Source organism: Chloracidobacterium sp. D, from assembly GCF_018304685.1.
GTDB classification, from domain to species: domain Bacteria; phylum Acidobacteriota; class Blastocatellia; order Chloracidobacteriales; family Chloracidobacteriaceae; genus Chloracidobacterium; species Chloracidobacterium thermophilum.
Map to the genome: position 1 here is coordinate 1,892,819 of NZ_CP072634.1, position 56,999 is coordinate 1,949,817.

The following is a 56,999-nucleotide window of genomic DNA, read 5'->3' on the forward strand; positions in this document are numbered from 1 at the left end:
CTTTCTCGTCTGGCGGGATGTCAAAGTGCGCTACAAGCAAACTGTGCTGGGTGCGGCCTGGGCCCTTTTGCAGCCGTTGTTCACGATGCTCGTGTTCAGCATCTTTTTCGGACGGCTGGCCGGCATCCCGTCCGACGGCGTTCCCTACCCGCTTTTTGCTTTGGCGGCGCTGATTCCGTGGACGTTTTTCGCCAACGCGCTGGGGCAGTCCTCCAACAGCCTCGTCAACAGCGCCCACCTCATTGCCAAGGTCTATTTTCCCCGGCTGGTCATTCCGCTGGCCAGTGTGCTGGGCGGACTCGTGGATTTGGCCGTGGCCTGTTCCCTGTTCGTTCCGATGCTGCTCTACTACGGCATAACGCCGGGCTGGGGCATCCTCTGGCTGCCGGGATTTGTCCTGCTGGCGATTGTGACGGCGCTGGGTGTCGGGCTGTGGGCTTCGGCGCTCAACGTCGAATACCGCGACGTACGGCACGTCATCCCCTTCGCCACGCAGCTCTGGATGTTCCTGACGCCGGTTGTCTATCCCGGCAGCCTCGTGCCGGAACGCTGGCGACTGCTCTACAACCTCAACCCCATGAGTGGCGTCGTGGATGGCTTCCGGTGGGCGCTGCTGGGCGCTGGCGCGCCGCCGGGACTGCCGCTGCTGGCTTCTGCCCTCGCTTCCCTGACCCTGCTGGTGACGGGGGCGTTCTACTTCCGGCGCATGGAGAAAACCTTTGCCGACCGGGTATGACGGTTCGCGTGACGGAAAGCCCTGCCGATGAGTGACATTGCCATTCGCGTCCGAGGACTGGGAAAGCAGTACCGCATTGGCGGCGGAAACCGCGGCCCGTACCGCTCGCTGCGCGAATCCATCAGCGATGTCTTCCAGCTCCCGTTCCGCCGTCCGGCGTCCACCGATGAGGAAACATCCTTCTGGGCGCTGAACAATGTGTCGTTTGACATCCGGCGCGGCGAAGCCGTCGGCGTCATCGGGCGCAACGGCGCGGGCAAAAGCACACTGCTCAAAATCCTCTCCCGGATTACCGAACCCACCACCGGGCGCGTGGAACTTTATGGACGGGTCGGCTCCCTGCTGGAAGTCGGTACGGGCTTTCATCCCGAACTCACCGGACGCGAAAACATCTTTCTCAACGGGGCCATTCTGGGGATGCGCCGGTCGGAAATTGCCCGCAGGTTTGATGAAATCGTCGCCTTTGCCGAAATCGAGCGGTTTCTCGACACGCCGGTGCGCTTTTATTCCAGCGGGATGTACATGCGGCTGGCCTTTGCCGTCGCGGCCCATCTGGAGCCGGAAATCCTCATCGTGGACGAAGTTCTGGCCGTAGGCGATTCCGGCTTCCAGAAAAAGTGCCTCGGCAAGATGGAAAACATTGCCCAGCACGGGCGTACGGTGCTGTTTGTCAGCCACAGCATGCAGGCCATACGGCGGCTTACCACAAGCTGCCTGGTGCTCTCCAGCGGCGAAATCGTCTATGACGGGCCCACAGCCGGCGCGATCCGGGAATACGAGCGGCTGCAACGCCTTGCTACTGAAACGACTTCAACCTACGTTGCCAATCCGCCGCCGCGCCACAGCCACATCGCACAGGCCAGCGTTGTGACCTCCGGCCCCTGCGGCCAGCACGAATGGGGCCATCCACTCACCTTCCGCTTCATCCTGCATTTCACCGAATCCAGCCAGCACTTTGCCTTCAGCTTTCAGGTGATGGATGAGCAGGAGCGTCCGGTCGTTCAGTGTTACTACATTCACCCGGTGATAAAAACCGACTGTGATCTGGGTCCGGTGGAGCAGGGAACCTATCAGGTCGAATGCCACCTGCCGCATCCGCGGCTCTACATGGGGCGCTACACCGTCACGACCTGGCTGACCAACCGGCGCTCCAACCAGCTCATCGAGAAGCTTTCCGGGATTCTCGCCTTTGAAGTCACCATGCACGAACAGCCCCGCGAGGAATACGAGCGGCATCCCGGCGAAGCCGCTTATGTTGAAGACTGGGCGTGGTCGCCGGTTCAGCCGGTTGAGGTCAGTGTATGAGTCTCCAGACGAGTCCCCAGACTGTAACCAGCCCGGTCGTTCCGGGCGCACCGGCGCACTTCGTGGAGGCTCTCGATGTCACGCGGCTGATTGAACGCTACCGGCAGGATTTCGGTCTGGACGTGGCCGACTACTTCCACGGGCTGTCACAGGTTGACATCTATGCCTGCGCGCGCACCGGTTATCGGTTTTACCACCCGTTCACCCTGGCCGGGCGCGAAGACCTCTATGCCCAACTGGCATCGCGCTTTTCGTGGTACTACACCGACCGCCCGGAGCATGCCATTGCCGAGCGATACCTGCGCCCTTCGGACCGGGTTCTCGAAATTGGCTGTGGCGCGGGCTTTTTTCTGCGGCGACTGGCGGCCCGCCGCATTGCGGCCGTCGGGCTGGACCTCAACCGGGCTGCTGTAGCGCAATGCCGGGCGGAAGGGCTGGACGCCCGCCTGGAAACCATTGAGACGCACGCAGCAGCGCACCCGCAGGTGTACGATGCCGTCTGCACGTTTCACGTTCTGGAACACGTCGTTGACGTGCATGCCTTTCTGACAGCAGCCATTGCCTGCCTGCGGCCGGGCGGCCGGCTCATCATTGCCGTGCCCAACAGTGCCCCAAGCGTATATGGGGCCGATCCCTACTTTGCCCTCAATGCTCCACCGCACCACATGGGGCTGTGGGAGCCAGCCTCCCTGCGCGCGCTGACGCACTGCTTTCCCCTGAAGGTCAAGGCGATACAGGGTATTTGCCTGGAAGCGGCTGACTGGGAACGCTACCTCATCTTTTCCGTGCGGCATCATCCGGTACTTCTGAGAAAGCACAACTGGCTTCTGTGGAAGCTGCAACGCCGCTATGTGGGCACCCTGTTTGGTTGCTTTGTTGAGGCACTCATGCTGGCTACCGGCCCCTACCGTGAACTGGTTGTCATCTTCCGGCGCTGTGCGGCGGACTGACACGGGAACATCACCCCATGAAGACTGGGCGCGTCATCATCTGTACGTTCGACGCACCGGGCTTTACCGGCGGACCGAACACTTGGCTGCGCCGCTGGTATGACTTCATCACGGCGCACGGCTTCGAGGTTCTGACGCTGGCCTTTGTCCTTGAGCCGCACCGCCACCGCCTGCCTGAAGACTACCCGCTGCTGGCGGCTCTGGCAGACCGGGGGGCCCACTTCGAGACCTTTCCCTACTGGGAAACCATCGAGAAAAAAATCCGGTGGCTGCTGTCCCGCATCGAGGCGTTCCGGCCGGCGGTCTTCATCCCCAACTTCACTGTAGCCGGGCTGTATGCCACCGCCTGGACGCGGCCGGCAGGGCTTCCCACGGTGGGCATGCTGCATTCGGACGATGCCCACCACCGGGCGCTGCTCGATGTCTTCGTGGCCGGGCAGCCGCGTTTCCGGGCAACGGATGTGGTGGCGGTGTCGCGGTATCTGACCGAAGCGGCCCGGGTGCGGGCGACGCCTGAAACGGCCGTTCACAGCATCCCCTACGGCGTGCCGCTCCCCGCCACCGTGTCGGGCTGGACACACGGCCCGCTCCGGCTGCTCTATGCCGGCCGCCTTGAAGAAGAACAGAAACGCATTTCCGATGTCACCCGCGCCATGTGCCGCGCGGCACAGCTTCCGAACGTCACGGCCACGATAGCCGGCGATGGACAGGCGCGGGCCTCCGTTGAAAGCATCATCAGCCGGGAAGGTCATGGCCGGGTGCAGTATGTGGGGCTGGTGGAGGCAGTATGTGGGGCTGGTGGACAACGCCCGTATCCAGGCGCTGATGGCCGAACACCACATGTTTGTCCTGCTTTCGGATTACGAAGGGCTGCCCATTGCCCTGATGGAAGCCATGGCGACCGGTCTCGTCCCCATCTGTACGGCGATGCGCAGCGGTATCGGGCAACTCGTTGTGGATGGTGTCACGGGCTGCATGTGGCTGACCGGGGCGAGGGCTTCGTAGCTGCCGTCAGACAACTGGCCACCCGGCCGGAGGAATGGGCGCGGCTTTCACGTCAGGCCCGGCAGCATATTGTCGCATCCGGCTATGACTCGGAGACATGCCTGCGCCAGTGGGTGGACCTGCTCACCCGCCGCAGCCGGGAAGCCACCTACCGGGGGCAACCGCTGCTGCACCACCGGAGGCGGCAGCTTGGACTGCCGGCGCCACATCCTGCTCTGGAAGAGGATCAGTGGCGGGAGCCGCCGCCGCTGGTGTACTACAGCCGTGTCGCACGGGCGAAACTCCGGGCCGCGGCCCGCCGGTGGCTTCCCGGCAGCCAGCCGGCAGCGCCCTGATGAATTTTTTCGTCACGCTCGAACGCAAGCACTACGTCCAACGCCCTGACTACACACCGGCTGCGCCGCACGAAGCCTTCATCGTGCCGCTCGTGCGGCAGGAAGTCGAAGCGGCGCTGGAAGCCTACCTTCCGGCTGTTCAGGGTGGGCGCGTCCTCGATGTCGGCTGCGGGCGGCAGCCATTCCGTGCCCTGCTGGAAGCGCAGGGATTTCACTACGTCGGTCTCGATGTCGAGCAGAATCCCGAAGGGACAGTGGATGTGCTCTGCGAGATTGACCAACCCCTGCCGGAGAGCCTGCTGGCCGGTGGGCCGTTCGACTTCATCCTGTGCCTCGAAGTGCTCGAACACGTGGCGGACTGGGAAATGACCTTTGCCAACTTTGCGCGCCTGCTACGTCCCGGCGCCCGCGCGCTCATCACCTGCCTGCATTTCTATATGCTGCACCTCGAACCCCATGACTTCTGGCGGCCGACGCCCTACGCCTTCCAATACTTTGCCGCCCGGCATGGGTTTGCCGTCAGGCTTCAGAAAACGGCCGGGGATGGGTGGGATATTCTCGGCACGCTGCTGGCCAGCGGTTATCCGCAGCCTGTCGGGCGGTCACTCATCAACCGGCTGGTCAACCGCGCCTACTGGTGGGTTCATCGCGCTCTGCTCTGGGGCTTGCGGTCACGGCAGTTACAGTCGCGGGTTCGCTGGCAGAGCCGGTTCACGTTTTACCAGTCCAACGTCGTCGTGCTCGAAAAATCATGAAATGGGCGTTCATCTCGACCATGGAGGGTTGCCCATGGGGTGGGAGTGAGGAACTCTGGAGCCGGGTGGCGCGGCGGCTGCTGGAAGGCGGCCACGAGATTCATGCCAACGTCAGGTTCTGGCCCGAACCGGCCCGGCAGGTGACGGAACTCATTGCGGCCGGCGCGCAGGTGACATTCCGGCGGCTTGACCGCCGGAAAAAACTCCAGAGCCTGCTGCACCGGCTGGGCGGCGGCGGTTACGTGCCGCCCGTGCATCTGGCCAGCCGGCGCTGGCTGGAGCGCGTCCACCCCAAAGTGGTCGTGATTTCACAGGGCGCCAATTTTGATGAATGGTCGCTGTTTTTTTCGGAAGAATGCCGCCGGATGGACATCCCCTACGCTCTCATCACGCAGGCCAACAGTCTGCTGTGGATGCCCTCCGATGAGCTGGTTGAACCTGTGGCCCGGATGTTTGTGCAGGCCCGGCGGGCATACTTTGTCTCGGAAGGCAACCGGCTTCTGCTCGAAAAGCAGATCGGACGGTCGCTGCCCAATGCCGAAGTCGTTTTCAATCCCTTCAATGTGTCCTTCGATGCCCGGCCGCCGTGGCCGGAAGAACACAGCCCGCTGCGGCTGGGGTGCGTGGCCCGGATGGAACCCTCGGCCAAGGGGCAGGACGTACTGTTTGAAACGCTGGCGCTTCCCAAGTGGCGCACACGGGATGTCTGCGTCACGCTGGCCGGGACGGGGCCGTGGGAGAAAGGCTTGCGCCGCTATGCCAACTGGCTGGAGTTGACTTCCGTTCACTTTGCCGGCTTTGTTTCAGATATTGAAGCTTTCTGGCGCAACCACCATGCGCTGGTGCTGCCGTCACGCCACGAAGGGCTGCCCCTGGCGCTGGTGGAAGCCATGCTCTGCGGACGCCCGGCCATCGTGACCGACATCCCCGGCAATACGGAACTGCTCACCGATGGCATCATCGGCTTCATTGCCCGCGCCCCGGATGTGGTTTCCCTTGACGAGGCGCTGGAACGGGCCTACCAGCACCGGGATGAGCTGCCCCGGATGGGCGCGCGCGCGGCCGAAGTCATCCGGCAACGCATCCCGCGCGACCCAGTGCGGGTGATGGCCGACAAGCTTCTGGAGGTGTTCTCATGACGCCCCCGCGTGTTTCCGTCGTGCTTTGCGTCTATAACCAGGCGGCTTACGTTGCGGAAGCCATCGCCAGCATTCTGGGACAGACGCTGACCGACCTCGAACTCATCGTCGTGGATGATGGCTCGACGGACAGCTCACCGGAGGTCATCCACCGCTTCACCGACCCGCGCATCCGCTATGTGCGCAACGAACGCAACCTGGGACATGCCAGCTCGCTGAACCGGGGCGTTGCTCTGGCGCGTGGGCGCTACCTTGCCATTATGGATAGCGACGACATCAGCCTGCCGGAACGCCTGGCGCGACAGGTGGATTTTCTGGATGCCCACCCTGACGTGGCCATGTGCGGAAGCTGGGTGGAGACCTTCGGCGCCCGGATGGAATTGCGGCGCTTCCCGACTGAACCGGCGGTACTGGCTGCCTCCCTGCTGTTGTCCTGTCCGTTTTCGATGCCAACTGTCATGCTGCGGCGGGAGGCGATGTTGCCGGAGGGATTTGATCCCCGTGGACTGGCTTATGACTACGCCTACTGGATGGATGTGGCCAATCGCGCGCCAGTCGCCAACCTGCCGGAAGTGCTGCTGAAGTACCGCCTGCACGCCAGACAAATGACAGTGACACATCGGGCAGCGCAACTGGCCGGAACGCGCCTTGTCCTGCGTCGGCAACTGGAGACGCTGCTCGGTGAAGTGGATGAAGCGGAGCTGGACGCGCTCATGTATGTTTTCGTCAATGAAGTTTCGGACGAGCCGCCAACGGCCCTGATCGGCCGGCTGTTTGCCCGCCTGCGCCGCGCCAACCGGCAACGGCGGCGCTATGATCCGGCGGTGCTCGATGCCCTGCTGGCCGAAAAGTGGGCGCATATCGTCACGGTGCATGAGCCAGCAGTGGGGGTGATGTGGCGGCAGGCCGTGCGGCATCCGGCGCTGTGGTCATGGGCGCTGGGGCGGGATGCCATACGGCGGACGCTGCGCCCGTTCAAACCGTGGTTCTGGAAGCAACGCCCGGTATGAGGCCCGGCATGAGGGTTGTCCACATCAACGAATTCGATCAACTGGGTGGGGCCGCGACTGCCATGTGGCGGCTTCACACGGGGTTGCGGCGGCTGGGGGTGGCGTCTTCGATTCTGGCGGCGCGGATTCAGGGTGACGGGACAGACACTTATCCGCTGCCGCGCTGGCGCTGGCGGGACTACCAACTGGCGCGGCTGGGGCGGTGGCTGCGGTTTCCCGATGTGTTCATCACCAGCACGTTCGATCTGGCGCGGGAAAAGGTGTTTCAGGAAGCGGAGGTCGTGCACCTGCACAACCTGCACCATGGGTATTTCAACTATCTGGCGTTGCCGAAACTGTTGCGGGGCAAGCGGGCCTTTCTGACGTTGCACGACATGTGGGCCATTACCGGACACTGTACCTACAGCACCGATTGCACCCGCTGGCAAACCGGCTGCGGCCGGTGCCCGTATCCTGAAACGTACCCGCCGATGCGCTTTGACTTTTCAGCCTTGGAGTGGCGGCTCAAACACCATGCCCTGAAGGAAAGGCTGGCCGGCGTGTTTGTGCTGAGTCGCTGGATGGAGACCATTGCCCGCGCCAGTTTTCTAAAAGATACGCCGGTTCACTGCATTCCCTGTGGACTGGACACTGACGTGTACCAACCTCGTGACCGTGCAACCTGCCGGGAGTTGTTGGGTTTGCCGCCAGAACGGTTTGTTGTCATGTTTGCAGCCATAAATGCTTCCGACCCACGTAAGGGCGCGGATTTGCTGGAAGGGGCCTTGGCTACGATACCGACAGAGAAGCGACAGAAGATGACCTTGCTCGTTATGGGAGGCGGTCTTCCCGAAAGGTACTACCGGCTTGGTTGCAACGTACTCCCGCTTGGCAGGATTGGTCATGACCGGCTCAAAGCCATTGCCTACGCTTCGGCGGATGTGTTTGTGAGTCCGGCGCGACAGGAAGCTTTTGGACTGGTGCTTCAGGAAGCTATGGCGTGCGGTACGCCCTGCATTGCATTTGCAGTAGGCGGCATGCCAGACCTCGTACGGCATGAGGCGACAGGCCTGACGGTTGCGCCGGAAGATGTCCACGGTTTGGCCCAGTCCATCATTCGTCTTATGGAAGACGCTGCGTTGCGCCGGCAACTTGGTGCAGCGGCCCGAAATGTCGTGCTGCGTGAGTATTCCCTTGAACGCCAAGCCAGACAGGCACTTGCCATCTATGCCGGAACGGCTCCCGTCTGAATCACCAGCCGGTCTTGCTGGACGCCGCCTGTTGGTATTGTCACCGGTCACGCCACGCCAAACCTCCGGCGGTGAAATCATTTTGTACCGCCACCTGGCACGCCTGGCCGAAGCCGTGGACATCACGGTTGCGGTCGCTGCCGGACAATCATCCCAGCTTGGACGGACGCTGGATGTCGCAGCACCGCCCGGGCTATGGGCTTTGGCTCAGCATGGGCTGGAACGTCTTACCCGCACCCGGTTTGCGCCATGGGCACGCGCAGCCCGCTGGATGCTTCCGGCACGAGTCGTCGTTCCTTGTAACCTGAAACGGCTACGGGAACACATCAAATACCACCGGCCGGATGTCATCCTCACGGTTGCCCACGGCGACCAGGCCTGGCTTGCCTTGGAAATGGCAGCGGACTGTGGTGTGCCGCTTGTGAGTGTTTTTCACGACTGGTTTCCGGCTTATTTGACCGTTCCGGCTTGGGCACGTGCCCGTCTGGAAGCCAACTTTCGCCGACTTTACCAACAAAGCCGGGTGGCATTTGTTGTCAGCGAGAGTTTGAAACAGGCGCTTGGCCCCCATCATGACGCCGTCGTACTGTATCCCATTCCAGGGGACTCATCTGTTGTGCCCTTGGCAACACCATCGGCACCCGTCCGACAAAAACCGCTGGTGCTGGGCTATCTTGGGAATCTGTCGGGCAACTACGGCGGCATGATGCGGCAGTTGTGGGAAACCGTGAACGGACAGTCCGATCTGGCAGTGCGAATGTGGGGGCCGCTGCCGGATTGGCCTGCTACCCTCCTGCAGGCTTGCTGCGAAGACGGGTCCTATGGCGGGTATGTTCCTCTCGAAACCCTCCATACGACTGATGTCCTGCTTGTCGTTGCTTCTTTTGCCTCAGAAGATGCCACGTTGATGCAGACAAACTTCCCATCAAAGCTGATTGAGTATTGTCGCTTTGGCAAGCCAGTGATGATATGGGGGCCGGAATACAGCAGCGGCGTGCAGTGGGCCAGGCAACATAGGGCAGCCCATGTTGTCACTGAGGATGCACCGGAAGCCGTCATCACTGCTGTTCGGCGGCTGGCGCAGCAACCCGATGAATGGCAACGGCTGGCACGAGCGGCACAGCAGGCAGCCCGGACACTGTTTGAACCAGACCGGCTACAGGCGCAGTTTGTTTCCGGCTTGATGCGGGCTATAAGGCACTAGCCTGAATCTGTAGGGAGGTTGCCTTTTGCCGGTCATTTCCATTGTGACACCGCTCTACAACAAGGCTGATTACATCGGGGAGACCATTCGCAGCGTGCAGGCGCAGACCGTCGCGGACTGGGAAATGCTCGTCGTGGACAACGGTTCAACCGACGGCGGCGCACATGTGGCCCGCGCCTGCTCAGACCCGCGCGTGCATGTGCTGACCTCCCCCCGCCAGGGGCCCGGTGCCGCCCGCAACTACGGCATCCGGTTGGCGCAGGGCGAGTGGATTCAGTTTCTCGATGCCGATGACTGGCTGGCCCCCGACCAGCTCGAACGACAACTCACCGTCGCCGCCCAACACCCGGAAGCCATGATCGTGGCCGGCGGCTGGCAGGAAGTGCGCGAAACAGCGCCGGGCAACATCACCCGACAGCGGCCGGCCGGGCAGGACGAGGGACTGGCAGGGCTGCGGGATGCCGCTTTTGCCTTTCCGCCCTGGGCTGTCCATGCCGCCATTGTCAGACGGGCCATCCTGACGGAAGCGTACCTGTGGCCGGAGGAACTCGACCGCTTCTCCAACGAGGATGCCGTGTTCTGGTTCCGGCTGGTGATGGCCTACCCGACAGCCTTCAGCCCGGCCGCGGGCGCTTTTTACCGCATGCAGACCCCGACGGCGCGCAATCAGTTGGATGACCCGGCCAAGCGTCTCCGCGAGTTCGATCTGGCGGCCGAGTACAACCGGCAGTGGCTGACCGAGCGCGGGCAACAACCCACGGCCGGACAGGCTGCTGCCTTGATGCGGGCCTATTCGAGCGTGTATGAAGCCGCTATCCGCGCCGACGACCCGGAAACGGCCCGGGCGGCTCTGGCCCGCGCCGAACAGTGGTTGACAGCCTACTTTGCCGTCGCGCCCCAACCGGACTGGCCCATGCGGTTGCGGCGCTGGCTGGGACTACCCCGTTTTCTGCGCTACCGGCGGTTCTGGCCCGCATAAACCAAAGCATGTCTGACGTTTCGCCGTCACCTTCCACCTTGAACCGTCCACGCTGGCAACTGGCACTGCCGGCGCTGCTGCTCGTGTGGGCGGTGGCCATCCTGCCGTCGGCACTGCCGCGCCCATGGGGCCTTCTCGATGAGCAGCGCGTGTGGGACATGGCCACGAGCCACGGCTGGGTGGATATGCTTTTCAGCCGGAATGACGGCGAACGCTACCGCCCGGTGTTCTGGTTGTACTACGCCGCCATAGCCCATGGGCTGGGCCCTTCACGAACCGCCCACCATCTGGTTCAGGCGCTCGTGCTGGCGCTGTGCGGCGGCGGATACATGCTGCTCACAGCACAGCAGGCCCGGGTGCAGTCGTGGCTGGCGTGGAGCCTGCCGGCGCTCCTCTTTGTGCAGTCGCCTCTGGCTGAAAACGCCTACACGCTGGCCAAAGCCGACTGGATGACGGCGCTGGGCCTGCTGGGTACGCTGGCGTTCGGGCTGCTGGCGCTGACCCAACCGGTGCGGTGGCCGTGGTGGCTGCTGGCTGCCGGCATGTGCGCGGGGGGCGCGGTGCTCGTCAAGGAAAGCGGACTGGTGACCATCGGCACGGTGGCGTTACTCGGACTGGCCGGTTATGCCGCCCGGAGCTGGCGCGAACGTGGGCTGCTCATCTGGCAGGCCGCGGCGGTACTCCTGTTTGTCGGGACCTACTGGCTGCCCTCCAGGCACCTCATCCAGCCGACAACCTACCGCCTGACGCTGGCCGATCTGTCGCTGCGCAGCATGGCCTTCAACGGCTACATTTACCTGACCAGGTATCCCGAACTGTTCCTGCTTGGCGGCGGCGCGCTGGCGGGTCTCTGGGCTGACCGGCAGCGCCTCAGTGGGCGGCATCCGGTCGCGTTGCTGGCCGGGGTGGCCTTTCTTTCCGGGCTGGCGGCCCTTGGGCTGCTCATCGTCTGGAAGTGGCCCTGCGGGTACTTTCTCATGCCGGTCGTTGCCGGCTGGCTGGCGGCCCTGCTGCTGACGGCCGATGCCCTGGCATCGTTGCCCCGGCCGGGGCGGCAGGTGGTCATCGGGCTGGGGCTGCTGTGGCTGACGCTCAACGTGGCGGGCTTTGCCCAGACGGCCCGGCTGCAACGGGCCGTCTGGCACGGCTGCGGTATGTTCGTCGAAGTCTATGCCCGCCAAGGTACGCCCGATTCCCGCCTGTTTTTCCCTGAACAGGTGTCCGCAGCCGAAGTTCCGGTCGAAGCCGACAACCAGATCAAGCGGCGCGGCCACGAACGGCTCGGCGCACTGGCTGGCGCTGGCGCCTTTGCGCTGGGAGACGATCCCGAAAACGCCGACCTGCGTCTTCCGACCGCCGGCGATTACCTTGCCCTGCGCCACTATGCGCGGGCCTTCGGCAAGCACGTACGCCTGTTTGAGGACTGCGCAACCGACCGACTGCTGCCGCGCCTGGAAGCCCTGGGCTGGCAACTCACACGGGTCGGGGCATATCACTTCCAGATGCCCAACTTCGTGCCCGGGCGCGACCTGGGGCGCACCGTACGCCTGGAACACGATCTCTACCGGCTCGACGCGCCGCCGCCGGTACACTTTGCGCTCAATGGCGGCCGGTGGCGGACGGATGACTGGGCCGGGCCACGGCTGACGCTGCTGGTCAACCGTCCGGGCCGTCTGGTCATCACGGGGGAAATCCCTGCCGGACACCCGGCCCCGGTCACCATTGACAGCCTGGTGGATGGCGTCGCCGCCAACCGGCAGACACTGGCGGCCGGGCAGTCATCCACGTGGGAAATCGCGGTTGCCGGGGCTGCGCCCGGTCGGCCCGTCGCCGTGACGTTGCAGGCGGCTCCGGCCTGGCCGGCGGAACAACTTGGCTTGCGCCCCAAGGGCGAGCGGCTATCGTGGCAGTTACGGCACATCCGGTTCATTCCAGACGAAACATGAGGCATTTCCAATGTTTGGCATTGTCGTCACCACCATTTATGACGGCGCGTTTATTGATGCTTACCATGAGCACTTCGAGCGTTACGGACGCACGGCAGAGGTCAGGTTTTACGTCGTCGGCGATCTGACGACGCCGGAAGCCTGCGCCGAGCGGGTTCGCGCCTACACCCGCCGGGGGCTGCCCTGGTTTTTCCTCACCCCGGACGACCAGCGCGCCTTTCTTTCGGATTTCCCGGCACTGGCGGCCGAAATCCCCTGGCGCAGCGACAACCGGCGCAATGTCGGCTTTCTGATGGCCTACCGCGACGGCTGCGACCCCATCATCAGCATTGACGACGACAACTATCCCACGCCCGGCTGGGATTTTCTCGGCGAACATGCCGTCACGGGGTGCGACGTGACCCTGCCCGTGGCGGTCGGCAGCGACAACTGGTTCAACATCTGCTCGATGATGACGGTGGACTGCCCGCCACTGGGCGGAGGGCAGACGGTATATCCACGCGGTTTTCCCTATCCGCGCCGGACGCTCGCCTGCGGAACAGTCAGCGCCACGGCGGAAACCGGGCGCGTCGCTGTCAATGCCGGCCTGTGGTCGGGCGACCCGGATGTTGACGCGGCAACGCGCATCGTCACGCGCTGCGCCACGCGGGAAGCCTTCACCGAAAGCTACCTGCTCGGACGCGGCGTGCGGTCGCCCATCAACACGCAGAACACGGCCGTGATGCGCGCCGCACTGCCGGCTTACTACTACGTCAAAATGGGCGTCTCGCTGGCCGGCCTCAAACTGGACCGGTTTGGCGACATCTTCAGCGGCTACTTTGTGCAACTGTGCGCCGAAGCTGTCGGGCACCGGGTGCGCGTCGGCTCGCCCGTGGTGGAGCATCGCCGCACGCCCCACAACCTGTACGTTGACCTGTGGCACGAGCTGGCCGGGATGGTCGTACTGGACGACATGCTGCCGTTGCTCGAAACGCCGCTGACGCCAGCCACGGACTACGGGACGGCGGCCCTTGAACTGGCCGACCGGATTGAAGCCTGGGCCGCCGGGCAGAACGGGTTTCTGTGGGGCGAGGCGTTGCAGGACTACTTCCGCAATGTCGCGGCCAACCTGCGGCTGTGGGTTGCCGCCTGCCGCCAACTCGACTGACGCATGGTTACGTCGGAAGCGCGCTACGCTCCGGTGTCACTCGTGACGACCGTACTCAACGACCTGGAGGGCTGCCGGGCGTTTTTTGCCGCCATGGAGCGGCAAACGCTCTGCCCACGGGAAATCGTCGTGGTGGACGGCGGCTCGCGCGATGGCACGTGGGAGTTCCTGCAAGCCTACTGCCCACGACTCGACTACCGGCTGGTCGTCGCCCGTGAAGACGGCTGCAACGTCGCCCGCGGCCGCAATTTGGCCATTCAGCGCGCAACACACGACATCATCGTTTCCACGGATGTGGGCTGCCAGTGGGATGACCGCTGGCTGGAGGAACTGGCCGCGCCGCTGCTCGAAGATGCCACGCTGGAGGCCGTCATGGGCAGTTGGATGGTGCGCTACGAAGACCTGCCCGACGTGTGGGCGCGGGTTGAATTTGCCATGCACCGGGAATTTGCCCTGCGGGCGACGGCCACCGCCCATGCGTCTTCGCGCGCCATTGCCTACCGCAAGCGTCTGTGGGAACGGCTTGGCGGTTATCCCGAAGACCTGACGCTGGCAGCGGATGACATGGTGTTTGCGCTGCTGCTCCACGCAACGACCAACCGTGTGGCCAGCGCCCCGACGCCGCGCTGTTTCTGGGAGCGTCCGGCAACCCTGCGCCGGTTCCGGCGCGAGGCGGAACGCAACTTTTTCGGCGCTGGCGAGGCGGATATCTGGCGCACGTACGGGTTGCTCGTCGGCGGGCGGCTGCTGGCCGAAATTCTGGCCTGGCCCGTGGGGCTGCTGGTCGGTGCGGTCGAAATCGTCTGGCTGGGACGCCTGCCGGTCATCGGCGGACTGCTGCTGCTGGCCGGCGTCACCCTGACCGCGCTCCGGCTGTGGCGGTTGCGGGCGGCAATGGCGCGTTACCGTGAGCGTGGCGGACAGGGCGGCTGGTGGCGCATTCCGCTGTTTGATTATGCTACGAAGTGGTCGGCGCTGCGGGGCTACTGGCGCGGCTGGTGGCAGGGACGCCGCCGGTGCTGGGACTGTCGCCAGCGTCTGCGCCAAGCAGGGGTCTCACCATGGTAGCCAGGCGGCACTTCTTCGCCGTCTGGGGGACGGCCCTGCTGCTGCCGGTGCTGCTGGCCGGTCTGGCTGTCTGGAACAACTGGTTCGGGCTGCGCCGTACACTCTACCTTGACCGCCGGATTCATGCCGTTTCCTTTCCGGCCGATGGGCAGGTGGTGCAGCGCGGCGCGGACGGAACGGCATCCGTCGGTTTCACCGGCCGGGCAGGCTGGCTGGCACAGACCGTTGAAGTGGCCGTCGCCAATGCCGATGACCGATCGGTGCCTGAGTGGCAAACGCTGGCCGTGCCAACCTGGACGCAATTTCAGGGCACGCTGCGGCTGCCGACCGGCTGCCAACCGGTCTGGCTGCGCGTTGGCGAACCACGTCCGCCACAGGCATTCAATCACGTCGAGGTCGGCGAAGTATGCGTTGGCGAGGTGTTCATCGTTGCCGGGCAGTCCAACGCGGCCGGGAGCTGCACGACGCTGTTTTCGGCCGCGTCGCCGCTGGTGCGCACGGGTCTCGTCGGTGAAGATGGGCGTCTGACCTGGCGGGCCGGTCACGACCCACAGGTGCTCAACGGCGGCGGTTCGGTCTGGCCGCTGGTGGGCGACCTGTTGGTGCAACGCCTCGGCACGCCGGTCGGGTTTGTCAATGTGGCCGTCGGCGGCAGCAGCATCCGCGACTGGGCCCCCGGAACGCCCCACTTCCAGCATCTGGTGCAGGTGCTTCAGGCGCTTGGCCCCCAAGGCGCGCGCGCCATTCTGTGGCATCAGGGCGAAAGTGACAGCGCCATGGCGGCTGACGAATACGCCACCCGTCTGACGGCCATCATCGAAGCCACCCGCGCGGCCGTCCGAACAGAGACGCCGCTGACATGGGTCGTTGCGCGGGCGTCCTTCAAGGATGGGCAGACCTTTGCCGGCGTACGTGATGGCCAACGCCGCGTCTGGGAAACCGGACTGGCGCTGCCCGGACCGGACACCGACGAACTGGGCCCCGACATGCGCCAGCCCGACCGGGTGCATTTCAACGCGGCCGGCACATCAGCCGCGGCCCGGCTGTGGGCGGCGGCGCTGCTGCGGGAAGTCTTTCACCGTCCTGCGGAACCTTGATACCTGTCTGGATTTGGGCGGCATCCGGTGGATGTTTTCCGTCATACCGGCGGAATTGCCCTTCGTTGGCGTTCCTGCTAGCGTCCGGGTTGTTGATGTGCAGATTGTCCTATGGCGTCCTCTCCCCAGCCACCCCTCCTGCCAACCGAGATTGCGGCGGCGGCCCTGCGTGAACACGCGGAAGTTGCCGCCGCACTGCCGCCACTCCTGCCCACGATTGCGGAGCTGGCCACCCGGCTGGTTGAGACGCTTCGCCGCGATGGGCGCGTTCTGCTGTGCGGCAACGGCGGTTCGGCCGCCGATGCCCAACACCTGGCCGCCGAACTCGTCGGGCGCTTTCTCTGTGACCGCCGGCCGTTTCCAGCCCTGGCGCTGACGACGGACACTTCGATCCTGACCGCCGTAGCCAACGACATCGGCTATATGGAAGTCTTTGCCCGGCAGGTGCTGGCGCTGGGGCGTCCGGGCGACCTGCTCATAGCGATTTCCACCAGCGGCAACAGCCCCAGTGTGCTCCGTGCGGCCGAAGCGGCCCGGCAGCAGGGACTGATGGTGGCCGGACTGACCGGACGTACCGGCGGCAGGCTGCGCCCCCTGTGCGACCTGTGCTTATGCGTCCCTTCCGAGGCGACGCCACGCATTCAGGAAATGCACATCCTCATCGGGCATATTCTGTGCGACGTGGCGGAACGCATCTTGGGCGAGGTTGAGCAATGACGCCGCGCGTGCTGGCCGGAAGCCTGCTCAGTTACGCCTACAATCACTGGCTGACGCATTTTCCTTCGCATTATGTCCGCCGGGCTTATCTGCGGGCCTATCTGGGCGCATGCGGTACGCAGACGTGGGTTCAGATGGGCTGCCGGTTTCTCAACGGCCGCAAGGTGTTCTTCGGCCCGCGCAATGCGATCAACTTCGGCTGTCTGTTTGACGGCCGGCGCTACGCCATTCGGACGGGCAGCGATGTTTCCATCGGCCCGGAAGCCACCATTCTCACCCTTGGCCACGATCCCCAGTCGCCGGATTTTGCCGATCAGGGCGGTGAGGTCATCATTGGCGACCGGGTATGGATTGCTTACCGCGCCATTGTCATGCCCGGTGTCACCCTTGGCGAAGGGGCTGTGGTGGCCGCCGGCGCAGTCGTCACGCAGGACGTACCGCCCTACACCATCGTTGGCGGCGTTCCGGCCCGTCCCATCGGCACGCGGGAGACCAATCTGCGCTACCGGCTTGACTACGCGCCTTTTCTCATCTGAAAGCTTGCAGGCTTCAGGCTCAGGGGCCGGGCCGCAGCAACAGCCGCAGAAAGTACGGCGCGCCGATCAGGGCCGTGATGATCCCCAACCGGATTTCTTCGGGGCGATTGACCGTCCGCGCCAGCAGGTCTGCACCCACCAGAAACGCCGCCCCCACCAGCGCACAGGCCGGAATCAGCACCCGGTGCCGGGGGCCGACGAGCAGGCGGACGGCGTGGGGCACGATCAAGCCCACAAACCCGATGATCCCGCCCACGGCCACGGCGGCTCCGGTCAGCAGCGCCGCCGACAGCAGGATGATCCACGTCGTCCGCCGGGTTTCCACGCCCAGCGCCCGGGCATCTTCCTCACCAAGCGACATCACATCGAGTTCGGCGGCATAGGCCAGCGCCACCCCGGCCCCCAGCAGGAAACAGGGCGCGAGCAGCCGCACGTGCAGCCATGTCCGGCTGTCAAATCCGCCCATCAGCCAGAAGGAAATTTCCTGGGCGACTTCCCACCGCTTCCATGCGAGTGAAACGAGCAGCGCCGTGAACGCGCCGCACAGCGCCCCGATGGCCACTCCCGCCAGCAGAAGCGTGGTGACGGGCACGCGCCCGGCCCGGACGGTCAGACCATAGACGGCCACCAGCGCCAGGGCGCTTCCGACGAAAGAGAAGGCTGGAATGTAGAGCGGCGAAACGGCTGCGAGTCCGGCTGAAATGGCCATAACGGCCCCCAGCGCGCCTCCCGCGCTCGTGCCGATGATGTCCGGCGACGCCAGCGGATTGCGAAACAACCCCTGCATCTGCACTCCGGCCACAGCCAGCGCTGCACCGACCAGGGCTGCCACGAGTACCCGTGGCAACCGCAGCGCCCAGACAATGGCTTCTTCCGTGGGCGTGAAGCGTGGCCAATCGAGCCACGGAAACGCCCTGGCAGCCAGAACCGAAACGACCGTCGCTGGCGGGAGCGTGACGCTTCCGATGGCCACGGCCAATACTACGGCGGTGGCCAGCAGCCCCAGCGCCAGAGCGAAAAACAGGGCAGGTGACGGAAGCAAACGGCGCGTCATGGACGAAAGTGGCGCGTCAGCCAGTCCAGCAGCAGGATCACAACGGCAACATAGAGCAACGTAGCCGTATAGACCGGCCACCAGCGCGACGGCGGGGATGTTTCCGGCGGCTGCTGTTTTTTCGACGGCAACGCACCGGGCAACCACGCCTTCCGGTCGGGTGCGTGATCAGGAAGCATCGTCTGTCTGTTGCCCCAGGCGGGTGCGCAACCGCGCCAGTTCATCGAGCAGGGCGGCCCTGGCCTGTTGTTCGGCCGCAGCACGGGCTTCGGCTTCCTTCGCACGAGCTTCAGCTTCCAATCGTGCCTGCTGCTCAGCGGCGGCCTGGGCTTCGGCTTCCTTCGCACGGGCTTCGGCTTCCTTCGCACGGGCTTCAGCTTCCAATCGTGCCTGCTGCTCGGCTTCAAGGCGCGCGATCTCCTGCCGAATGGCCTCACTGGTCCAGATTGGTGTCAGAACGACTGATGTCTCCAACGGATACCCTCCGAGTGCGGCAAGCTCAAAGACCGTGCCCGGGACATAGACCTTTTCCTCCCGGTACCGGCCCTGCTCCACGTCCGGGTCGCGGTTGACAATCACCTGTTTGCGCTTCTCATCCACAATCACATACTCGCCAATGCCGCGCCGGGCGTATTCCTGCCGCTTCACACCGTAATCCTGACGCCAGTTCTTGCTCGCAACTTCAATAGCCAGCAGGACATCATCGTTCAACCGCAAAACATCGTCCTGCTGCGTGGCTCTGTATGCGGCCAGCTTGCTTTCTGCCGTCTGCTCCCGACACACCAGAAGGTCAGGCACCCGCACGGTCAGCGGTTCGGTCTGGACACCCGTTTCCAGCATGGCGATGTAGGGCAGGTTGCGCTCGGCAATGGCCCGCATCAAATACACCAGCAGAGCCTGTTCAATGAGCTGATGTTTGAAACCCGGTGGCGCCACTTCGACGGGAACTCCCCGCACAAGTTCAAAGAAGCCATCCCGCTCGGCATAGACGAGGAATTCCTCGATGGTCATGGGCGTCGCCGGCGGCGTCACAGTCGAAGGCGAAGACATGGCGGGCGTGCCTCCCGGCAGCAGGATGAAGGCTGTGACGGCAGTGTGAACAACCGGACAAACCAAGGCAAGTATTCAAAGCCCCGCCCACCCGGCGCCCGGACGGGCGACGCTCAGGCCCCGGCTTGCAAGTCCTCACTACTTCAGACTTTGGGCAGATGACCCGGCAGCCCCAGATTACAGGGCCGCCGCGCCACTGACGACTTCAATGATTTCGTTCGTAATCGCCGCCTGGCGGATGCGGTTCATGGTCAGGGTCAGATGGGCAATGACTTCACCGGCGTTCCGGCTCGCGGTGTCCATGGCCGCCATACGTGCCCCATGCTCGGAAGCCACCGACTCCAGCAGGGCCTGGAAAACAGACGTTTCAATGAAGCGTGGCAGCAGGCGCCCCAGAATTTCCGCCGGAGGCTGTTCGTAAATGTAATCCGGGGGCGCAGTCATCACTGCCGGCCCCACTTCATTGCCGGCCTGTCTGCCGACTGGCAAAAGCTGTTCGATGCGGACAATCTGGGAAATTGCCGACCGGAACTCAGCATAGACCAAGCACACCCGGTCGGGACGTACGGCAAGGGTTTCCTCCTCCGTCGCCACTCCCTCGTAGATATTGAGGATGTCTTGGGCAATTTCGACGGCGACCTCATAGCCAAACGTCTTCGACGTAACGTTGACATATTCCTTGCGGATGGGAATGTTGCGCCGCCGGAAAAAGTCCCGCCCCTTGCGCCCTATGACGACAAGTTCCACCCGCTCGTTGGGATGGTCCGTCAGGTACTGCTGGACGGCGCGAATGAGGTTGGCATTGAAAGCACCACACAGGCCCTTGTCTGCCGTCATCAGCACCAGCAGGGTCCGGTTGCCCGTCCGTTCCTCCATCAGCGGACTTGTGAAGTCCGGCGCAGCCGCCACAAGGTTGCGCAGGACTTCCTGCATTTTGCGGGCGTAGGGACGGCTCGCCGTCACCCGCTCCTGCGCCCGGCGGAGCTTGGACGCCGAGACAAGTTTGTAGGACTTCGTGATCTGGCGCATGTTTTTGACGGCCTTGATCCGCCGTCGAACACCTTGCAGGTTCGGCATGGAAACCTCTCACGGAGCGGCTGGTCGTCAGTCCCCGGCTTCAGGCGCGGACAATGAACGTCTGCTTGAAGGCATCCGTCGCCGCCTTCATTCTGGATTTGATGTCGTCGGTCAGTTCCTTTTTCGTAGCAATGTCGTTGAGCAGCGTTGCGTGATTGTTTTTGAGATAAGCCAACAACTCCGCTTCAAAACGGCGGACTTCCGACACCGGGATGTCATCCACATACCCGTTCGTCGCAGCCCAGATGACAAACACCTGTTCTTCGAGCGGCATCGGAGAATACTGCCCCTGCTTGAGAATTTCCGTCAGGCGCTGCCCACGTGCCAGCAGGCGTTGTGTGGCTTTGTCCAGGTCAGAACCAAACTGCGCAAAGGCCGCCAGCTCCCGGTATTGCGCCAACTCCAGCCGCAGCGTCCCGGCAACCTGCTTCATGGCTTTCGTTTGCGCCGAACTGCCCACCCGCGAAACGGAGTTGCCGACGTTGATGGCCGGGCGGATGCCGGCATTGAACAAGTCCGTTTCCAGAAAAATCTGACCATCCGTAATGGAAATCACGTTGGTTGGAATGTAGGCCGAGATATCTCCGGCCTGGGTTTCGATCACGGGCAGCGCCGTCAGGGAGCCGCCGCCACGCTTGTCGTCATACTTGGCCGCCCGTTCAAGCAACCGCGAGTGGAGATAGAAGACATCCCCCGGATAGGCTTCACGTCCGGGCGGACGCCGCAACAACAGCGAAATTTCACGGTAGGCCACAGCGTGCTTCGACAGGTCATCGTAAATGCACAGCACGTGCTGTCCACGGTCCATGAAGTACTCACCCATGGCCGTTCCAGCATACGGGGCAATGTACTGCATCGCCGCCGGATCGGAAGACGACGCCGAGACCACAATCGTGTAATCCATGGCGTCATACTCTTCGAGACGCTTGACAAGCTGGGCAATCGAACCTTTGCGCTGGCCAATGGCCACGTAAATGCAGATCAGGTCCTTGCCCTTCGAGTTGATGATGGTGTCAATGGCAATCGTGGTCTTGCCCGTCTGCCGGTCGCCGATGATGAGTTCCCGCTGCCCGCGGCCAATTGGAATCATGGCGTCAATGGCCTTGATGCCGGTCATCATCGGCTCCTTGACCGACTTGCGCTCGACGATGCCCGGCGCAATGCGCTCCACCGGATTGAAGCCGTCGTTGGCAATGGGGCCGCGTCCGTCAATAGGCTCACCCAAGGCATTGACCACCCGCCCCAGAAAGCCTTTGCCGACCGGGACGGACATGATGCGCTTGGTGCGCTTGACCAGATCGCCCTGCTTGATGGCGTGGTATTCCCCAAACAGCACGGCACCGACCTTGTCTTCCTCAAGGTTGAGGGCAATGCCCTTGACGCCATGCGGCAGATCGAGCAGTTCCCCGGCCATGACCTTGTCCAGACCGTGGATTTCCGCAATGCCGTCGCCCACCTTGATGACCGTCCCGACTTCGGCGACGGTGACGCCAGCTTGAAAGTTTTCGATTTGTTCACGAATGAGTTGACTGATTTCATCAGCACGAATGGCTTCCATGTCATTCCTCGAAACAGTCCGGCTGGTTAGTAGCGCCGGGTAAGTCGCTCCCGAAGTTCAGCCAGTTGGGTGCGGATCGAACCATCGTAGTAGGTGCTTCCCACCCGGGCCACAATGCCACCAATCAGGTCGGGGGATTCCTTGTAGGTCAGACGGATGTCGGCGCCGACGACTTCCTTCAGGCGGCGTTCCAGCAGCCGCCGCTCACTAACCCCCAGCGGAATAGCCGTGGTGACTTCGACCGGCACAATCCCCCGGCGGGCATCCATGAGCGCTTCGACAGCCGTCTGGATGTCCTCCAGTCGGGACATCCGCTGGTTGCGGAGCACCACGCCAAGAAAGTTGGCCGTAATCGGATGCAGCCGCAGACGCTCGCCCAGAGCACGCAGCAGGCCCTCTTTCTGCGCCAGCGGAATCGTGGGATTGGCAAACACCTCTCCCAGTTCGTCGTGTGTTGTGACCAACTTGTGAAAGGCTTTGAGTTCGTCCGCAACGGTTGCAAAATCGTCCCCGGCGGCATCGGCCAGGGCGCGGGCATAGCGATTGGCAAGTGAACTCATACGGCAGTCAGTACCACATCCTTCCCATCAGGCACGCTGTTTTTCGAGCTGGGCGGCATAGCTTGCCACAAGCCGCGCCTGGTCCGCTGCCGATAACTCCCGCCGAATCAGCTCCTCGGCCAGCTCCACGGCCTTTGACGCAGCAAAGGCTTGCAGTTCCAGCCGCGCCGATTGACTCGCCCCCTCAATCTCCATCCGGGCCAGGCGCCGGAAACGGGCGGCATCCGCTTCGGCCGCCGCCACAATCCGCTGGTACTCCGCCTGGGCCTCCTGTTCAGCCTGCTGGCGGATGGCCGCCAGTTCTGATTCAAGCCGGGCAAAACGCTCTTCCAGTTCCCGCAGCTTGGTTTCGGCCAGCCGTCGCTCCTGGCCGGCCTGGTCAAGGGCGTCCCGGATGTTCTGCGCCCGTTTGCGCAGGCCTTCCGTTATCGGCTTGGCCAGCAGCCAGGCCAGCAAAGCGGCGTAAATCGTGAAGTTGAGGAACTTGGCCCACAAAGGAATCCCGGCGGCCAAAAACGGTGACACCAAAAGCGTCATGGTCATGACGGTGTTCCAATCTGACGCCCCAGAACCGTACTGGCAATCGAGGCCGCCAGATACTCAGCATCACGGGTCAGGGTTTGCTTCACCGCCGCCACCTGCGCCTCAAGTGCCTGGGTTGCCGCAGCAACCTCGGCCGCGGCGGACTGCTTGGCGGATTCAATCAGCTCGTTGCGCCGCTGAAGCGCTTCTGCACGCCGTTCCTCAATGAGCTTGGCTGCCGCCACCCGCCCCGCACGCAGCGCAGCTTCGTATTCGGCCAGGCGCTCGTCATACCCCTCAAGCTGCTGACGAAACCCGCTCGTCAGACGCGCGCGCTCATCGAGGACGGCCAGAACCGGTTTGAAGACCAAGGTATTGAGCAGATAGGCCACCAGCAGGAAGACCACCACGGTGACAAAAAGTGACCAGTCAGGTGTCAGCAAATTGCTTCCTGCGGCAAAGAAGCAGCCAACTTCCATTCCACTGGCACCCCATAACGACGCAATCATAATGAAAGTGAAACCAGGCAGCAGGGCCCCGTAATGCCGGACAGTGGTTTAAAAAAGCAAGCTGCCAAGTTACTCGTGGCTACCGTCACTGTCAACCACGAAACCACGGCCGGACTCCCAGCCCGGCAGACAGCAGGCAGGCTTTCCCCGCCACGCCGGTTTTGGACTGCTGACACACAAGTTGGGAGAAGAAAGCTGGTGGGGCGAGCGATGGGATTCGAACCCACGACCTCTTGAGCCACAATCAAGCGCTCTAACCAACTGAGCTACACCCGCCGCAAAGCGAAGTTATCAATGATAGCCAGCGCGCCGTGCCAACGCAACCGTATCTCTTTTGGCGCAATCTACCCCTTGCGGGGAAGGTCCAAAACACTGGGCCGTTTCCTGCACGGCCCAACCGTAAGGGCCGCTGAAAATCACCGCCTGGCAGCCACGGGCGCTGCCAGTACCAAGGTCAGGGGCCTGCCCTAGCCGGACTTGTTGCCCTCCGGGTCGTCCAACCCGAACACCTTTCCCACCAAGGCCTGAAGGCGCCTGCCGGTGGCCACCCGGAGGCTGCCGGTCAACCGGGGTGTCGTTTTCTGCTTGGCGCCGATGGCCTGGCGACGTTTCATGAGTTCTTCGTGATCTGGGGACAGTTCCAGACCCCGTTCGAGACATTCCACGGCGCGGGATTCAAGTCCGAACTTGAGGTAGAGATCGGATAACTCCATCAGCAACTCCGCCACCTCGTCCGGGTCACGGCACAGATCAATTGCCGTGAGAAAGGACTTTTCCGCCTCTTTGTTCCGCCCCGGCATGCGGAGCAAAACCCGCGCCATCAAGGCATGGTAGTCGGCATTGTTGGGTCGCTGCTCAACAGCCCGGCGAATGGATTGATAGGCCCGCTCGACATCACCGTTCCCCATGTATTCGACCGTCCGCAGGTACAGCTCAGAGGCTGGAATGGGCGGCGGCTCAGCCGGGCGACTGGGCGCTTTGGGATACGCTCCGGTCAACCTCTGGGGCGGCGATGCTGTCGGCGGCAGAGTCCCGTTGGGGGACACCGGCGGCGCAGGAGGAGTCGGGACAGGCGGGCACTGGGCTTCCACGTTTGGTGCAGAGTTTGGCGCAGAATTTGGTGCCTTCGCACTGGGGGCTTCCGTGGGCGTGCTTGCGGGCGTACCTGAACCCGGCGTGTTCGAGGCTGGCGCAGAGACCGTCGGCCGCCGCAGGATGGGCGGCGTCGGAAATGAACTGTTGGCCGGTGGCTTGGGTGGGGCGGCAGCAGATGACACTGGCGGACGTGACGCCTCTGCTGTCGGGGCTGGTCGGGCAGGCGGCACAGGCGGCCGGGGCGGCATGACCGGTGGCTTCGGCACGTTCCCGGCAGGCGGCGAGGACCGTCCGGCAACCGGCGGCGGGCTGGGCGGCGTGGGACGTGCGGCTGGATAGGAGCCGGTAGAGAAGCGGCCTCCCGGCGGCGTTGAACGGGAGTGGTGACTTGCCAGGGTCAGATCATACTTGCGCCGTTTTTCCTCATCGCTCAGCACGTCATAGGCCTGCTGCACGGCGATGAACACACGTTCCAGTTCCGCCTTGACCTGAAAATCAAACGCAGCCAGTTGGGAATGGCGGTCGGGATGGAACTTCTTGGCCAGCTCCCGATAGGCTTTTTTGAGTTCTTCCGGGGTGAACCGCCGGTTGATGCCCAAAACCTGGTAGTGGCTTCCCCCACCATCCACAACCCGCAGCTTTTCCTCCAGCTCGAAGCACAGTTCGGCCGCCTGCCGGGCATCAATCCCAGCCGACGCCTTTGCCGATGAAGCCGCCGCACCCTTGACGTTCGCTTCAATGACCGGCAGCGGGTCGGGATCAGCAAAACTCACGATGCCGGTCATCGTGAAGGCGCAAAGCGCGCGTAAAACCTGTTCTTCAGGCAGAGGCACCGCACGGCAGACATCCTCAACCCGGAAGGGCGCATCGAGCCGGGAGAGAAGAAACATCTCTTCCGAAGAAAGGGTCAGTCCCGGAACGTTGACCTGCTGCGCCACAACCGGCTGAAGGACCCGCTGGGGCGAACCCAGCCACCGTCGGATCAGTCCGAGATCGGACAGGTTCCGAATGCCCTCGAAGATGAGGCTCACCGGTGACAGGGGCTGCTGAAAGCCATCCACATGCACCTTCTGGGGCTGAAACTGATACTCACCGGTCGTCCATGGGAAAAGCGAGTGCACCAGATAGGTGACGTGGCCGGTCAGCATGGCTTGCAGGTCGGCGGCGGTCAGATAGCCCAGCTCCACCAGACAGGCCCCAAGGCGTTTCCCCTTTTTGGTTTCCAGCATCGCCTGCGCAAGCTGTTCAGGAGAAATACAACCCAACATGCACAACCGTTCGCCGAAGCGTTCGGTGACAACTTCGCTGGCGGCGTAAACCACCGCACCCTGCTCAAAGTACACATGACGCACCACCTGCGGCTGCCTCAACGTCAACGTTCCGCTCAATCGCCGTTGGTGGCAGGCGCCAATAAGACGTGGAACACAGGTGTCTTCGAGTCGCTGTGTCATGCAAACGACTCCCAGGATACGAACATGTGCGGGGCATTGCACCAAGAATCCGGCAGCAATGGTCGTGATGGATGCAGTATTTCCCAGTTCCCTGCATTTTGACAAGCCCACCCTGGCCTGGCAGCTCAGCCGCCGTCACTTTGGACGGAATCGGACGGCTGTGCCGGGAAGGGCTTCAAACCGCTGGCGGAGCGTCGGGCCGGCGCCTTTCGGCCAGAAAGGCCCACGAATAGATGCTCTGGTGATTATCGCCCCAAGTCACACCCAGGGCATAGCGCCCGACATGGTGCAGACCACTGATCTGGAACTTCCGCACGTCACCCAACAGTGGCAGACCGCGCGACCGGGATTTGACCGGCAACGGAGCTTCAAGCAAGCCCGGATGCGGGTTCTCTCCACGGGCCTCGGCGCAGGTGGCACAGGGGCAAGCCTGCCGCAGTTCCATCAGTGGTACGGTCGTGGTCGTGCCATCCGGCCAGACAACCGACAGGCTCCCTTCAGTTCGATTCACGTTGACGGCGCGTGGTAACAGTTCCGCCATGGACGCCCAGGCACCACCGGAACACAACCCGGCCCAGCCAAAAACCCTGTGCCGGGAGTGGTATTTCAGGCTGTATTACGATACGTTGCACCCACAACTTGACGCTACCTGTCTTTGCGCTCGTTCACCAGACGGACGGTATCAGACGGGCCGGCCGGCTGGGAAACAACCTGTGACTGAGGCTGTTTTCACTATGGTATCTGCCACTCCCTCTTCGCTGGAAGGCCTGGAAGGCCATTCCCTGGTCATTACCTGCCCGGTGGCCTGGGGCGATATGGACGCCGCACAGCACGTCAACAACACGGTGTACTTTCGCTACTTTGAGAGTGCACGGATTGCCTACTTTGAACGTATTGCCTTCGGACTCGACTTTCCCCACAGCATCGGGCCCATCCTGGCCCATGCCCAGTGCCGTTTCCGGTTTCCGTTGACCTATCCCGACACGGTTTCCGTCGGGACGGGCGTCACCGGACTGGGCGAGGATCGTTTCGTCATGCGTTTTACAGTCATCAGCCACCGCCATGGCAAAGTGGCAGCCCAAGGCGACGGTCTCATCGTGTCCTACGATTACCGAAACCAGCAGAAAGTACCTCTGCCGGCAGAGGTTCGGGCGGCTATCATTGCCCTGGAAGGCTTTGACGCTGCGCACCCTCCAGCGCTTCCAAAGTAACCGGTGTGAGGTCTGTCGCGGCCACCTTTCGCCCCGGGTTTCCACCCCCGTACCGGCAAAAAGGCGGACGGAGGACCCTAACACGATGTTCTCAAGACTGAAGCCACCCACCACGAACTGGAGTCAACCATGCCTACCCAAGCTGCTGGAATCCTGGGAACGGGACACGCCCTGCCGGAACGGATCCTGACAAATGCCGATCTCGAAAAGATGGTTGAAACGAGCGACGAATGGATCGTGTCCCGCACCGGCATCCGCGAACGCCGGATCGCCGCCCCGGATGAAACGACCTCGCACTTCGCCACCCTGGCGGCTGAACGCGCGCTCCAGGCGGCCGGACTCACGCCCGCCGATCTTGACCTCATCATCTGCGCCACGGTCTGTCCCGATATGATGCTGCCTTCGACGGCCTGCATCATCCAGGCCCGGCTTGGAGCCAAGCGGGCCGCCGCCTATGACCTGGTGGCCGCCTGCTCCGGCTTTGTCTATGGACTGGCCACGGCCCGCGCCTTCATTGAAGCTGGCCACTGCCGCTACATTCTGGTCATCGGCGCAGAACTGCTCTCCCGCTTTGTGGACTACACCGACCGCGCCACCTGCGTCATTTTCGGTGATGGAGCCGGGGCAGCCGTTGTCGGCCCGGTTGAGACCGGGCGAGGGATTCTGACGCACCGCATTCTGAGCGATGGCACCTATGCTGACCTGCTCTACACACCCGGCGGCGGCACACGCCATCCGGCCAGTCTGGAAACTGTCGAACAGCGTTTGCACTACATCAAAATGCGTGGCAACGAGCTTTTCAAAGTTGCCGTGCGCAGCATGGCGGACACTGTGGCGCAAATTCTGGACGAACTGCGTCTGACCCCCCATGATGTGGACCTGTTTATTCCCCATCAGGCGAACCAACGGATTACGGATGCCGTGGCTGAACGACTGAACATTGACCCGGCGCGCATCTACGCCAACATCGCCCGCACCGGCAATACATCCTCAGCATCCATCCCGATTGCGCTGGATGAATGTGTCCAGGCCGGGCGGGTCAAACCGGGGAACCTGCTGGTCTTTGCCTCCTTTGGCGCTGGCGTCACCTGGGGGGCCATGGCCTTGCGCTGGTAACTTGCAGGGCGATAGCCACCGAGTCAGATGTGGATGAAATGGTATCGGCACAGAAGTGTGGGCAGCGTGTGGGGTACGTCCCTGCTCGTGCTGCTGGGACTGCTGGGCGCAGCCTGTCAGCCCACCCCCCGCCACCCCCACGAAGGCCACCTCCGGACGGCGCTGGCGGAGCGTATCGCGCGTGGCGAAGTGCGCCTTGAACGGCTCGGTATGGCACGGCAGCCCGAACATCCGTTTTTCGGGCGCATCGTCGAAATCTCACTGCGCAACACAGGCAACAAGCCCATCCTCGTGACGCTTGAGCCAGGACAGTTGCTGCGCAGCCGGAGTCCAGAGACGACAGACCTGGTTGTGACCAGTCGGGAGGAAATTGCGCTTGACGTGGGGCAGGTCGCCCAGCGCGAGATCGAGGTGTTTTCCCTTTCCCGCCGCAAACTCTCCATGACGCGCGAAACAGTCTATGATCTCGGCAACCTGCTCGAAGGCGACGCCTACACGTTCGTGACATGTTTTGCTGCCAATCGCCCTCCCGAACCGCCGCCACCGCCGCCGGGTTCCGGGCTGCCGCCGCAAAAACTTGACCTCACCCCAGTTCAGCTCGCCCTGTGGTGTATCGCCGATGGACTGGACCGCCAGGCGCTGCTGGAAGGCACGGCTCTCAACCCACTGCTCAAAGGCGGCGAATATGCCCGCAGCCGGGATTACTTCGACGGCCAGGCCAAGTACGTCCAGGGGCTGCTCGACAGTTGCGGGCTTGCCAAGTACAAGTTTTGATGACAGGGCGCAGCTCGCCTCTTTCACCACGCGCGCCCACCGAGGCATTCTCACGAACTTGCATCCCTGACGAGGTTTTCTGATGACACCCCACGCTGCACCGCACAAAAACGTCTATCGCTTCATCGCCGGTCAGGCCGATGGCAACGGCACCATGAAAGACCTGCTGGGGGGCAAAGGCGCCGGACTCGCCGAAATGACCCTGGCGGGGTTGCCCGTGCCACCGGGCTTCACCATCACGACAGCCGTCTGCCAACGCTACTATGCCGCCGGCAACCAGCTTCCGGCCGATGTCTGGGAAGAAGTCCTGTCCGCTCTGCGCGAAGTCGAAGCTGCCGTCGGAAAACGGTTTGGCGATGCCTCCAATCCGCTGCTGGTGTCGGTGCGCTCCGGCGCCAAGTTTTCCATGCCGGGGATGATGGATACCGTTCTCAACCTGGGTCTCAATCACACGACCGTCCAGGGTCTCATTGCCCAGACCGGCAACGAACGCTTCGCCCGCGACGCTCACCGGCGGTTCATCCAGATGTTCGGCCGGATCGTCCTGGGCGTCCCCGGTGAACGCTTTGACCACGCGCTGGAGGCTATGAAAGCCGGGCGTGGTGTCCGCCTCGACACCGAACTGACCGCTGCCGACCTGCAAAACCTCGTGACGCAGTTTGAAGCCATCGTCGAGCGGGAAACCGGCCAGCCGTTTCCGGCTGACCCCTACGAACAGCTCCGCCTGGCCATCTGCGCCGTTTTCAACTCGTGGTACGGCAAGCGTGCCGTGGACTATCGCCGGCTGAACAAAATCCCGGACGACCTCGGCACGGCCGTCAATGTCGTCGCCATGGTCTTTGGCAACATGGGCGAAGATTCCGGCACCGGTGTGGCCTTTACGCGCAACCCGGCCACGGGCGAACCCGTCCTGTTTGGCGAATACCTCCCCAATGCCCAGGGTGAAGACGTCGTTGCCGGTATCCGTACGCCGGAAAAACTCGATGCCCTCCGTGAACGGATGCCCGCCGTCTATGAGCAGTTCCGCGAAGTGGCCGCCCGCCTTGAACGGCACTACCGCGATGTGCAGGACCTGGAATTCACCATCGAGCGCGGAAAGCTGTGGATGCTCCAGACGCGCAACGCCAAACGCACCGGCGCGGCAGCCGTCAGGATTGCCGTTGATCTGGTCAAGGAAGGGATCATTTCACGCGAAGAGGCGATTTTGCGTGTCGAGCCATACCACCTCGACCAGTTGCTCCACCCCATGGTGGACCCGAAAGCGGAGACAACCGTCCTTGGCAAAGGGCTGCCGGCCAGCCCTGGCGCAGCAGCCGGCGCGGTTGTGTTTGACCCGGACGTGGCTGAAAAACGGGCGCAGGGTGGCGAACGGGTGATCCTCGTCCGTACGGAAACCTCCCCCGAAGACTTCCACGGCATGGTCGCCGCCCAGGGCATCCTCACGGCGCGCGGCGGTTTGACCTCGCATGCGGCCGTTGTGGCGCGCGGCATGGGCAAGCCGTGCATTGCCGGATGCAGCGACCTCCGACTCGATGCCGAAGGCATGCACCTCGGCGGGCGGACCCTCAGGGAAGGCGACTTCATCACGTTGGACGGCACGACGGGACGGATTCTGCTCGGCGACCTGCCACTGGTCGAACCGGAAACCGGAGCCGACTTCGAAACCTTCATGCGCTGGGTGGATGACGCGCGTCAGATGCGCGTACGCACAAACGCCGACACACCTCATGACGCACAGGTGGCGCGGCATTTCGGAGCCGAAGGGATCGGACTATGCCGTACCGAACACATGTTCTTTGAAGGCGACCGCATTGATACCGTCCGGCAGATGATCATGGCTTCCGGGGCCTACCAACGGCTGACCGCTGCCTTGGGCAAAGTCAACGCCGACCTCGAACGCCTCAAAGGCGACGCCGAGAAAGTCGCTGCGCTGGAAGCCGAGCGTGCGGCGCTCGAAGTGGAACTGGAAGCCCCGGCCCGGCTGTTCAAGGGCGCACTCGAAGCCCTGCTTCCCATGCAGCGGGCGGATTTCGTGGGCATTTTTGAAGCCATGGACGGCCTTCCCGTCACCATTCGCCTGCTCGACCCGCCGCTGCACGAGTTTCTGCCGCACACGGATGAAGAAATCGAAGCGCTGGCCGGGAAACTCAGCCTGCCGGTGGCGGATGTGCGGGCCCGGGTGATGGCGCTCCGTGAACACAACCCGATGCTCGGTCATCGCGGCTGCCGGCTGGGGATTGCCTACCCGGAGATTACCGAAATGCAGGCGCGGGCCATTTTTGAAGCCGCCGTCGAAGTCACCCGGCGTGGCATCACGGTTCTGCCCGAAGTCATGGTGCCGCTGGTCGGCGATGTCAACGAACTGCGCGCCCAGGAAAGCATCATCCGCCGCGTGGCCGACGAAGTTCAGCAGGCGACCGGCGTCACCTTCACCTATCTGGTCGGCACGATGATTGAACTGCCACGGGCGGCTCTGACGGCCGACAAAATTGCCACCGTCGCGGAGTTTTTCAGCTTCGGCACCAACGACCTGACCCAAACAACGTTTGGTTTCTCACGGGATGATGCCGGAACGTTCCTGCCGATGTACGTTGAGCGGAAAATCCTCGCCGACGATCCCTTCCAGGTCCTTGACCGGGAAGGCGTGGGCGAGTTGCTCCGCATCGGCACCCAAAAGGGGCGCGCCGCGCGTCCGACGCTCAAAGTCGGTATCTGTGGTGAGCATGGCGGTGAGCCGTCGTCGGTGGCGTTCTGTCACGAACTGGGTTTTGACTACGTGAGCTGTTCGCCCTACCGCGTTCCGATTGCCCGTTTGGCGGCGGCCCAGGCAGCTCTGCGCCAGCGCAGCCAGTGAACGACTTTCCGGCGGACAGGCTGCCCACCACGGCCTGGCACGGACAGCCCTGGCAGGGCGGGCAGCCTGCCGGCCCGGCAGCCGCACCGACCTGCCCAAGCACCCAACACAACCACTTGTGGACTGGAAAGCCATGGAAGCCAGGGAATGCCTTTCGCTGAGTGACGAGCAACGGCGGGCGGTCGAAGCGCCGCTCGGGTCAAACCTTGTCATTGCCGGTCCCGGAACGGGCAAAACCCGAACGCTGGCGTACCGTGTCGCTTATGTCATCCAAACGCTGGGTGTGCCGCCGGACAACATCCTCGCCGTGACCTACACCAACAAGGCGACCGAGGAAATGCGCTATCGGCTGCGCTGGCTGCTCCCCGACGAAGCCGGACGGCTGACGATTGGCACCTTCCACAGCTTCTGCATTCGCCTGCTGCGGCAGCACCACGCGCACCTTGATCTCCCCCGGCACTTCGGCATTGCCGATGAAAACGCGCAAATCAGGCTGCTCCAGCGCCTGCGCCCCAACATCACAGAGCAAAACGCCCGCAACATCCTGCTGCACTTTTCCCAGGAGCGGCTGGGCAAACTCAAGGATATGGACACACTGGCCAGAGAAAATCCCTTCTTTGCCCAGTACCTGGCCGGACTGCGCCACAACGCCCTCATTGACTTCGACGACATTCTGGTTCTGACCGACAGGCTGCTCCAGCAGACGGAGATTCTGGACAAAGTGCGGGCCGGACTGCGTTTCATCCTCGTGGATGAGTTTCAGGATACCGACCGCATGCAGTACACCATCCTCAAACGTCTGGCCCTGCGGCAGGACCTGAATACCAAGCGCTGTGAAAACATCATTCCCGTTTTTGCCGTTGCTGACGATGACCAGTCCATCTTTGCGTGGCGTGGGGCGCACCCGGAAAACATCCACGAGTTTTTTACGGAGTTCCTCGCCGGGCAGGACGAAGCTGTCCTGCGGCTCGAAACCAACTACCGGTGTGCCGGCCACATCGTGGAAGCTGCCAACCGCCTTATGGCGCGGGCGCCACGCCTGTTTGACAAATCCCCACGGGCCCACCGCGCCGCCGGGAAAGCCGTTCAAATCCTGTCCTACAACAGCCCGGAAGAGGAAATCGAAGGGATTGCCCAGGCCATTCTCGCTGCCCGGCAACAGAACGTCCCGCTGTCGGACATGGCCATTCTCTACCGCCGCCACAACACGGGGCAGCAGATCGAAATGGCCTTGCTGGAGAAAGGGATTCCCTGCCAGGTCATACGTCGCACGAGCCAGTTTGAAGCCCCTGCGATGAAGCGGTGGTTGCTGCTGATGCGCGCCATTCTCAACCCTGACGACGACTTGGCCCTGGCGGAACTCATCGGGCTGACCTGTGACGATGCCACCCGCCGGTACTTTGAGCAGCAGCGCCAGACCACAACGGGCAAACAGGCCCTGCGCCACATCCTCTGGGAGGCGCTTGAAGCCGACCAATCCGACGTGCGGCGCGCGGCCGGGAAAATCATCGGCTGGCTTGCGTTTGGCAAAACATGTCTGGACACGTCCCCGTGCCTGTCCCACTGGATCACCACGCTGGGTGCGTTTCTCAGAGCCAGCCCGGCAGCCCTGCCGCCGCTGGCTTCCCCTTCGCCTGATCTTGCCACAGCAGCCAGATGGCTGGCGCGGCTGAGTGAAACCAAGGGCACGCTGGTCATAGCCGCCACCGATCCGCTTGTGGAAGAATTTGCCACATACCTGGTCACACATACCTTGGCCGGGCAGGCTGCCTTCCACGTCTGCGCCTGCCGCAAACTGCCGCCCCGGATGCCAACCGAAAAGGCCGTCCTGCTGGCGCTTGATCACGCGGCCGAACAGACAGCCACCCGGCAGTGGAAGTTTGACGGCATCCTGCTCGTCGCAACGACCCTGCCGGGACAGGCAACCTATGCCCGCCGTCAGGTTGATCCCGGCGCGCTGCCCACGGACGAACGGGGCGCCCAGCCAAGCCGTTTCGTCACCCTGTGGAAGCTGATGCGGACGTATCTGGCCACGACGCTGCAACCGCTCTTTGCGGATTACACCGTCGTGGACCTGGAAACGACGGATAAAGACGCACAGCACTGCGACATTGTGGAAGTCGCCGCCGTCCGCATCCGGCAGGGACAGGAAACGGAAGCCTACAGCCGGCTTGTCCGACCAACCCTGGAGCCGATCTCCGCCGAAGCCGAGAAGACCCACCACATCAGCGCGGAGATGGTGGCCGACGCCCCCACCTTCGAGGAGATCGTCGCTGAGCTGAACACGTTTCTGGGGCAGGATTTGCTCGTCGCGCACAACGGGCTGGCCTTTGATTTCAAGGTGCTCCAGCGCCGCTTCCGGGAGGCTGGACTGACATTCGACCACCCATGCTTTGACACCCTGCTTTTTGCGCGGCAGCTCTACGCTGATCACCCAAGCATCAAACGTTGCCGTCTGGAAGACCTGGCGCAGGCGCACGGTATTGAAACCGGCACGGCACATCGCGCGCTCGACGACACCCGTACGCTGGCGGCGGTATTTCAGGCCATGCAGGCGGACTACCAAGCGCAGCGGGCGGCAACCCTTGGCGCAGAGACACTGGGCATTCTGGCGCTGGCGATGCTGCTGGAGATGTCCGAAGCCGATGCAGCAGTCTCCACCCTTTTTCAGTCCGGCGCGAGCCTGTGGAAGACCGCGACGGATGACTGGCTGGTGTCACGCCTGAAAGCTGAGTCGGAAGCCAATCCGGCGGCTGCCACCGCCCTGGCCGTCTGGAGAAAAAGGGTGGGGAATAACCCGCCGGAAACAGACCACCAGACGCCGGAGGTGCTGGCCGCCATGGTCAAACGCTACGATGACCTTCCGACCCGTGAAGGGATGCAGGCACTGCTTGACTTTACCCGCCTGATGACGGCGGCTGATCACTGGCGCGACTGTGAGGCCGTCACGCTGATGACCATTCACGCCGCCAAGGGGCTGGAATTTTCCCACGTCTGGCTGCCGGCATTGGAAGAATCCTCCCCGGTGTCAGGCAGTCCGCCACCGGCAGCCAACCCGAACCGCCACAACAACGACCGGTTGGAGGAAGAACGCCGGCTGCTGTACGTCGGAATGACGCGCGCCCAGGAACAGGCCGTCTTGTCGTGGGCAAAAACCAGGGACGGGAACTCCAGGACCCACCTCCGCTTCCTTGCCGACCTTGGTCAGTTGGTTTTGGCAGGCGAAAATGGTTCCGCCCTCTCCCCTGACATGGCGTAACATCCACTGCTGCAAAACGTCCGCCCCTCCCGCTCATACGTGCCATGTCTCATGCCGAAATCATTGCCATTGGCTCGGAACTGCTCACGCCTTTCCGTAGCGACACCAACTCCCTGTGGTTGACTGCCGAACTCAACGCCCTGGGCATTGCCGTCCGCCGCAAGACGGTCGTCGGCGACGACGAGTTGTTTCTGGAAGAAACGCTCCGGGATGCCCTCCGCAACTCACCGATCGTCATCACCACCGGCGGACTGGGGCCGACCGAGGATGACATCACGCGGAAGGTCGTGGCGCGTGTGACGCAGCGGCCGCTTGTGCTTCAGCCGGAGCTTCTCGACCGCATCCGGCATCAGTTTGAAAGCCGTGGACTGAAGATGGCCCCTAACAACGAACGACAGGCGCTTGTGCCGCGCGATGCTGAGGCGCTCCGCAACGAATACGGCACGGCGCCGGGCATCGTGATTGCGGAAGGCGACCGGCTGCTCATCCTGCTGCCCGGACCGCCACGCGAAATGCGGCCGATGTTTACGGCGTACGTTCGCCCCAAACTGACGCCCCTGGCCGGCAGCGCGCGCCTCCGCACCCGGACGCTACGGGTGGCCGGCATGGGCGAGTCTCAAGTGGATGACCTGATTGCCCCGATTTATACGCGCTACACCAACCCCACCACGACGATCCTGTTCAACAACACCGAAGTCGAACTGCATTTTACTGCCAGCGCGCCCTCGGATGCCGAAGCCGAGGCGCTGCTCGATGAGGTCGTCGGGCAAGTTGAGGAGGTGCTTGGCGTCAATGTGTTCTCACACCGTGGTGAGACGCTGGAGCAAATTGTCGGGCTGCGGTTGACGCTGAAGGGCTACACGATTGCCACGGCTGAAAGCTGTACGGGAGGGCTGCTGTCCAAGCGCCTTACCGATGTGCCGGGCAGCTCGAAGTATTTTTTGGAAGGCGTCATTGCCTACGCCAACGAGGCCAAAACCCGCCTGCTGGGTGTTCCGGCCGAACTCATTGCCGAACACGGCGCGGTCAGCGCCGAAGTCGCCGAAGCCATGGCAACTGGCATCAAGGCGCGCGCCGGAACGACGATTGGCGTTGGGATTACGGGCATTGCCGGCCCCGATGGCGGGACGGATGAAAAGCCGGTCGGGTTGGTCTATGTCGGCGTCGCCGGCGACTTCATCGTGACGCACCGGAAGTTCATCCTGCCCGGCGACCGCGACCGCATCCGCCACCTGGCTTCGCAGGTGGCGCTTGATCTGGTCCGGCGGACTTTTCTGCTGTAAGGCCCTCACCGGCTCCCCGGACAGCTCAGGCTTACGGAAACTCTATCCGGTAGTCTTCAATAACCGGGTTGGCCAGCATCTCACGGGCAAACCGTTCCAGTTCGGCGCGGGCCGCTTCGGTGTCATCGCCGTCGGCCAGCTCGACCTCGAAGAACTTGCCCTGCCGAACATCCCGAATGCGGGTGAAGCCAAGGGACTCACTGGCGCGCTGAATGGTTTGCCCCTGGGGATCGAGTACCCCTGGCTTGAGGGTCACGTGCACGGTGGCTTTCATGAGTTTCTGGCGGTGCCGGGCAGGGCTACTCCGCTGCCGGCGTTGTGGCCGGAGCAGGTGTATCCGTAGGGTTGGCAACCGGTGTGGCGGGGGACGCTGCCGCCGGCGCGTCGGAGACCACGACGACCTTGAGCGCCACGGTCACATCGCGGTGCAGCTTGACCGGCACTTCATATTCCCCAAGCGCCTTGATGGGTTCCTTGAGAACAATTTGCCGCCGCTCGACTTCGAGCTGCTGGGCCGCCAGTGCCTCGGCAATGTCCATCGAAGTCACCGAACCGTAGAGCGTTCCTTTCTCGCCGGCCTTGCGCGGGAACGTCAGCGTCAGGGCGGCGAGCTTCTCGCTCAGCGAGCGGGCGGCGGCGAGTTCAGCTTCGGCCAGCTTGATCAGACGCTGCCGCTCGCGCTCGATGAGCTTGATGTTGGCACGGGTCGCCATGAGCGCCAGCCCTTTGGGAATCAGATAGTTGCGCCCATAGCCGGCGCGGACCTTCACGATGTCGCCCCGGATGCCCAGGTGTTCGACATTTTCCTTCAACAGCAGTTCCATCATCGCCATGGTCTTCACCTTACCTTTCGTCTGAAGGACTATTCCTCTTCCTCTGGCTCAGCGCCTGTGTTGTTCGCCGCCTGACGCGCGGCCCGTATTGCCATCCGCCGTTCCCGGCGCGCCTTGATTTTCTGAGCGCGTTTGAGGTCTTCATCCACGCGCACGGTCAGAAAACGGATGACCGGATCGAGTACCCGCAACCGACGCTCGATTTCGGCAATTTCCCGCCCCGTCCCGCCGACGTGGAGCAGAATATAAAAGCCTTCCTGAAACTTGCGACTTCCCTTGCGGATCACGTAAGCCAGCCGCTGCCGGCCGATCTTTTCAACCTTGTTGACGACCCCGCCCTGGCTGCTGATTTGCGTGGAAAGGGATGCCACCATGCTGTCCATTTCCTCTTCAGGCAGGTCAGGATCAACGACAAACATTACTTCATACAGACGATCACACTTGGTATTCACTCGTTATGCTCCTTTCGGACTCAGTCTCACGACTGACGCCTCCACTCCCGATTGAGGGAAGCAAGGGAATAGTGGCGTTACTGGAACGCCAGGCAGGGGTTGTCCCCTGGAGATCAGGCATTGAACCGCGCCATCGCCAGCTTGATGCCATGGCACACCCAAGCTTCGACGGCATCGGCAGCACGCGCCGTCAAGGCTGGCAACTCTGACTGTTCCGCCGCCGAAAAACGGCTGAGGACGAAATCCGCCAGGTTCCCGACGGGGTGCGCCGGGCCGATGCCCACCCGAAGGCGGGCATAGTGCTCGGTCTTGAGCTTTGCATTCAAGGACTTCAAACCGTTGTGACCACCGGCGCTTCCTTTGGCGCGCAAGCGCAGGCGGCCAAAAGGCAGGGCCACGTCGTCCACAACGGCCAGCAGGTCGTGCTGTGGGTTACAGTCATACTTGGCGCACAGCAACGCCACCGCCTGTCCCGAAGCATTCATGAAGGTCTGCGGCTTGGCGAGCAGGACAACTTCGGTTCCCAAGGTGATGCGACCGGTCAGGGCTTCGCACTCCGCCAGCTTGATGGGCCGGCCGGCACGTTCCGCCAGTGCATCCACTACCAGAAAGCCGATGTTGTGGCGCGTCAGGGCATAGGTTGCGCCGGGATTGCCAAGTCCCACGACACACTTCACAGCGGGACTACTTCTTGCCCTTCTTCGGCGCTTCACCTGCGGCCGCAGCCACGGCTTCAGCAGAAGCGCGCGTGCCAACCAGCGAAACAATGAGCTGGGTTGGTGGCGAGAGCAACTGGACACCTTCGGGCAGTTTCACATCCTGCGCATAGATGCGCCCGCCGATCTTCAGGTCGGCGATGTCCACGACGATCTCCTTGGGCAGTTGTGCCGTCAGACATTTGACGGTAAGCGTACGCACCCCACGCTGCAACACCGCTCCCTGCTTGACCCCCAGCGGCTCGCCCTGCAAACGCAGCGGAACAGCCGTTTTGACCGGCTCATCCATGGCCACGCGCAAAAAGTCCAGGTGCTCGATGGAACCGCGTACCGGGTGCGTTTGCACTTCCCGGATGATGACCGGCACGAGACCTTCTTCCGGCAGGCTGATGTTGAACACCGTAGCCCGACTTACCCCCTTGCGCACGAACGCTGCAAACGCTTTGCGGTCCACCAGACCATGGAATGACGGACGTTTGCGCCCATAGACATTGACCGGAATGGCCCCGGCCCGGCGACAGCGCCGCGCTTCGTTGGAACCAAGCTTCTGCCGCGCCTTCACTTCAATCACGGTGTCAGCAATCATGACGACTTACCTTTCTTCTCTGCTCTGAATCCTGTCTTGCTCCGCCGACGAAACCCAATCACCAACAGAACGAAAACAACCTACACAAAAAGCCGACTGACCGACGTGGCGGTGTGGATCGAACGGATGGCTTCCGCCAGCAATCCTGCCACACTCAACACCCGAATCCTGGACAAGGCCAGGTTCGGATGCGGAATGGTGTTCGTCACCACAAGTTCTTCAATCGGAGAGTCGGCAATCCGCTCCAATGCCGGGCCGGAAAGCACGGCATGGGTACAGCAGGCATAGACGGCTGTTGCCCCCTTTTCGGCAATGGCCTGAGCAACCTGCGTCAGTGACCCGGCCGTATCCACCATGTCATCCACAATGAGGGCGGGCCGGCCTTCGACCTGGCCCACGATGTTCATCACCTCGACGGTGTTGGCCCGCTCTTTGTCGCGCCGCTTGTCGGCCAGGGCCAGGTCGGCGTCCAGCCGCTTGGCGTAGGCCCGGGCGCGCTCGACGCCGCCGGCATCCGGCGCCACAACAACGAGGTTTTCCAGCTTTTTCTTGGCAAAGTAATCCAGCAGCACCGGCGCAGCGTAGAGGTGATCCACCGGAATGTCGAAAAAGCCCTGAATCTGCCCGGCGTGCAGGTCCATGGTCAACACCCGCGTCGCCCCGGCAGTGGTGATGATGTTGGCCATGACTTTGGCTGAAATCGGCACCCGTGGGCGGTCTTTCCGGTCCTTGCGGGCATAGCCAAAGTAGGGGATGACCGCCGTGATGCGTTCTGCCGAGGATCGCCGGAAGGCATCCAGCATGATGAGCAGTTCAACGACGTGGCTGTCCACTGGCGGGCAGGTCGGTTGAACGATGAAGACATCGGCCCCCCGGACGTTTTCGTTGATCTGGTAGTTGAACTCGCCGTCGCTGAAACGGGTGGTGTTGGCGTCGCCGAGCTGAATGCCAAGGTAGCGACAGATTTCCTCCGCCAGGGGACGATTGGCGTTGCCACAGAACACGCGCATCCCGCTCATGGTGTTGCTGACCTCATCCCCCCACGGACGAACAAATGCGACGCCCTGCGGTTTTCCAGGCAAGGCGTCGCCGGTGATGCATCACAAAAGTGGCTGGCAGACAAGGACTCGAACCTTGATTCAGCGCTCCAAAGGCGCTTGTCCTACCATTGGACGATCTGCCAACAAACTCGACATCAGTTCACCACGCCAGTCCGGTCATCGTGCCCTTCAGGCGCTCCGCATAAACTTCACGGCTCACCGAGGATACCAGCCACGCCTGCCATCCGGCGTTCAGACAAGCCTGCCGCGCCGCCTCCCCGGCCTGTGCATCCCCGAAGAGACCGAACACCGTGCTGCCGCTGCCTGACATGCGGGCCACCTGAGCACCAAGGGCGAACAACCGGTCGCGCACTTCCCGTACCAGAGGGAAAGCGTCAAAAACGGTCGCTTCGAGGTCATTTCCAGTTGCCAACCAATCCACCCGGCTTGGTAAGCAAGCCGCCAGTTTACGGACGGTCTCTGCGTCTGTCAACCCTGCGTTCAGCCGCTGAAACACCAGGCCGGTCGGAATCGCCAGTCCCGGATTGACGACCACAATAACCGGCAGGTGAACCTCCGGCAGGGGGGTAATGTCATCCCCGCGGCCCAGGCCGAGTGCGGTGCCGCCGGTCAGAAAAAAGGGCACGTCCGCGCCCAACGCGGCGGCCGCACGCTGGCACGCCGCCACCGGAAGGGCAACGCCCCACAGGCGTTGCAGCGCCAGAAGCGTCACAGCCGCATTGCTGCTTCCGCCGCCCAATCCAGCCTGCATGGGGATGCGCTTCCGCAGGTGCAGGCGCGCTCCCTGCCTCACCCCCGTCGCCGCCTGAAGCCCCCGGGCCGCCCGCACGACCAGATTCCGCTCGTCGCAGGCCAGTGTCGGTTCATCGCAGGTCAGCGAGATGGCCGGCTCGTCCGTGATGTCAATTTCCAGCCAATCGCAGAGGTCAATCGTCTGAAAGACCGTTCGCAGTTCGTGATAGCCGTCGGGCCGCCGGCCGATGACTTCCAGCGACAGGTTGATCTTGGCAAAGGATGGAAACACAACGGGCATGGGCATCCGTGAGCCGTCTGAACCGGCCCGGTCAACCGGCCGCATCCGGCACTCGTTTCCGTAGCTTGGCGAAACCGGCCGGAAACGACAAGCCGTTCTGTCAGACTTACTCATTCCTGCTCAAGCAGGAACAAAGCTGACTTCCTGCTTCGTTGAGGCCGGTTTCACGACCGCCTTGCGGCCGCCGCCAGAGCCTTCCTCTCCACAGGCTTGACATCCGGCGGAACTCGCCGTAGAGCCGTTCAGGACGGCCAGACCATACGCCAACAAATTCCGCGCCGCATTCACATCCCGGTCGTGCAGGATGCCACAGGCCCGGCATCTCCACCGGCGCACTGACAGCGGCAACACCTCCAGTTGGTGTCCGCAAGCCGAACACGTCCGGCTGCTGGCAAAGAAGCGGTCGGCGGCCACCACCAGCCCGCCACGCCTTGCCGCCTTGTACTCCAGTTGCCGCCGGAACTCACCCCACCCCATGTCGGCAATGGAGCGGGCCAGTCGCCGGTTGGCCAGCATGCCACGCACATTCAGGTCCTCAATGACAATGGTATGAAACCGGCGCGTAAGCTCGCTGGTGAGCTTGTGCAGGGCATCCTGCCGGATGTTGGCTGTCCGCGCGTGCAGCCGTGCCAGCTTCCGGCGGGCCCTGGCGCGGTTGCGTGACCCCTTCTGCTTTCTGGACAGGCTTCGCGACAGCCGGCGCAGGCGTTTGAGCAGAGCGGTGTGTGGTTTGGGGCCGGGAATGGTCTCTCCCGTCGAGAGCGTCGCCAGCGCCGCCACACCCACATCCACCCCCACCACGCCTTGGTTCTCGGCGGGGCGTCTGGGCGGATCGTCGGTGTCAACGGTGATGCTGACAAACCAGCGGTCGGCGGTGCGGGAGACCGTGGCTGACATGATCTTGCCGGAAAAGCGCAATGGCTCGCGCATCCGCACCCAGCCCAACTTCGGAATGCGAATGTGTGAGCCGCTGACTTTCACCTGGTCATTGCTGAGCGTGAAACGATCATCCACGCCCTTCCTGCGAAACTTCGGATACCGGGCGCGACCGGCAAAGAAATTCCCGAACGCCCGCCCCAACTGCATAATCGCCATCTGCGGGGCGCACTTGGTGACCTCCAGCATCCAGGGGAACTGTTCGCGCTTGATGGCGTTGAGTTGGCGGCGCAGGGCCGCCTCAGACGGCCTGGGCCGGCGGTTGTCAGCCTTCCATGCCGCATACTGCCGTTGCCACTCGTCCAGCGCCCAGTTCCAGGCAAAGCGCGCCGTGCCGGCCGCACGGGCCAGCCAGGTGGACTGCCGGTTGTTCGGATCAAGCGCAATCCGATGAGCCGTCAACATATCTGTGCCTCGGCGACGGCCTGCTTCACGCCGTCAATAAGTTTCCGGTTCCGGTGTGACCGGCTGCCATAAAGCCGGGTGCTGAAGACGGTGCTGATCTCCAGAACGTCCTTCGCCAGGTCTTCCTCAAACGTCGTGTCCTCACCCTGGTTGAGCATCACCACTTCAACGTTTTTGGCCTCGCCAATGGCAAACACCAGTCCGGTGCCAAAACAAAGCCGCCGGTCCTGGTGCGTGATGACCAGCCGCCCGGCTTCTCCGGCCAGGATGGACTCCAGCCAACGCCTCAGTCCTTTCTTGTGGTCGTTCATGCCGGAGCCAAGGTCGGCAATGATCCCGAACGTCCAGCCCGGTTGGGTGCAGTACAGTTCAGGAACCTGCTTTTGCCGCTCCAGACCGTCTTTCTGGTCATGACTGGAAACACGGGCGTCAGCGATGGTGCGCCGCGCCGTTTCCCGGCCGCGGAACGACGCGGGACACAGCCGGGTCATACCGCCGGCGCCCACCCGGCGTGCGTTCGTCGGGCAAAAGCCGCCCTTCGCGTTCCCAGCGTCGCAGGGTCTGAGCTGAAACACCCAGCAACTCGGCCGCTTTGTGGATACTGACCATCCGGCGTGACAGATGCAAATTGTAGATAAATAAGCATAAATGTGCAACTACTGCGTCAGCAGTAAAAGCCCGGACGGAACGCCGGCCCGTGGCGCTTCCGATGGTTGGCGTTCTCCCGCCTTTTCCGGGATAATCGTCCACCGTAAGGAGCAGGGCATGTTTCCCGAACTGTTCGAGATTCCCGGCACAGGCTTCATCATCAACACCTACGGCGTGTTGCTCGCCATTGGCTTTCTCAGCGGCATGTGGCTGGCCGGACGGTTTGCCGTTGCCGATGGTCTGCCCCGTGGTGAGGTGCTGGACATCGTGCTGTATGCGCTCATCGCCTCGCTGGTCGGGTCGCGGGTGCTGCTCGTCGTGGTCGAATGGGAGAGCTTTCACAGGGACTGGCGGGCCATCTTCTCGCTCGATGTGCTGCGCTCCGGCGGGGTCTTCTACGGCGGACTGCTGGCGGCAATTGCGGCCAGTCTGTTGCTTGTCCGGTGGCGCGGACTTGACTGGTGGCGGGTGGCGGACGCCTGTGCGCCCGGCATTGCCCTGGGGCAGTTCTTCGGCCGCCTGGGATGTTTTGCCGCCGGGTGCTGCTGGGGACGGCCTACCACCGCCTGGTGTGGGGTGCGCTTCTCTGAACGCGGGCATGAACTGACCGGCGTGCCCTACGGTATCCCCCTCCATCCAACCCAACTCTACGAGAGCGTGGCAACACTCGGCCTCTGCCTGGCGCTGGGCTGGCTTTTCCACCGACGGCGGTTTCGCGGGCAGATCATCCTGGCGTACCTGTTTGGCTATGCTGTCATCCGGTTCGTGATTGAAATCTGGCGTGACGATCCGCGTGGCGCTATCGGGCCGTTTTCCACTTCGCAGGCCATTGCCCTGGGCTGCGCTGCCTTTGCCGTCGGGGCCTGGCTGGTCCGGCGGCGGCAGGCAGCAACGGCCGCCGGTGCTGACGCGGCTGCCGTGCCGTTATCGCTTCCGCCAGCTTCACCGCCGTCGTCACCGTCCTTGCTTCCCCCCGAATCCTGAGTCACCGTCGGTATCCGAACATTTGTCATGTCCACGGCACGCGCGGCTTCGACCGCACCACTCGTTTCGGCCCCACAAAAGGAAAAATTCGACAAAAAGGCGGCGGCCAGAGACACCGCCCGGCTCATGGCGAAGTATGGCGCGCCCTATCTGCCCTACTTTGCCCTGGCGTTCTTCTGTCTTCTTGGGGCAGGCAGCCTGGCGCTCATCTACCCGCTGTTTGTCGGCACGCTGTTTGGTTCGATCTTTTCACCCGACAAACCCTCGGCGCTCGCACCGCTGCTGAATCTTGTTTCAGGCTGGCTGACGGCGTTGTTTCCCGGCTACCGCCTCTCGCCGCTCGATCCGGTGTTGGCCCTGCTGACAGGCATTCTGGTGGTGCAGTCCGTCCTGAGTTTTGGCCGCACCTATCTGCTCAACTACGTGGGGGAAAAGCTGGTCGCCGACGTGCGCCGGGACCTCTACCGGCATCTGCTTTCGCTGGACATCACGTTTTTCGCCAACCGGCGCACCGGCGAACTCACCTCCCGGATTGCTTCGGATGTCACGGCCATTCAGAACAGCGTCACGCTGAGCCTGGCGGAAGCCCTGCGGCAGGTCATCGTGTTCACCGGGGGAACGGCATTTCTGTTCTGGATTGACTGGCGTCTGGCCAGCCTGCTGCTTGCGCTTATTCCGGTGCTCGTGGTGAGTTTCGCCTTCTTTGGGCGCAGCATCCGGCGGCGCAGCACGCGCGTCCAGGATGCCCTGGCCGAGGCCACGGCCATTCTCGAAGAAACCATTGCCGGTATCCGCACGGTGCAGTCCTTCACCCGTGAGCCTTATGAAGTCAACCGCTACGAATCACATATCACCCGCTCGCTCCACGAGGCCCTGGGTCGCGCCCTGGCCCGTGGACTGTTCAATGCGGCAATTGTGTTTGTGCTGTTCGGCGGTTTTGTCGGGCTGCTCTGGTACAGCGGCAATCAGGTTCTGGAAGGCAAGCTCACCGCCGAGCAACTCATCCAGTTTTTGTTTTACGCCGCCTGGGTTGGTGGGGCGCTGGGAACGCTCGCCGAATACTACGGCGAGTTCAATCAGACCATTGGCGCGTCGCGGCGCGTCGTCGAACTCTTTGACACCAAACCTGTGATTAGCGACGCCCCCGATGCCCGTTCCGTGCCGGAAGTCCGGGGACTGGTTGAAATCAGCGAAGCTCGTTTCACTTACCCCGGACGGACGGAACCAGCTCTGGATGGCATCAGCATCACGGCCCGTCCCGGTGAAGTCATCGCGCTGGTGGGGCCAAGCGGGGCTGGCAAATCCACCCTGATTGCGCTCATCCCCCGGTTTTATGACCTTACCTCCGGCAGCATCCGTGTGGACGGCCTTGACGTACGGCAGTGGAAACTTGCCGACCTGCGCGCCAACATTGGCGTCGTCCCCCAGGAAACGACGCTCTTCAGCGGGACGGTGTATGACAACATCACCTATGGCAAGCTGGATGCGACGCCGGAGGACGTGGAGCGTGTCGCCCGCGCTGCGCATGCCCACGAGTTCATCACGGCGTTTCCCCAGGGGTATCAGACCATTGTCGGTGAGCGCGGGGTCAAGCTTTCCGGCGGACAGCGGCAACGGATTGCCATTGCGCGGGCGCTGCTCAAGGACCCACGGATTCTCATCCTCGATGAGGCGACGAGTTCCCTGGATTCGGAGTCGGAACACTACGTTCAGGCGGCCCTCGATGTCCTGATGGAAGGGCGTACGACCTTTGTCATTGCCCACCGGCTGTCCACGGTCCAGCGGGCCACGCGCATTGTCGTCATGGCGCATGGGCGCATCGTGGAAGAAGGCACGCACAAGGAACTGCTGGCGCGCGAGGGGATATACAAAAAGCTCTACAAACTTCAGTTCCGCGATGTGCCCGAGTGGATTCTGCAGGAAGCCGGGCTACCGGAAACGCCGGCATTGGAATCCACCCGGGCCGCTCTGCGGTAGGGCAATTGGTCAGGCCGTTCCGTTGAGACCAACGTTGAGCACCACCCGCCCGTTGATTTGACCATGCTTCATCCGCTCGAACACGTTATTGACCTGCTCCAGCGGCTGGAGTTCGATGTTTGGCTTGACCTTCCCCTCGGCGGCGAATTGCAGGCTTTCCTGCAAATCCTTGCGCGTTCCGACAATTGAGCCGCGTATGGTCAGGCGGTTGAGCACCACGTCAAAAATCGGCAGAGGAAAATCCCCCGGTGGTAGCCCGACCATCGAACATGTCCCGCCGCGCCGGAGCATACCAACAGCCTGACGGAAAATGGCGGCTGAGACAGCAGCAACGACAACACCATGTGCTCCACCACCGGTCTGACGCTTGATAGCTGCCACCGGGTCTTCTTCTTTGGCGTTGACCGTCACTTCAGCACCAAGCTGCCGGGCCAGTTCGAGCTTGTCGGAGGCAATATCCACCGCCCCGACGTGCAGCCCCATGGCCTTGGCATACTGCACCGCCATGTGTCCAAGGCCGCCCACGCCGATGACGACCAGCCATTCACCCGGACGCGCCTGGGTTTCCTTGATGGCCTTGTAGGTCGTCACCCCGGCGCACAACACCGGTGATGCCGTAGCGAAATCAAGATTGTCCGGGATGTGTCCGACATAGGCCGCTGGTGCCAGGACATATTCAGCAAAGCCGCCGTCCACGGAGTACCCTGTGTTGTGCTGGTGCTCGCACAGCGTCTCCCAGCCGGTCAGGCAGTAGTCACACAGCCCGCAGGCGTCGTGCAGCCAGGGCACACCCACCCGGTCGCCTTCCTTGACGGAAGTCACCTGATCGCCAACAGCCGCCACATAGCCAGCCCCTTCGTGACCAGGCACCAGGGGAAGTTTTGGCTTGATGGGCCAGTCGCCATCGGCCGCGTGTAAGTCCGTGTGACAGACCCCGCTGGTGACGACCTTGATCAGCACTTGTCCGGGCCCTGGACGGGGCACATCCATTTCTTCAATAGCCAGGGGCTTTCCAAACTCGTGAACCACAGCAGCACGCATTTTGTTTGGCAGCATGCGTCAAAACCTCCATGTACTGAAACTCAACATCCACTCCTGACACACCTGTGGCCAAACCGGTCACCGAAGGACTCTGCCTGGCTGATGGCGCATCCGTAAGGGAATGAGCGTTGTTTTGGGAAGTAAAGTTGGGGGGCGCAGAAGTGTGATGTTCAATACACTAGCCGAAATGACGCACCTTGGCAAACCGGATTTTGCTTTTGGAATGATTTTTTGGGCTGGTCAGTACTCGCGCCGCAGCGGACGCCCCATGATTTCGGCCATGGCGTCCTGGACGCTGCGGCCTTCGTACAGCACCTGATACATGCCGCGTGTCATGGGCATATCTACCCGATGCTTCTGCGCCAGGGCATGGATGGCTTTCGTGGTTTTGACGCCTTCGGCCACATTGGTCATACCGGCGAGGATGTCATCGAGGTGGCGTCCCCGGCCGAGTTCGACGCCAACGTACCGGTTGCGGGAAAGCGCGCCGGTTGCTGTCAGAAAGAGATCGCCGACTCCGGCCAGGCCGGACAGCGTCTCGACCCGCGCGCCAAGCGCCACGGCCAGGCGCGTTATTTCCGCCAGTCCGCGGGTGATGAGCGTGACGACGGTGTTGTGGCCGAAACCCAGCCCCACCATGACGCCGGCCGCCATGGCAATGACGTTCTTTGACGCGCCGGCAATCTCGACGCCGGTGATGTCCTGGTTGTAGTACAGGCGGAAGTTGGGCGTACTGAGTTCGCTCTGGACATACTCCCCCCAGCGGGGCGCAAAAGCCGCGACGACGGTCGCCGTCGGATCGCCCTTCGCCACCTCGTAGGCAAAGTTGGGGCCGGAAAGGGTGACGTAGCGCGGCTCGAAAAGGTCATGCCAGACATCGAAAGCCACTTCCGACATGCGCATCAGGGTGTCCGTCTCGATGCCCTTGGTGGCACTGACAAATACCATGGTGGGTGTGATGTGGGAGCGCATGGCCATCAGGACGCTGCGTGTGACGTGCGATGGCACGACGAGCAGGACAATCTGGGCGCCATCGAGAGCTGCCGCCAGCTCGGCTGTGGGGAGGATGTTTTCCGGCAACCGAAAGCCCGGCAGGTAGGGCTGGTTTTCACGGGTGGCACAGAGGGTGGCGATGTGTTCCGGGCGATGCCCCCAGAGGGTGACGGTACGGGGCGTGCCATCGGAGGCCGGACGCGCGGCCGCGACCAAAGCCAGCGCCGTTCCCCAACTTCCGGCGCCAATCACGGCAATTCGCTGGGCAGGATACATAGATACATCCGTTGGCGGGAAAAGCTTTCCACAGGACAGCCCTGATTCGGGTTACGATAGTCGAGACCCATCCGGCCGGACAATCCGGTTGGTAAGTTCCACTGACTTGCTGGCAGAGTCAGGCTCGTATTTATTTCCAGCGTTATGAAGTTGAGCGATTTTGCAGCGGTCATCTTCGATATGGATGGCCTGCTGATTGATACGGAAACCCTGTACTGCCAGTCGTGGCAGCGGGCGGCGGCAGATTGTGGTTTTGTCATTACGCCACACTTTTATGAACAGCTCGTGGGACGTTCCCGTGCCGATGCCCTTCAGATTGTGCTGGAGCATTTCGGCGATCAGGTTCCGATGCCGGATTTTCACGAGCGCGTGCTGCACTACGAGACGGTCTGCTTTGCCGAAGCGCCCATTCCTGTCAAGCCGGGCGCGTGGGAGATGATCGCGGCCGTGGATGCCCAACTGTTGCCCAAGGCGCTGGCGACCTCAACGCACCGCCCGGCAGCCCGGCAGCGTTTGGCGCGCACGGGGTTGGATCGGCACTTTCACATTATTGTGACTGGCGACGAGGTACCACGTCCCAAACCGGCGCCGGACATTTACTTGGCAGCCTGTGAACGGCTGGGTGTATTGCCCCGGGATGTGCTGGCTTTTGAGGATTCCGAACCGGGTGTCCAGGCAGCCTATGCTGCCGGTGTCACGGTCATCATGGTGCCCGACTTCAAGGCGCCATCACCTGAAATTCAAGCTCGCACCGCCCGCATTTTTCCCTCGCTGACACTGGCACTTGACTCCCTGTGTGGATAGCTTAAGAGGTGCCATTGGCTTCCGAAAATAAAGCTGAATTCCCCCAAATTGAACGTTCTGGACCAATGACGCCGACTGCGCCTGACGCACTGTGCCTGTCCCCGGTCTGGAAACAGCACGTGTGGTTTGGTCTCATCGGGTTGGTTGGCACCGGCTGGCTATGGTTTGCCATGTCCCGGCACGGGATCGGGCTTTCACCAGATTCGGTAGGCTATCTGGCAGTTGCCCAGCACCTGCTTGAAGGTAAGGGCTTTCTCTCCTACCGGGGCGAGCCTTTCGTCCTCCAGCCACCACTGTATCCTTTAGTAATCGCCACAATAAGTTTCCTGCTTGGCTCCACCCCGGCGACATCGGCTCTCCTGATCAACCTTCTCCTTTTCGTCGCCGTTGCCTACTTCTCTGGCCGGCTTGCCATCCTGATCACAAAATCCTTTCCTATCTCAATCGCCGTTTGTATCTCGGTTATCCTGGGTGTACCAATCACTTGGGTTTCTGTTTTCGCCTGGAGTGAAATACTTTTCATTCTCCTTACAATTCTGGCATTCCTGAACCTGATTGGCTTTGTCTCATCCAAGGATAAAAAAGACTTACTAGTATGCTCTCTTTATCTAGCCTGTTCGTGCATGGTTCGTTACGCGGGACTTTTTTCTGTTTTTTCATTTCTATTATTTCTGATTCTAACGCCGGGTGAAAAATTGCAGAAAAAAACATATCGAATTGTTGCTTTTTTATACATCTCATCCTTGCCTATATCTCTTTGGATACTGAGAAACTACATTCTATCTGGTACTCCTTTTGGCCCAAGAACCATGGCTTCTCTGAGACCGAATGAGATTATTTTTCTATTTTTTGACACCTTTTCCGGTTGGTTCATTGTCCAGACAGATGCTTTGCAAAATGACATTATCTTAATCCTGATACTTATTTTTTTGACCTTTGCAGTTTCCACTGCGTGTATCTATCAGATAAAAGATACCAATATATTGTCTCTTGTAATCTTCGTTTTCACATATTCACTTTTTGTCTTTATTTCTTCCGTGCGTTTTGCATACGATCCAATTGACAACCGCTTGCTCTCTCCAGTTTTTATACCTTTGGTCATCGTCTTGTTAAACTTTTCAAACAAGGTGCTCTACCCATATCTAAAAAGCAAGGTCTCCAGTAGTGCACAATCCCGGCTCATTATCTTGGGAGCAGTGATCTGGTTTACCCATCCGGTACTTTCTACACTGACACTTGGATTTGAGGTACGCCAAGAAGGCAAGGGCTACCACGCCATTTACTGGCAGACCAGCCCGACCCTGGCTCAAGTCCGCCAGGCGCGTGAGCGACTCATCCGGCTACCCATTTATACCAACGACCCCGAAGGACTGTACTTTCTGGCCCACATCCGGGCCGAGCACCTTCCCTTTCGGTTTCGTTCAACCTGGCCGGAGTCAGGGCAGGCGTACCTGATTCGCTTCAAGCATGCCTACCGTGGTGGGTGCTTGGACATCATCGAAGGACTCCGCCAGGCGGCCGACATCAGGCCACTGGCCCAGTTTTCCGACGGTGAAATCTATCTGGTGATACACAAATCCCTTCTTGCATCTCCAACATTAGTGCCTCATTAAGTAACTTTTTACACCGATCAACTACTACAATGATGTGTAGCCTATCAGAAAGACAACTCATAAAAGAGCAAAACCTCATCAATATAGCACCGGTCTCTTAGGCGTGAGGTCAGCTTTCGGTTCTGATCTAACGTCCTGTAAGCAGGCATCCTTTTATGTGATTCTTGGGTTTGGGGAGTGATTAAGCGACATGATAATATCTACAGAATCCAGTCTACTAAACTCACAACTTAACTGGAAACAACAAGTTTGGTTTGTATTCATCGGTTTAATTGGTTCTTTCTGGTTGTGGTTTGCTACATTTCGGCATGGGATTGGAATCTCACCGGATTCAGTAGGGTACATGGCAGTTGCCGAAAACCTACTCAAAGGGAAAGGCTTTATCTCCTATAACGGCGAGCTTTTTATCGTGCAGCCACCAATGTACCCTATAGCTATAGCCGCTTTTAGTTTTTTCTCTGGATTAAGTCCTGTTAAGTCTACTTTACTGCTTAATCTTTTACTTTTACCTCTTACTACTTATGTATCTGGGAAATTAGCATTCTTAATTACAAAATCATTTTTAGTATCACTATTCGTCTGTTTTTCAATAGTATTTGGAGTACCAATAAATCATGTATTTACTTATGCTTGGAGCGAACCACTTTTTATATTTTTGTTGACCTTTGCCCTCCTTTACATGGTGAAATTTATTGATTCTGATAAGAAAAAATATCTGGTAATTTGCTCAATCTCTGTTGGTTTTTTGACTATAACCCGCTACGTAGGCATTTTCATAATAATAGCGTTTCTCATGCTGCTACTTCTCGCCATTGAAAAGAAAGTTATAAAAAGAAGAAATGAAATATGCTTGTTTTTATTCATTTCCTCTTCTCCAATTTGCTTTTGGGCTGTGAGAAACTATAATCTCTCTGGGTCTTTCTTTGGTCGCTCGAATAGATCACTTTACGGCATAGGTGAACACGCCTTTGGTTTTAGTGAAGCCATAACCAGTTGGTTTATTCTCCCTGTAAATTACTTCCAGAATAAAATACTGATTTTTCTGATAGCAATTGCACTACTATCCTCTATACTTTCTATCACCGCACTGAATCATGGCAAGAATCTAAAAACTCTTGCCTTAATAATACTTATTTATGCTTACTCTCTCTTTCTATTTATTACCTGCGTGAACACCCAGACAGATCTAATAGGTAATAGACTGCTTTCGCCTATTTTTATTCCACTAGCAATCGTACTACTAGATCTATTCTACCATCGAATCTACATACGAGTAGTAAATAAGATACCCAAGAAAATGCATTTTTTACCGACCGCTTTGAGTTATGTAATCTGGTTTACCTATCCTATAGTTTTCACACTGGCACTCGGACTCGAGTCTTACCGAGAAGGGCTGGGCTATCATGCCACTCACTGGCAACAAAGTGAAACGATAGCCTATGCTCGCCAAGCCCACAAACATCTCGTACAGCTACCCATCTATACCAACCAACCCGAGGCAGTGTATTTTTTTGCGCAAATTCAAGCTGGACGTCTAAGATGTGTGCAATCTAATCTGATAGCTTATACCAGCGATCCAACTTGGTTAGAAGCAGAACAAGTGTATCTGATTTGCTTCAAGGAGGACTACCTCAGTGACTGCTTAGGTACTCTTAAATCAGCCTATGATCCTGACATCAATCTAATAGCCGAATTCTCTGATGGTGCAATCTATCTGATGACACGGAGAAAAATCTAGGATTCTAGGCTGATCACCACAATCAACTTGGGTTAGCCTTGGTCTTAGCGTACCATAGGCCGGAGCTGCTCAATGTGCTGGCTGATTTCCGCCGGCGAAAGATGCCGGGAGGCTTCCGGCAGCATGTCACATGAGGTCGCTTCCCGTAAGGCAACCAAGGTTTAGTACTCGATGGCCACTTCATCCCGGGCCGGGGTAAATTCCTGGGCTACAGCACGTACGTCTTCCGGGCTAACTTCCTTGTGCCCAGCTTGCCGCGCCACCCGGCAGCGGATGAGAATAGGCTCAATATCCGCCCCTGAAAGCCTCCTCTGTTTTTTTTTGCAATACTAACTATTCAATATGCTGGTCGGTAGAATAATCCATAGCAATGGTGTTTTTCTTGACAGTACCTGCTCGTTTGATTAACTATGTACACAACTTCAGAGAATGCTGCCTTCCCGAATCAAGCCAAATTCTCAAAGGTTACATGATTGACGTGATAACATCCGAAGCACTCTCCGTACCCCATCCGCGACTTGGTTGGAAACAGCAAATATGGTTCATGCTCATTGGCCTGCTTGGCGCTGGCTGGCTATGGTTTGTTATGTCTCAGCACGGGATTGGACTCTCACCGGATTCAGCAGGATACTTGGCAGTTGCCGGTAACTTACTTGAAGGAAAGGGCTTTATTTGTTACTCAGGTGAACCTTTCGTTGCACAACCACCACTATACCCTTTGGCTGTTGCCACTTTGAGCTTCTTGCTTGGTTTAGACCTAAAAACATCTGCGTTATTTCTTAATCTTCTAATTATAGTCTTTGCTACTTTTATATCTGGAAACCTTACATTCTTAATTACAAACTCTTTTCCAATTTCGCTGTTTGTTTGCTTTTCGATTATATTTGGGATACCAACCTTTCAGACATTTGTTTATGCTTGGAGTGAGCCTACCTTTATACTCTTCCTAAGTGTCGCTTTTTTTATATGCTCAAGTTTATTGACTATGAAGACAAAAAATACTTATTAGTATCTTCTTTTTTTATTAGTCTCGCTTGTATGACACGTTACGTAGGTATTTTCGCTTTAATTTCATTCCTAAGTTTATTGATTTTTAAAGCTAAGGAAGATATAGTAAAAAAAAAAAAGGAACGAAATATATACATTCTTGTTTATCTCTTCTTTCCCACTTTACCTATGGGGAATGAGGAACTATATACTTTCCCGAACCTTCTTTGGTCGTTCAGGAAATCCTCTTCACAGCTTTAGTGAACACAGCTTAGGTTTTGTCAATGCTGTTACTAGCTGGTTTATTTTTCCAGTGAACTACTTCCAAAATAAAACTCTCTTGTTCTTAGTTGCGTTTCTGCTAATCTTCATACTTCTTGTTATCAGCGTAAAAGAAATTGCGAATTTAAGAGTTTTGTCACTAGTAGTTTTCATTTTTTTATACTTATTACTTCTCTTCATTGCATGCGTGAGTACCCACCAAAATCTAATTGACAATAGGCTACTTTCACCTATCTTCATCCCTTTGGGGATTGTGCTAATAGATTTCTTCTATCGTCGAATTTATCTCCAATTAATGGACAAAATCTCCAAGCGAGTCCGGCCTTGGCTAGTTGTTCCAGGACTGATAGCCTGGTTTACTTACCCAGCGATCTCCACATTGAAATTTGGACTCGAGGTTCGCAGAGAAGGCTTAGGCTATCAATCCGTTCACTGGCAAACCAGCGAGACTATTGCCTACGTTCGTCAAGCACGCGAGGAATTACTCCAACTACATGTCTATACTAATGACCCTGAGGGACTATACTTCCTTACCAAAATCCGGGCTGGACGCCTGTCTATTCAGTTTCACCCGAACTGGCCAGAAGCAGGAAGAGCATATCTGATATGCTTTAAGCAAGGCTATCTTGGTGACTGCCTGGAAATTCTTGACAGACTACATTAGAATCCTGAAATCAGGCCAGTAGCTGAGTTTTCAGACGGCACAATCTATTTGGTAACGCGCAGAAATCTTCAAGTCCCCAGCCCCGGCAACCACTAGACTGATCCCAAGTTTGACTTACCTCAGCCTAGCGCACCATGGGCCGAAGCTGCTCAATGCGCTGGCTGATTTCCGCCGGCGAAAGATGCCGAAAGGCTTCGGGTAGCATATCGCGCGAGGTGGCTTCCCGTACCGCAACCAGAGTTTGATACTCGATAGCAACTTCGTCCCGAGCTGGAGTGAATTCCTGGGCGACAGCACGGACATCTTCCGGGCTAACTTCCTTGCGCCCGGCTTGCCGCGCCACCCGTCGGCAGCGGATGAGAATAGACTCAATATCCGCCCCCGAAAGCTTCAGATCACTTTTTGTAATCGGCGACCAATCGGTAACATGATGGGCAATCCGGTTTTTCCTGACCATAGCCTCAATAATAGCCAGGCGATCGGCTTCAGACTCTGGGTAAAACAGCGAGATATGCTCCTCACACCTTCCCTGCCGCTTCAGGTCAATGGGAAGCAGGTCAGGCCGTGAGGTCATCAATATCCAGAGAATGCGTCCGCGATTGTCGGTGTCTCCCATCGCGGCTGCAATCTTGGAAAAGATGCGCTTGTCCACGCCGCTGTCTCCGCCACTATCCCGGTTCCCCAGTGTAGCATCAGCCTCATCAATCAAGACAACAATTGGTGCCAGCGTCTGGATGAGATTGAGAATCTTTTCAAGATTGGATTCCGAAGAACCAACCCACTTGTCCCGGAAGTTCTTGAATTCGACGACGTTCAGCCCACAATCCTTGGCAAAGGCTTCTGCCAGAAAGGTTTTTCCGGTTCCCACCGGGCCGGAGATAAGAATCCCCATGGGAGCTTCTTCGGTTTCACCGTTGCGGATGACTTCAGCAATGTTGCGGAGATACGCCTTGGCTTTCTCGAAGCCACCAACATGGTCAAGCCCGTATTTCGGCGTCACAAACTCAATCAGACCGACACACTCAGCCTCGATAATGGATTTTTTCTTGGCACGTACCAGATCAATCGTCAACCCCTCGTCACTAAGCGTTGCATTTTTGAGAATAGAGGAGATGTGAACCCGGTTCAGACCGGAAGTCAGGTGAGCAAGCTGCTCATCGCTGATCTGCATTTTGAGACCAAGGACACTGTTCCCCATCTCGGCTTTCATCTTCTCAAGCTGCTCATTGAACTTTTTGGTTTCTTCGTTGAGCCGGTCAACGCCTTCCTCGCGCAAGATACGTTCGGCCTTGGCTTTGAAATCAGCTTTGAGCTGTTCGATTTCTTTTTCGGAGCGGCCATTACGTCGTTTGGCAATCTCCGCCAGCTCGTAGCGGATGTAATCAAGCCGTTCCGCATGATCCGGGTATGGAACGCGAATGATTGTCAGCCGCGAATTCTCACGGAATCGCTGGGCCACATCTGACAGGTTTTCTGTGATGAACAAAACGATGTTATCAGAATTGAGCAGACGGGAACTCGTCAGCCATCGCTGAAACATCACAAGCAGGTTTCGCTCATCACTGCTCAGGTGAGTCATTTCGCCGGCCGGTACAAGCGTCTCCAGAAAGTTGATGATGACCGCCACCTGATCACCAGCGTAGAGAAACCGCTCAATCAACCCCAGCGCCGGCACTGGATCACGCGGGAGCGCCGTCAGGGTCTTCGTATCGGCAAGTGGATTGGCAACCCGCAAGGTTGCCAGAAACTGGCGTTCGGCTTCCTGTGAGCCAAAGGAAATTCCCTCACTGCGGTTATAGAGCACGATGTGTTTGTTCCCCAGCATCTCCTGCTGAAGAAAAGTCACCAGTCCAACATAGCCACGCTTGGCGCGTGCCAGGTCATAGACGTTGTGGTGCAGCAGGAAATGGCTCGCCTCGCCGGAAAAATACTTGCGCCCCATTTCAGCCGCCCAATGCGGAAGCTGGCTGAGTTCATCGAGCGTCAGCAGGTGACGGGTGGCAGACATGGTGTATTTCCTTCAGACAGATTTGAGGTTACGTAGGTGCTGTGGCATCCACGGTTTCGCTGCGCTGTGCCACCAGGACAACCGCGTGGACGGCAATGGCCTCCCGCCGGCCAACAGCATCCTGCCCCTCATTCGTTTTTGCCTTGACGCTGACCGCATCACAGGGCAGGCGGAGGACAGCCGCCAGACGCTCCCGCATGGACTGGATGTAGGGCATCAGCTTCGGGCGCTCGGCCAGAATGGAGGCGTCCACATTGACCACTTCAAAGCCACGGGAAGCCACAAGCGCCACGGTCTGGTGCAGCAGCGTCAGGCTGTCAGCGCCGGCCCACTGTGGGTCAGTGTCCGGGAAATGCGTACCAATATCACCCAGCGCCAGCGCCCCCAGCAGGGCATCAGTGATGGCATGCGCCAGCGCATCGGCATCTGAA

At 60.6% G+C, this 56,999-nt stretch carries 54 protein-coding genes and 2 tRNA genes (2 of these 56 running past the window's edge); 29 read left to right on the plus strand and 27 right to left on the minus strand.

Annotated features, from left to right (window positions below; all coding sequences use genetic code 11):
• The 3 genes in view from J8C01_RS07910 to J8C01_RS07920 are tightly spaced (at most 27 nt apart) and all read left to right on the plus strand, a layout consistent with a single transcriptional unit that may run on beyond the window.
• Window positions 1-736: the 3' portion of an ABC transporter permease gene (locus tag J8C01_RS07910; RefSeq protein ID WP_211431556.1), read on the plus strand. Its footprint begins 152 nt before the window's first position; 736 of the gene's 888 nt are visible here — the last part of the coding sequence; the start codon falls outside the window, past its left edge; the stop codon is at window positions 734-736.
• A gap of 27 nt (window positions 737-763) precedes the next feature.
• Window positions 764-2,041: an ABC transporter ATP-binding protein gene (locus tag J8C01_RS07915; RefSeq protein WP_211431557.1), complete on the plus strand. Its 1,278-nt coding sequence runs from the start codon at window positions 764-766 to the stop codon at window positions 2,039-2,041.
• Complete coding sequence (locus J8C01_RS07920; RefSeq protein ID WP_211431558.1) at window positions 2,038-2,991, plus strand: class I SAM-dependent methyltransferase; 954 nt, start codon at window positions 2,038-2,040, stop codon at window positions 2,989-2,991. The genes J8C01_RS07915 and J8C01_RS07920 overlap by 4 nt, the downstream gene beginning before the upstream one ends.
• Here J8C01_RS07920 and J8C01_RS15595 read toward each other — a convergent pair.
• Window positions 2,946-3,743 carry a hypothetical protein gene (locus J8C01_RS15595; protein ID WP_211431559.1) on the minus strand — a complete coding sequence of 266 codons (798 nt, stop codon included), beginning with the start codon at window positions 3,741-3,743 and terminating at the stop codon, window positions 2,946-2,948. The two genes, J8C01_RS07920 and J8C01_RS15595, sit on opposite strands and share 46 nt — an antisense overlap.
• 88 nt (window positions 3,744-3,831) lie before the next feature.
• Between J8C01_RS15595 and J8C01_RS15600 the strand changes: the two genes are divergently transcribed.
• The 14 genes from J8C01_RS15600 to J8C01_RS07995 all read left to right on the plus strand — a co-directional run bounded on the left by J8C01_RS15600 (window position 3,832) and on the right by J8C01_RS07995 (window position 17,158).
• Complete coding sequence (locus J8C01_RS15600; protein ID WP_371821102.1) at window positions 3,832-3,996, plus strand: glycosyltransferase; 165 nt, start codon at window positions 3,832-3,834, stop codon at window positions 3,994-3,996.
• Window positions 3,969-4,331 (plus strand): glycosyltransferase, encoded by a 363-nt coding sequence (locus J8C01_RS15605; RefSeq protein ID WP_211431561.1) that lies wholly within the window; start codon window positions 3,969-3,971, stop codon window positions 4,329-4,331. Before J8C01_RS15600 ends, J8C01_RS15605 begins: the two co-directional genes overlap by 28 nt.
• Window positions 4,331-5,086, plus strand: a complete 756-nt coding sequence (locus tag J8C01_RS07940) for a class I SAM-dependent methyltransferase (protein ID WP_211431562.1) — start codon at window positions 4,331-4,333, stop codon at window positions 5,084-5,086. The genes J8C01_RS15605 and J8C01_RS07940 overlap by 1 nt, the downstream gene beginning before the upstream one ends.
• On the plus strand, window positions 5,083-6,225 hold the full coding sequence (locus J8C01_RS07945; protein WP_211431563.1) for a glycosyltransferase family 4 protein: 1,143 nt from the start codon (window positions 5,083-5,085) through the stop codon (window positions 6,223-6,225). Before J8C01_RS07940 ends, J8C01_RS07945 begins: the two co-directional genes overlap by 4 nt.
• Complete coding sequence (locus tag J8C01_RS07950; RefSeq protein WP_211431564.1) at window positions 6,222-7,235, plus strand: glycosyltransferase family 2 protein; 1,014 nt, start codon at window positions 6,222-6,224, stop codon at window positions 7,233-7,235. Before J8C01_RS07945 ends, J8C01_RS07950 begins: the two co-directional genes overlap by 4 nt.
• 8 nt (window positions 7,236-7,243) lie before the next feature.
• The gene (locus J8C01_RS07955; protein WP_211431565.1) at window positions 7,244-8,464 is read left to right on the plus strand and encodes a glycosyltransferase family 4 protein; all 1,221 of its coding nucleotides are present in this window, start codon (window positions 7,244-7,246) and stop codon (window positions 8,462-8,464) included.
• Window positions 8,442-9,668, plus strand: coding sequence for a glycosyltransferase (locus tag J8C01_RS07960; RefSeq protein WP_014100100.1), 1,227 nt, complete (start codon window positions 8,442-8,444; stop codon window positions 9,666-9,668). Before J8C01_RS07955 ends, J8C01_RS07960 begins: the two co-directional genes overlap by 23 nt.
• 25 nt (window positions 9,669-9,693) lie before the next feature.
• Window positions 9,694-10,647: a glycosyltransferase family 2 protein gene (locus tag J8C01_RS07965; RefSeq protein WP_211431566.1), complete on the plus strand. Its 954-nt coding sequence runs from the start codon at window positions 9,694-9,696 to the stop codon at window positions 10,645-10,647.
• Between the two features lie 8 nt (window positions 10,648-10,655).
• Window positions 10,656-12,593 carry a hypothetical protein gene (locus J8C01_RS07970; RefSeq protein ID WP_211431567.1) on the plus strand — a complete coding sequence of 646 codons (1,938 nt, stop codon included), beginning with the start codon at window positions 10,656-10,658 and terminating at the stop codon, window positions 12,591-12,593.
• A 10-nt stretch (window positions 12,594-12,603) separates the two neighbouring features.
• Complete coding sequence (locus J8C01_RS07975) at window positions 12,604-13,740, plus strand: hypothetical protein (protein WP_211421695.1); 1,137 nt, start codon at window positions 12,604-12,606, stop codon at window positions 13,738-13,740.
• A 3-nt stretch (window positions 13,741-13,743) separates the two neighbouring features.
• A complete protein-coding gene (locus J8C01_RS07980; protein WP_211431568.1) occupies window positions 13,744-14,808 on the plus strand; it encodes a glycosyltransferase family 2 protein in 1,065 nt (354 codons plus the stop codon).
• Window positions 14,802-15,905 (plus strand): sialate O-acetylesterase, encoded by a 1,104-nt coding sequence (locus J8C01_RS07985; RefSeq protein WP_211431569.1) that lies wholly within the window; start codon window positions 14,802-14,804, stop codon window positions 15,903-15,905. The genes J8C01_RS07980 and J8C01_RS07985 overlap by 7 nt, the downstream gene beginning before the upstream one ends.
• Before the next feature lie 111 nt (window positions 15,906-16,016).
• The gene (locus tag J8C01_RS07990; protein WP_211431570.1) at window positions 16,017-16,622 is read left to right on the plus strand and encodes a D-sedoheptulose-7-phosphate isomerase; all 606 of its coding nucleotides are present in this window, start codon (window positions 16,017-16,019) and stop codon (window positions 16,620-16,622) included.
• On the plus strand, window positions 16,619-17,158 hold the full coding sequence (locus J8C01_RS07995) for an acyltransferase (RefSeq protein WP_058867140.1): 540 nt from the start codon (window positions 16,619-16,621) through the stop codon (window positions 17,156-17,158). The genes J8C01_RS07990 and J8C01_RS07995 overlap by 4 nt, the downstream gene beginning before the upstream one ends.
• Before the next feature lie 19 nt (window positions 17,159-17,177).
• Here the strand turns inward: J8C01_RS07995 and J8C01_RS08000 are convergent, their stop codons facing one another.
• The 11 genes from J8C01_RS08000 to J8C01_RS08050 form a co-directional block, all read right to left on the minus strand.
• Window positions 17,178-18,212, minus strand: a complete 1,035-nt coding sequence (locus tag J8C01_RS08000; RefSeq protein WP_014100108.1) for a FecCD family ABC transporter permease — start codon at window positions 18,210-18,212, stop codon at window positions 17,178-17,180.
• Window positions 18,209-18,391 (minus strand): hypothetical protein, encoded by a 183-nt coding sequence (locus tag J8C01_RS08005; RefSeq protein ID WP_014100109.1) that lies wholly within the window; start codon window positions 18,389-18,391, stop codon window positions 18,209-18,211. Before J8C01_RS08005 ends, J8C01_RS08000 begins: the two co-directional genes overlap by 4 nt.
• Window positions 18,381-19,262: a Uma2 family endonuclease gene (locus tag J8C01_RS08010; protein WP_211431571.1), complete on the minus strand. Its 882-nt coding sequence runs from the start codon at window positions 19,260-19,262 to the stop codon at window positions 18,381-18,383. The genes J8C01_RS08005 and J8C01_RS08010 overlap by 11 nt, the downstream gene beginning before the upstream one ends.
• A gap of 177 nt (window positions 19,263-19,439) precedes the next feature.
• Window positions 19,440-20,339, minus strand: coding sequence for an ATP synthase F1 subunit gamma (atpG, locus tag J8C01_RS08015; RefSeq protein ID WP_014100112.1), 900 nt, complete (start codon window positions 20,337-20,339; stop codon window positions 19,440-19,442).
• Window positions 20,340-20,379: 40 nt separating this feature from the next.
• Window positions 20,380-21,897: a F0F1 ATP synthase subunit alpha gene (atpA, locus tag J8C01_RS08020; protein ID WP_014100113.1), complete on the minus strand. Its 1,518-nt coding sequence runs from the start codon at window positions 21,895-21,897 to the stop codon at window positions 20,380-20,382.
• 26 nt (window positions 21,898-21,923) lie between these two features.
• The gene (atpH, locus tag J8C01_RS08025; protein ID WP_014100114.1) at window positions 21,924-22,457 is read right to left on the minus strand and encodes an ATP synthase F1 subunit delta; all 534 of its coding nucleotides are present in this window, start codon (window positions 22,455-22,457) and stop codon (window positions 21,924-21,926) included.
• A gap of 27 nt (window positions 22,458-22,484) precedes the next feature.
• Window positions 22,485-23,000, minus strand: coding sequence for a F0F1 ATP synthase subunit B family protein (locus tag J8C01_RS08030; protein ID WP_211431572.1), 516 nt, complete (start codon window positions 22,998-23,000; stop codon window positions 22,485-22,487).
• A complete protein-coding gene (locus J8C01_RS08035) occupies window positions 22,997-23,422 on the minus strand; it encodes an ATP synthase F0 subunit B (RefSeq protein WP_211431573.1) in 426 nt (141 codons plus the stop codon). Before J8C01_RS08035 ends, J8C01_RS08030 begins: the two co-directional genes overlap by 4 nt.
• Before the next feature lie 265 nt (window positions 23,423-23,687).
• Window positions 23,688-23,764: transfer RNA gene (locus tag J8C01_RS08040), tRNA-His, on the minus strand.
• Window positions 23,765-23,955: 191 nt separating this feature from the next.
• Complete coding sequence (locus J8C01_RS15560; RefSeq protein WP_211431574.1) at window positions 23,956-26,034, minus strand: DnaJ domain-containing protein; 2,079 nt, start codon at window positions 26,032-26,034, stop codon at window positions 23,956-23,958.
• Window positions 26,035-26,209: 175 nt separating this feature from the next.
• Window positions 26,210-26,575, minus strand: a complete 366-nt coding sequence (locus J8C01_RS08050) for a DUF971 domain-containing protein (RefSeq protein WP_211431575.1) — start codon at window positions 26,573-26,575, stop codon at window positions 26,210-26,212.
• Window positions 26,576-26,768: 193 nt separating this feature from the next.
• On the opposite strand from J8C01_RS08050, the gene J8C01_RS08055 reads away from it, so the two are divergent.
• From J8C01_RS08055 to J8C01_RS08080, 6 genes are all read left to right on the plus strand, one after another.
• Window positions 26,769-27,245, plus strand: a complete 477-nt coding sequence (locus tag J8C01_RS08055) for an acyl-CoA thioesterase (protein ID WP_211431576.1) — start codon at window positions 26,769-26,771, stop codon at window positions 27,243-27,245.
• A 129-nt stretch (window positions 27,246-27,374) separates the two neighbouring features.
• Complete coding sequence (locus J8C01_RS08060; RefSeq protein WP_211431577.1) at window positions 27,375-28,361, plus strand: beta-ketoacyl-ACP synthase III; 987 nt, start codon at window positions 27,375-27,377, stop codon at window positions 28,359-28,361.
• 66 nt (window positions 28,362-28,427) lie between these two features.
• On the plus strand, window positions 28,428-29,135 hold the full coding sequence (locus tag J8C01_RS08065) for a hypothetical protein (protein ID WP_211431578.1): 708 nt from the start codon (window positions 28,428-28,430) through the stop codon (window positions 29,133-29,135).
• An 82-nt stretch (window positions 29,136-29,217) separates the two neighbouring features.
• Entirely contained in the window at window positions 29,218-31,989 is a 2,772-nt protein-coding gene (gene ppdK / locus J8C01_RS08070; protein ID WP_211431579.1) for a pyruvate, phosphate dikinase, read from the plus strand.
• A 133-nt stretch (window positions 31,990-32,122) separates the two neighbouring features.
• Window positions 32,123-35,248: a UvrD-helicase domain-containing protein gene (locus J8C01_RS08075; protein WP_211431580.1), complete on the plus strand. Its 3,126-nt coding sequence runs from the start codon at window positions 32,123-32,125 to the stop codon at window positions 35,246-35,248.
• Between the two features lie 44 nt (window positions 35,249-35,292).
• Window positions 35,293-36,531, plus strand: a complete 1,239-nt coding sequence (locus J8C01_RS08080) for a competence/damage-inducible protein A (RefSeq protein WP_211431581.1) — start codon at window positions 35,293-35,295, stop codon at window positions 36,529-36,531.
• A 31-nt stretch (window positions 36,532-36,562) separates the two neighbouring features.
• Here the strand turns inward: J8C01_RS08080 and purS are convergent, their stop codons facing one another.
• The 11 genes from purS to J8C01_RS15360 form a co-directional block, all read right to left on the minus strand.
• Window positions 36,563-36,805 carry a phosphoribosylformylglycinamidine synthase subunit PurS gene (purS, locus tag J8C01_RS08085; RefSeq protein ID WP_014100125.1) on the minus strand — a complete coding sequence of 81 codons (243 nt, stop codon included), beginning with the start codon at window positions 36,803-36,805 and terminating at the stop codon, window positions 36,563-36,565.
• Window positions 36,806-36,830: 25 nt separating this feature from the next.
• Window positions 36,831-37,364 carry a 50S ribosomal protein L9 gene (gene rplI / locus J8C01_RS08090; RefSeq protein WP_228374044.1) on the minus strand — a complete coding sequence of 178 codons (534 nt, stop codon included), beginning with the start codon at window positions 37,362-37,364 and terminating at the stop codon, window positions 36,831-36,833.
• Window positions 37,365-37,393: 29 nt separating this feature from the next.
• On the minus strand, window positions 37,394-37,816 hold the full coding sequence (gene rpsF, locus J8C01_RS08095) for a 30S ribosomal protein S6 (protein WP_148263987.1): 423 nt from the start codon (window positions 37,814-37,816) through the stop codon (window positions 37,394-37,396).
• 113 nt (window positions 37,817-37,929) lie between these two features.
• Window positions 37,930-38,493: an aminoacyl-tRNA hydrolase gene (gene pth, locus J8C01_RS08100; protein WP_211431582.1), complete on the minus strand. Its 564-nt coding sequence runs from the start codon at window positions 38,491-38,493 to the stop codon at window positions 37,930-37,932.
• A gap of 7 nt (window positions 38,494-38,500) precedes the next feature.
• The gene (locus J8C01_RS08105) at window positions 38,501-39,118 is read right to left on the minus strand and encodes a 50S ribosomal protein L25 (protein WP_014100129.1); all 618 of its coding nucleotides are present in this window, start codon (window positions 39,116-39,118) and stop codon (window positions 38,501-38,503) included.
• Between the two features lie 80 nt (window positions 39,119-39,198).
• Window positions 39,199-40,128 (minus strand): ribose-phosphate diphosphokinase, encoded by a 930-nt coding sequence (locus J8C01_RS08110; protein WP_305879282.1) that lies wholly within the window; start codon window positions 40,126-40,128, stop codon window positions 39,199-39,201.
• Between the two features lie 99 nt (window positions 40,129-40,227).
• Window positions 40,228-40,301 (minus strand) — tRNA-Gln (locus J8C01_RS08115).
• A gap of 17 nt (window positions 40,302-40,318) precedes the next feature.
• Window positions 40,319-41,218, minus strand: coding sequence for a 4-(cytidine 5'-diphospho)-2-C-methyl-D-erythritol kinase (gene ispE, locus J8C01_RS08120; RefSeq protein WP_211431584.1), 900 nt, complete (start codon window positions 41,216-41,218; stop codon window positions 40,319-40,321).
• A gap of 114 nt (window positions 41,219-41,332) precedes the next feature.
• On the minus strand, window positions 41,333-42,553 hold the full coding sequence (locus tag J8C01_RS08125; RefSeq protein ID WP_211431585.1) for an RNA-guided endonuclease InsQ/TnpB family protein: 1,221 nt from the start codon (window positions 42,551-42,553) through the stop codon (window positions 41,333-41,335).
• Window positions 42,547-43,044, minus strand: a complete 498-nt coding sequence (locus tag J8C01_RS08130) for an IS607 family transposase (protein ID WP_014100134.1) — start codon at window positions 43,042-43,044, stop codon at window positions 42,547-42,549. The genes J8C01_RS08125 and J8C01_RS08130 overlap by 7 nt, the downstream gene beginning before the upstream one ends.
• Window positions 42,983-43,162 (minus strand): MerR family transcriptional regulator, encoded by a 180-nt coding sequence (locus J8C01_RS15360; protein ID WP_041569161.1) that lies wholly within the window; start codon window positions 43,160-43,162, stop codon window positions 42,983-42,985. Before J8C01_RS15360 ends, J8C01_RS08130 begins: the two co-directional genes overlap by 62 nt.
• Window positions 43,163-43,318: 156 nt before the next feature.
• Here J8C01_RS15360 and J8C01_RS08135 point away from each other — a divergent pair, with 156 nt between their 5' ends.
• Window positions 43,319-44,185: a prolipoprotein diacylglyceryl transferase gene (locus tag J8C01_RS08135; RefSeq protein WP_211431586.1), complete on the plus strand. Its 867-nt coding sequence runs from the start codon at window positions 43,319-43,321 to the stop codon at window positions 44,183-44,185.
• 27 nt (window positions 44,186-44,212) lie between these two features.
• On the plus strand, window positions 44,213-46,162 hold the full coding sequence (locus J8C01_RS08140; RefSeq protein ID WP_211431587.1) for an ABC transporter ATP-binding protein: 1,950 nt from the start codon (window positions 44,213-44,215) through the stop codon (window positions 46,160-46,162).
• Window positions 46,163-46,171: 9 nt separating this feature from the next.
• Here J8C01_RS08140 and adhP read toward each other — a convergent pair whose 3' ends face one another.
• Both adhP and J8C01_RS08150 read right to left on the minus strand, forming a co-directional pair.
• The gene (gene adhP / locus J8C01_RS08145) at window positions 46,172-47,218 is read right to left on the minus strand and encodes an alcohol dehydrogenase AdhP (protein WP_014100137.1); all 1,047 of its coding nucleotides are present in this window, start codon (window positions 47,216-47,218) and stop codon (window positions 46,172-46,174) included.
• Between the two features lie 225 nt (window positions 47,219-47,443).
• Window positions 47,444-48,472 (minus strand): NAD(P)H-dependent glycerol-3-phosphate dehydrogenase, encoded by a 1,029-nt coding sequence (locus tag J8C01_RS08150; protein WP_211431588.1) that lies wholly within the window; start codon window positions 48,470-48,472, stop codon window positions 47,444-47,446.
• A 144-nt stretch (window positions 48,473-48,616) separates the two neighbouring features.
• Here J8C01_RS08150 and J8C01_RS08155 point away from each other — a divergent pair, with 144 nt between their 5' ends.
• The 4 genes from J8C01_RS08155 to J8C01_RS08170 all read left to right on the plus strand — a co-directional run bounded on the left by J8C01_RS08155 (window position 48,617) and on the right by J8C01_RS08170 (window position 53,636).
• On the plus strand, window positions 48,617-49,276 hold the full coding sequence (locus J8C01_RS08155) for an HAD family hydrolase (protein WP_014100139.1): 660 nt from the start codon (window positions 48,617-48,619) through the stop codon (window positions 49,274-49,276).
• A gap of 14 nt (window positions 49,277-49,290) precedes the next feature.
• On the plus strand, window positions 49,291-50,889 hold the full coding sequence (locus J8C01_RS08160) for an ArnT family glycosyltransferase (RefSeq protein ID WP_211431589.1): 1,599 nt from the start codon (window positions 49,291-49,293) through the stop codon (window positions 50,887-50,889).
• 190 nt (window positions 50,890-51,079) lie between these two features.
• On the plus strand, window positions 51,080-52,627 hold the full coding sequence (locus tag J8C01_RS08165; RefSeq protein WP_211431590.1) for an ArnT family glycosyltransferase: 1,548 nt from the start codon (window positions 51,080-51,082) through the stop codon (window positions 52,625-52,627).
• Between the two features lie 544 nt (window positions 52,628-53,171).
• Window positions 53,172-53,636, plus strand: coding sequence for a hypothetical protein (locus J8C01_RS08170; RefSeq protein ID WP_211432729.1), 465 nt, complete (start codon window positions 53,172-53,174; stop codon window positions 53,634-53,636).
• Between the two features lie 1,048 nt (window positions 53,637-54,684).
• Here the strand turns inward: J8C01_RS08170 and J8C01_RS08180 are convergent.
• Together J8C01_RS08180 and ispF are read right to left on the minus strand one after the other, a co-directional pair.
• Window positions 54,685-56,568, minus strand: coding sequence for an ATP-binding protein (locus tag J8C01_RS08180; RefSeq protein ID WP_211431592.1), 1,884 nt, complete (start codon window positions 56,566-56,568; stop codon window positions 54,685-54,687).
• A gap of 28 nt (window positions 56,569-56,596) precedes the next feature.
• Window positions 56,597-56,999, minus strand: partial view of a 2-C-methyl-D-erythritol 2,4-cyclodiphosphate synthase gene (ispF, locus tag J8C01_RS08185; RefSeq protein ID WP_211431593.1) — the 3' portion only. The gene runs 116 nt beyond the window's last position; the window shows 403 of its 519 coding nt (coding positions 117-519); its start codon lies off the right edge, out of view — the gene reads right to left on this strand; its stop codon occupies window positions 56,597-56,599.

Bases quoted from the DNA above. Each gene is read 5' to 3' on its own strand.
- J8C01_RS07915 (WP_211431557.1), top strand. From the start codon at position 764: ATGAGTGACATTGCCATTCGCGTCCGAGGACTGGGAAAGCAGTACCGC.
- J8C01_RS07920 (WP_211431558.1), top strand. From the start codon at position 2,038: ATGAGTCTCCAGACGAGTCCCCAGACTGTAACCAGCCCGGTCGTTCCG.
- J8C01_RS15595 (WP_211431559.1), bottom strand. From the start codon at position 3,743: ATGACCTTCCCGGCTGATGATGCTTTCAACGGAGGCCCGCGCCTGTCC.
- J8C01_RS15600 (WP_371821102.1), top strand. From the start codon at position 3,832: ATGTTTGTCCTGCTTTCGGATTACGAAGGGCTGCCCATTGCCCTGATG.
- J8C01_RS07940 (WP_211431562.1), top strand. From the start codon at position 4,331: ATGAATTTTTTCGTCACGCTCGAACGCAAGCACTACGTCCAACGCCCT.
- J8C01_RS07945 (WP_211431563.1), top strand. From the start codon at position 5,083: ATGAAATGGGCGTTCATCTCGACCATGGAGGGTTGCCCATGGGGTGGG.
- J8C01_RS07950 (WP_211431564.1), top strand. From the start codon at position 6,222: ATGACGCCCCCGCGTGTTTCCGTCGTGCTTTGCGTCTATAACCAGGCG.
- J8C01_RS07955 (WP_211431565.1), top strand. From the start codon at position 7,244: ATGAGGGTTGTCCACATCAACGAATTCGATCAACTGGGTGGGGCCGCG.
- J8C01_RS07960 (WP_014100100.1), top strand. From the start codon at position 8,442: ATGCCGGAACGGCTCCCGTCTGAATCACCAGCCGGTCTTGCTGGACGC.
- J8C01_RS07970 (WP_211431567.1), top strand. From the start codon at position 10,656: ATGTCTGACGTTTCGCCGTCACCTTCCACCTTGAACCGTCCACGCTGG.
- J8C01_RS07975 (WP_211421695.1), top strand. From the start codon at position 12,604: ATGTTTGGCATTGTCGTCACCACCATTTATGACGGCGCGTTTATTGAT.
- J8C01_RS07980 (WP_211431568.1), top strand. From the start codon at position 13,744: ATGGTTACGTCGGAAGCGCGCTACGCTCCGGTGTCACTCGTGACGACC.
- J8C01_RS07985 (WP_211431569.1), top strand. From the start codon at position 14,802: ATGGTAGCCAGGCGGCACTTCTTCGCCGTCTGGGGGACGGCCCTGCTG.
- J8C01_RS07990 (WP_211431570.1), top strand. From the start codon at position 16,017: ATGGCGTCCTCTCCCCAGCCACCCCTCCTGCCAACCGAGATTGCGGCG.
- J8C01_RS07995 (WP_058867140.1), top strand. From the start codon at position 16,619: ATGACGCCGCGCGTGCTGGCCGGAAGCCTGCTCAGTTACGCCTACAAT.
- J8C01_RS08000 (WP_014100108.1), bottom strand. From the start codon at position 18,212: ATGACGCGCCGTTTGCTTCCGTCACCTGCCCTGTTTTTCGCTCTGGCG.
- J8C01_RS08005 (WP_014100109.1), bottom strand. From the start codon at position 18,391: ATGCTTCCTGATCACGCACCCGACCGGAAGGCGTGGTTGCCCGGTGCG.
- J8C01_RS08010 (WP_211431571.1), bottom strand. From the start codon at position 19,262: ATGTCTTCGCCTTCGACTGTGACGCCGCCGGCGACGCCCATGACCATC.
- atpG (WP_014100112.1), bottom strand. From the start codon at position 20,339: ATGCCGAACCTGCAAGGTGTTCGACGGCGGATCAAGGCCGTCAAAAAC.
- atpA (WP_014100113.1), bottom strand. From the start codon at position 21,897: ATGGAAGCCATTCGTGCTGATGAAATCAGTCAACTCATTCGTGAACAA.
- atpH (WP_014100114.1), bottom strand. From the start codon at position 22,457: ATGAGTTCACTTGCCAATCGCTATGCCCGCGCCCTGGCCGATGCCGCC.
- J8C01_RS08030 (WP_211431572.1), bottom strand. From the start codon at position 23,000: ATGACCATGACGCTTTTGGTGTCACCGTTTTTGGCCGCCGGGATTCCT.
- J8C01_RS15560 (WP_211431574.1), bottom strand. From the start codon at position 26,034: ATGACACAGCGACTCGAAGACACCTGTGTTCCACGTCTTATTGGCGCC.
- J8C01_RS08050 (WP_211431575.1), bottom strand. From the start codon at position 26,575: ATGGCGGAACTGTTACCACGCGCCGTCAACGTGAATCGAACTGAAGGG.
- J8C01_RS08055 (WP_211431576.1), top strand. From the start codon at position 26,769: ATGGTATCTGCCACTCCCTCTTCGCTGGAAGGCCTGGAAGGCCATTCC.
- J8C01_RS08060 (WP_211431577.1), top strand. From the start codon at position 27,375: ATGCCTACCCAAGCTGCTGGAATCCTGGGAACGGGACACGCCCTGCCG.
- ppdK (WP_211431579.1), top strand. From the start codon at position 29,218: ATGACACCCCACGCTGCACCGCACAAAAACGTCTATCGCTTCATCGCC.
- J8C01_RS08075 (WP_211431580.1), top strand. From the start codon at position 32,123: ATGGAAGCCAGGGAATGCCTTTCGCTGAGTGACGAGCAACGGCGGGCG.
- J8C01_RS08080 (WP_211431581.1), top strand. From the start codon at position 35,293: ATGTCTCATGCCGAAATCATTGCCATTGGCTCGGAACTGCTCACGCCT.
- purS (WP_014100125.1), bottom strand. From the start codon at position 36,805: ATGAAAGCCACCGTGCACGTGACCCTCAAGCCAGGGGTACTCGATCCC.
- rplI (WP_228374044.1), bottom strand. From the start codon at position 37,364: ATGGCGATGATGGAACTGCTGTTGAAGGAAAATGTCGAACACCTGGGC.
- J8C01_RS08105 (WP_014100129.1), bottom strand. From the start codon at position 39,118: ATGATTGCTGACACCGTGATTGAAGTGAAGGCGCGGCAGAAGCTTGGT.
- J8C01_RS08110 (WP_305879282.1), bottom strand. From the start codon at position 40,128: ATGCGCGTGTTCTGTGGCAACGCCAATCGTCCCCTGGCGGAGGAAATC.
- ispE (WP_211431584.1), bottom strand. From the start codon at position 41,218: ATGCCCATGCCCGTTGTGTTTCCATCCTTTGCCAAGATCAACCTGTCG.
- J8C01_RS08125 (WP_211431585.1), bottom strand. From the start codon at position 42,553: ATGTTGACGGCTCATCGGATTGCGCTTGATCCGAACAACCGGCAGTCC.
- J8C01_RS08130 (WP_014100134.1), bottom strand. From the start codon at position 43,044: ATGACCCGGCTGTGTCCCGCGTCGTTCCGCGGCCGGGAAACGGCGCGG.
- J8C01_RS15360 (WP_041569161.1), bottom strand. From the start codon at position 43,162: ATGGTCAGTATCCACAAAGCGGCCGAGTTGCTGGGTGTTTCAGCTCAG.
- J8C01_RS08135 (WP_211431586.1), top strand. From the start codon at position 43,319: ATGTTTCCCGAACTGTTCGAGATTCCCGGCACAGGCTTCATCATCAAC.
- J8C01_RS08140 (WP_211431587.1), top strand. From the start codon at position 44,213: ATGTCCACGGCACGCGCGGCTTCGACCGCACCACTCGTTTCGGCCCCA.
- adhP (WP_014100137.1), bottom strand. From the start codon at position 47,218: ATGCTGCCAAACAAAATGCGTGCTGCTGTGGTTCACGAGTTTGGAAAG.
- J8C01_RS08150 (WP_211431588.1), bottom strand. From the start codon at position 48,472: ATGTATCCTGCCCAGCGAATTGCCGTGATTGGCGCCGGAAGTTGGGGA.
- J8C01_RS08155 (WP_014100139.1), top strand. From the start codon at position 48,617: ATGAAGTTGAGCGATTTTGCAGCGGTCATCTTCGATATGGATGGCCTG.
- J8C01_RS08165 (WP_211431590.1), top strand. From the start codon at position 51,080: ATGATAATATCTACAGAATCCAGTCTACTAAACTCACAACTTAACTGG.
- J8C01_RS08170 (WP_211432729.1), top strand. From the start codon at position 53,172: ATGCTCATTGGCCTGCTTGGCGCTGGCTGGCTATGGTTTGTTATGTCT.
- J8C01_RS08180 (WP_211431592.1), bottom strand. From the start codon at position 56,568: ATGTCTGCCACCCGTCACCTGCTGACGCTCGATGAACTCAGCCAGCTT.